The organism is Nucisporomicrobium flavum (assembly GCF_016464385.1).
In the GTDB taxonomy this organism is placed as follows: domain Bacteria; phylum Actinomycetota; class Actinomycetes; order Mycobacteriales; family Micromonosporaceae; genus Actinoplanes; species Actinoplanes flavus_A.
In genome coordinates this window covers 7593-64118 of sequence record NZ_JADMLH010000010.1, presented here as the reverse complement: position 1 = coordinate 64118, position 56526 = coordinate 7593, and the positions used below count along the sequence as shown (strand labels likewise).

General features: G+C 73.5%; 54 protein-coding genes (1 of these 54 cut by a window edge). 20 read left to right on the top strand and 34 right to left on the bottom strand.

Annotated features, from left to right (window positions below; all coding sequences use genetic code 11):
• Window positions 1-1657, top strand: partial view of an ATP-binding protein gene (locus IT780_RS23600; RefSeq protein ID WP_199513827.1) — the 3' portion only. Its footprint begins 926 nt before the window's first position; 1657 of the gene's 2583 nt are visible here — the last part of the coding sequence; the start codon falls outside the window, past its left edge; the stop codon is at window positions 1655-1657.
• Window positions 1658-1686: 29 nt separating this feature from the next.
• A complete protein-coding gene (locus IT780_RS23595) occupies window positions 1687-2499 on the top strand; it encodes a class I SAM-dependent methyltransferase (protein ID WP_199513826.1) in 813 nt (270 codons plus the stop codon).
• Between the two features lies 1 nt (window position 2500).
• Here IT780_RS23595 and IT780_RS23590 read toward each other — a convergent pair whose 3' ends face one another.
• Window positions 2501-2944 carry an SRPBCC family protein gene (locus IT780_RS23590; protein ID WP_199513825.1) on the bottom strand — a complete coding sequence of 148 codons (444 nt, stop codon included), beginning with the start codon at window positions 2942-2944 and terminating at the stop codon, window positions 2501-2503.
• Between the two features lie 153 nt (window positions 2945-3097).
• Here IT780_RS23590 and IT780_RS23585 point away from each other — a divergent pair, with 153 nt between their 5' ends.
• On the top strand, window positions 3098-5155 hold the full coding sequence (locus tag IT780_RS23585; RefSeq protein WP_199513824.1) for a methyl-accepting chemotaxis protein: 2058 nt from the start codon (window positions 3098-3100) through the stop codon (window positions 5153-5155).
• Here the strand turns inward: IT780_RS23585 and IT780_RS23580 are convergent.
• The gene (locus IT780_RS23580) at window positions 5124-5570 is read right to left on the bottom strand and encodes a protein-tyrosine phosphatase family protein (protein ID WP_372443780.1); all 447 of its coding nucleotides are present in this window, start codon (window positions 5568-5570) and stop codon (window positions 5124-5126) included. The two genes, IT780_RS23585 and IT780_RS23580, sit on opposite strands and share 32 nt — an antisense overlap.
• A gap of 197 nt (window positions 5571-5767) precedes the next feature.
• Here IT780_RS23580 and argS point away from each other — a divergent pair, with 197 nt between their 5' ends.
• Window positions 5768-7435, top strand: a complete 1668-nt coding sequence (gene argS, locus IT780_RS23575) for an arginine--tRNA ligase (RefSeq protein WP_199513822.1) — start codon at window positions 5768-5770, stop codon at window positions 7433-7435.
• A 3-nt stretch (window positions 7436-7438) separates the two neighbouring features.
• Here argS and IT780_RS42795 read toward each other — a convergent pair whose 3' ends face one another.
• Window positions 7439-8383 carry an RDD family protein gene (locus IT780_RS42795; RefSeq protein ID WP_199513821.1) on the bottom strand — a complete coding sequence of 315 codons (945 nt, stop codon included), beginning with the start codon at window positions 8381-8383 and terminating at the stop codon, window positions 7439-7441.
• 40 nt (window positions 8384-8423) lie between these two features.
• Here IT780_RS42795 and IT780_RS23565 point away from each other — a divergent pair, with 40 nt between their 5' ends.
• Window positions 8424-9419 carry a stage II sporulation protein M gene (locus IT780_RS23565; RefSeq protein ID WP_199513820.1) on the top strand — a complete coding sequence of 332 codons (996 nt, stop codon included), beginning with the start codon at window positions 8424-8426 and terminating at the stop codon, window positions 9417-9419.
• A gap of 11 nt (window positions 9420-9430) precedes the next feature.
• Here IT780_RS23565 and IT780_RS23560 read toward each other — a convergent pair whose 3' ends face one another.
• The 9 genes from IT780_RS23560 to IT780_RS23520 all read right to left on the bottom strand — a co-directional run bounded on the left by IT780_RS23560 (window position 9431) and on the right by IT780_RS23520 (window position 17986).
• Window positions 9431-10339, bottom strand: coding sequence for a DUF1648 domain-containing protein (locus IT780_RS23560; RefSeq protein ID WP_199513819.1), 909 nt, complete (start codon window positions 10337-10339; stop codon window positions 9431-9433).
• Window positions 10336-10689 carry a GntR family transcriptional regulator gene (locus tag IT780_RS23555; RefSeq protein ID WP_199513818.1) on the bottom strand — a complete coding sequence of 118 codons (354 nt, stop codon included), beginning with the start codon at window positions 10687-10689 and terminating at the stop codon, window positions 10336-10338. The genes IT780_RS23560 and IT780_RS23555 overlap by 4 nt, the downstream gene beginning before the upstream one ends.
• Before the next feature lie 214 nt (window positions 10690-10903).
• Complete coding sequence (locus IT780_RS23550) at window positions 10904-11197, bottom strand: hypothetical protein (RefSeq protein WP_199513817.1); 294 nt, start codon at window positions 11195-11197, stop codon at window positions 10904-10906.
• Entirely contained in the window at window positions 11194-12624 is a 1431-nt protein-coding gene (locus tag IT780_RS23545) for a hypothetical protein (RefSeq protein ID WP_199513816.1), read from the bottom strand. The genes IT780_RS23550 and IT780_RS23545 overlap by 4 nt, the downstream gene beginning before the upstream one ends.
• Before the next feature lie 333 nt (window positions 12625-12957).
• The gene (locus tag IT780_RS23540; RefSeq protein ID WP_199513815.1) at window positions 12958-14277 is read right to left on the bottom strand and encodes a DUF58 domain-containing protein; all 1320 of its coding nucleotides are present in this window, start codon (window positions 14275-14277) and stop codon (window positions 12958-12960) included.
• Between the two features lie 7 nt (window positions 14278-14284).
• Window positions 14285-15259: an AAA family ATPase gene (locus tag IT780_RS23535; protein WP_199513814.1), complete on the bottom strand. Its 975-nt coding sequence runs from the start codon at window positions 15257-15259 to the stop codon at window positions 14285-14287.
• Window positions 15256-16587, bottom strand: coding sequence for a DUF4350 domain-containing protein (locus IT780_RS23530; protein WP_199513813.1), 1332 nt, complete (start codon window positions 16585-16587; stop codon window positions 15256-15258). Before IT780_RS23530 ends, IT780_RS23535 begins: the two co-directional genes overlap by 4 nt.
• Entirely contained in the window at window positions 16584-17165 is a 582-nt protein-coding gene (locus tag IT780_RS23525) for a DUF4129 domain-containing protein (RefSeq protein WP_199513812.1), read from the bottom strand. The genes IT780_RS23530 and IT780_RS23525 overlap by 4 nt, the downstream gene beginning before the upstream one ends.
• Window positions 17162-17986 (bottom strand): hypothetical protein, encoded by an 825-nt coding sequence (locus IT780_RS23520; protein ID WP_199513811.1) that lies wholly within the window; start codon window positions 17984-17986, stop codon window positions 17162-17164. Before IT780_RS23520 ends, IT780_RS23525 begins: the two co-directional genes overlap by 4 nt.
• 118 nt (window positions 17987-18104) lie before the next feature.
• Between IT780_RS23520 and IT780_RS23515 the strand changes: the two genes are divergently transcribed.
• A complete protein-coding gene (locus IT780_RS23515; RefSeq protein ID WP_199513810.1) occupies window positions 18105-19886 on the top strand; it encodes a bifunctional metallophosphatase/5'-nucleotidase in 1782 nt (593 codons plus the stop codon).
• 49 nt (window positions 19887-19935) lie between these two features.
• Here the strand turns inward: IT780_RS23515 and IT780_RS23510 are convergent, their stop codons facing one another.
• From IT780_RS23510 to IT780_RS23490, 5 genes are all read right to left on the bottom strand, one after another.
• Window positions 19936-20859, bottom strand: a complete 924-nt coding sequence (locus tag IT780_RS23510; protein WP_199513809.1) for a hypothetical protein — start codon at window positions 20857-20859, stop codon at window positions 19936-19938.
• Window positions 20860-20970: 111 nt separating this feature from the next.
• Window positions 20971-21831, bottom strand: coding sequence for a MerR family transcriptional regulator (locus IT780_RS23505; protein WP_199513808.1), 861 nt, complete (start codon window positions 21829-21831; stop codon window positions 20971-20973).
• A gap of 86 nt (window positions 21832-21917) precedes the next feature.
• Entirely contained in the window at window positions 21918-23471 is a 1554-nt protein-coding gene (locus IT780_RS23500) for a serine/threonine-protein kinase (RefSeq protein ID WP_199513807.1), read from the bottom strand.
• Between the two features lie 250 nt (window positions 23472-23721).
• Entirely contained in the window at window positions 23722-24297 is a 576-nt protein-coding gene (locus IT780_RS23495; RefSeq protein WP_199513806.1) for a YdeI/OmpD-associated family protein, read from the bottom strand.
• Window positions 24298-24366: 69 nt separating this feature from the next.
• Window positions 24367-24831 carry a hypothetical protein gene (locus tag IT780_RS23490; protein WP_199513805.1) on the bottom strand — a complete coding sequence of 155 codons (465 nt, stop codon included), beginning with the start codon at window positions 24829-24831 and terminating at the stop codon, window positions 24367-24369.
• Between the two features lie 426 nt (window positions 24832-25257).
• On the opposite strand from IT780_RS23490, the gene IT780_RS23485 reads away from it, so the two are divergent.
• The 3 genes from IT780_RS23485 to IT780_RS23475 all read left to right on the top strand — a co-directional run bounded on the left by IT780_RS23485 (window position 25258) and on the right by IT780_RS23475 (window position 27996).
• A complete protein-coding gene (locus IT780_RS23485) occupies window positions 25258-25626 on the top strand; it encodes an STAS domain-containing protein (RefSeq protein ID WP_199513804.1) in 369 nt (122 codons plus the stop codon).
• Window positions 25627-25762: 136 nt separating this feature from the next.
• Entirely contained in the window at window positions 25763-26731 is a 969-nt protein-coding gene (locus IT780_RS23480) for a serine/threonine-protein kinase (RefSeq protein ID WP_199513803.1), read from the top strand.
• A gap of 194 nt (window positions 26732-26925) precedes the next feature.
• On the top strand, window positions 26926-27996 hold the full coding sequence (locus IT780_RS23475) for a fatty acid desaturase family protein (RefSeq protein ID WP_199513802.1): 1071 nt from the start codon (window positions 26926-26928) through the stop codon (window positions 27994-27996).
• Window positions 27997-28027: 31 nt separating this feature from the next.
• Here the strand turns inward: IT780_RS23475 and IT780_RS23470 are convergent, their stop codons facing one another.
• The gene (locus IT780_RS23470) at window positions 28028-28681 is read right to left on the bottom strand and encodes a lysophospholipid acyltransferase family protein (protein ID WP_199513801.1); all 654 of its coding nucleotides are present in this window, start codon (window positions 28679-28681) and stop codon (window positions 28028-28030) included.
• A gap of 180 nt (window positions 28682-28861) precedes the next feature.
• On the opposite strand from IT780_RS23470, the gene IT780_RS23465 reads away from it, so the two are divergent.
• The gene (locus tag IT780_RS23465; RefSeq protein WP_199513800.1) at window positions 28862-29437 is read left to right on the top strand and encodes a DUF5994 family protein; all 576 of its coding nucleotides are present in this window, start codon (window positions 28862-28864) and stop codon (window positions 29435-29437) included.
• Between the two features lie 100 nt (window positions 29438-29537).
• The gene (locus IT780_RS23460) at window positions 29538-29696 is read left to right on the top strand and encodes a hypothetical protein (protein WP_199513799.1); all 159 of its coding nucleotides are present in this window, start codon (window positions 29538-29540) and stop codon (window positions 29694-29696) included.
• A gap of 32 nt (window positions 29697-29728) precedes the next feature.
• On the opposite strand, the gene surE is transcribed toward IT780_RS23460, so the two are convergent.
• The 5 genes from surE to IT780_RS23435 form a co-directional block, all read right to left on the bottom strand.
• Window positions 29729-30574, bottom strand: coding sequence for a 5'/3'-nucleotidase SurE (surE, locus tag IT780_RS23455; RefSeq protein ID WP_199513798.1), 846 nt, complete (start codon window positions 30572-30574; stop codon window positions 29729-29731).
• A gap of 340 nt (window positions 30575-30914) precedes the next feature.
• Window positions 30915-31853, bottom strand: coding sequence for a 1-phosphofructokinase family hexose kinase (locus IT780_RS23450; protein ID WP_233413396.1), 939 nt, complete (start codon window positions 31851-31853; stop codon window positions 30915-30917).
• A gap of 49 nt (window positions 31854-31902) precedes the next feature.
• Window positions 31903-32919, bottom strand: coding sequence for a methyltransferase (locus IT780_RS23445; RefSeq protein WP_199513797.1), 1017 nt, complete (start codon window positions 32917-32919; stop codon window positions 31903-31905).
• Between the two features lie 47 nt (window positions 32920-32966).
• Window positions 32967-33278: a hypothetical protein gene (locus IT780_RS23440; protein ID WP_199513796.1), complete on the bottom strand. Its 312-nt coding sequence runs from the start codon at window positions 33276-33278 to the stop codon at window positions 32967-32969.
• 63 nt (window positions 33279-33341) lie between these two features.
• Window positions 33342-34259 carry a cation diffusion facilitator family transporter gene (locus IT780_RS23435; RefSeq protein ID WP_199513795.1) on the bottom strand — a complete coding sequence of 306 codons (918 nt, stop codon included), beginning with the start codon at window positions 34257-34259 and terminating at the stop codon, window positions 33342-33344.
• Window positions 34260-34393: 134 nt separating this feature from the next.
• Here IT780_RS23435 and IT780_RS23430 point away from each other — a divergent pair, with 134 nt between their 5' ends.
• Window positions 34394-35320, top strand: a complete 927-nt coding sequence (locus tag IT780_RS23430; RefSeq protein WP_199513794.1) for an SMP-30/gluconolactonase/LRE family protein — start codon at window positions 34394-34396, stop codon at window positions 35318-35320.
• 9 nt (window positions 35321-35329) lie between these two features.
• Here the strand turns inward: IT780_RS23430 and IT780_RS23425 are convergent, their stop codons facing one another.
• Both IT780_RS23425 and IT780_RS23420 read right to left on the bottom strand, forming a co-directional pair.
• Window positions 35330-37459, bottom strand: coding sequence for a HelD family protein (locus IT780_RS23425; protein ID WP_199513793.1), 2130 nt, complete (start codon window positions 37457-37459; stop codon window positions 35330-35332).
• A 144-nt stretch (window positions 37460-37603) separates the two neighbouring features.
• The gene (locus tag IT780_RS23420) at window positions 37604-38557 is read right to left on the bottom strand and encodes an alpha/beta fold hydrolase (protein ID WP_199513792.1); all 954 of its coding nucleotides are present in this window, start codon (window positions 38555-38557) and stop codon (window positions 37604-37606) included.
• A 335-nt stretch (window positions 38558-38892) separates the two neighbouring features.
• On the opposite strand from IT780_RS23420, the gene IT780_RS23415 reads away from it, so the two are divergent.
• On the top strand, window positions 38893-39444 hold the full coding sequence (locus tag IT780_RS23415) for a carbonic anhydrase (protein ID WP_199514044.1): 552 nt from the start codon (window positions 38893-38895) through the stop codon (window positions 39442-39444).
• Between the two features lie 398 nt (window positions 39445-39842).
• Here IT780_RS23415 and IT780_RS23410 read toward each other — a convergent pair whose 3' ends face one another.
• Window positions 39843-40172, bottom strand: coding sequence for a hypothetical protein (locus IT780_RS23410; RefSeq protein WP_199513791.1), 330 nt, complete (start codon window positions 40170-40172; stop codon window positions 39843-39845).
• Window positions 40173-40415: 243 nt separating this feature from the next.
• Between IT780_RS23410 and IT780_RS23405 the strand changes: the two genes are divergently transcribed.
• Window positions 40416-40907 carry a DUF3145 domain-containing protein gene (locus IT780_RS23405; protein ID WP_199513790.1) on the top strand — a complete coding sequence of 164 codons (492 nt, stop codon included), beginning with the start codon at window positions 40416-40418 and terminating at the stop codon, window positions 40905-40907.
• A 398-nt stretch (window positions 40908-41305) separates the two neighbouring features.
• On the top strand, window positions 41306-43045 hold the full coding sequence (locus IT780_RS23400) for a glycoside hydrolase family 3 protein (protein ID WP_199513789.1): 1740 nt from the start codon (window positions 41306-41308) through the stop codon (window positions 43043-43045).
• Window positions 43046-43371: 326 nt separating this feature from the next.
• On the opposite strand, the gene IT780_RS23395 is transcribed toward IT780_RS23400, so the two are convergent.
• The 6 genes from IT780_RS23395 to IT780_RS23370 form a co-directional block, all read right to left on the bottom strand.
• The gene (locus IT780_RS23395) at window positions 43372-44784 is read right to left on the bottom strand and encodes an acyl-CoA carboxylase subunit beta (protein WP_199513788.1); all 1413 of its coding nucleotides are present in this window, start codon (window positions 44782-44784) and stop codon (window positions 43372-43374) included.
• A 210-nt stretch (window positions 44785-44994) separates the two neighbouring features.
• Entirely contained in the window at window positions 44995-46221 is a 1227-nt protein-coding gene (fabF, locus tag IT780_RS23390; RefSeq protein ID WP_199513787.1) for a beta-ketoacyl-ACP synthase II, read from the bottom strand.
• A gap of 1 nt (window position 46222) precedes the next feature.
• Window positions 46223-46465: an acyl carrier protein gene (locus tag IT780_RS23385; protein WP_023359558.1), complete on the bottom strand. Its 243-nt coding sequence runs from the start codon at window positions 46463-46465 to the stop codon at window positions 46223-46225.
• Between the two features lie 53 nt (window positions 46466-46518).
• On the bottom strand, window positions 46519-47469 hold the full coding sequence (locus IT780_RS23380) for a beta-ketoacyl-ACP synthase III (RefSeq protein WP_199513786.1): 951 nt from the start codon (window positions 47467-47469) through the stop codon (window positions 46519-46521).
• 29 nt (window positions 47470-47498) lie between these two features.
• Window positions 47499-48671, bottom strand: coding sequence for an acyltransferase domain-containing protein (locus IT780_RS23375; RefSeq protein ID WP_199513785.1), 1173 nt, complete (start codon window positions 48669-48671; stop codon window positions 47499-47501).
• A 165-nt stretch (window positions 48672-48836) separates the two neighbouring features.
• Entirely contained in the window at window positions 48837-50030 is a 1194-nt protein-coding gene (locus IT780_RS23370; RefSeq protein WP_199513784.1) for a PucR family transcriptional regulator, read from the bottom strand.
• 221 nt (window positions 50031-50251) lie between these two features.
• Between IT780_RS23370 and IT780_RS23365 the strand changes: the two genes are divergently transcribed.
• From IT780_RS23365 to IT780_RS23350, 4 genes are all read left to right on the top strand, one after another.
• Entirely contained in the window at window positions 50252-50497 is a 246-nt protein-coding gene (locus IT780_RS23365) for a hypothetical protein (RefSeq protein WP_199514067.1), read from the top strand.
• A 79-nt stretch (window positions 50498-50576) separates the two neighbouring features.
• Window positions 50577-51194 carry a TetR/AcrR family transcriptional regulator gene (locus IT780_RS23360; RefSeq protein ID WP_199513783.1) on the top strand — a complete coding sequence of 206 codons (618 nt, stop codon included), beginning with the start codon at window positions 50577-50579 and terminating at the stop codon, window positions 51192-51194.
• 48 nt (window positions 51195-51242) lie between these two features.
• Window positions 51243-51722 (top strand): sigma factor-like helix-turn-helix DNA-binding protein, encoded by a 480-nt coding sequence (locus IT780_RS23355; RefSeq protein WP_199513782.1) that lies wholly within the window; start codon window positions 51243-51245, stop codon window positions 51720-51722.
• Entirely contained in the window at window positions 51719-52483 is a 765-nt protein-coding gene (locus tag IT780_RS23350; RefSeq protein ID WP_199513781.1) for a hypothetical protein, read from the top strand. The genes IT780_RS23355 and IT780_RS23350 overlap by 4 nt, the downstream gene beginning before the upstream one ends.
• 7 nt (window positions 52484-52490) lie before the next feature.
• Here IT780_RS23350 and IT780_RS23345 read toward each other — a convergent pair whose 3' ends face one another.
• Both IT780_RS23345 and gltX read right to left on the bottom strand, forming a co-directional pair.
• Window positions 52491-53204 carry a hypothetical protein gene (locus IT780_RS23345; RefSeq protein ID WP_307831333.1) on the bottom strand — a complete coding sequence of 238 codons (714 nt, stop codon included), beginning with the start codon at window positions 53202-53204 and terminating at the stop codon, window positions 52491-52493.
• A 313-nt stretch (window positions 53205-53517) separates the two neighbouring features.
• Entirely contained in the window at window positions 53518-54927 is a 1410-nt protein-coding gene (gltX, locus tag IT780_RS23340) for a glutamate--tRNA ligase (RefSeq protein WP_199513780.1), read from the bottom strand.
• Between the two features lie 148 nt (window positions 54928-55075).
• Here gltX and IT780_RS23335 point away from each other — a divergent pair, with 148 nt between their 5' ends.
• On the top strand, window positions 55076-56455 hold the full coding sequence (locus IT780_RS23335; RefSeq protein WP_199513779.1) for a glycosyl hydrolase family 18 protein: 1380 nt from the start codon (window positions 55076-55078) through the stop codon (window positions 56453-56455).
• The last annotated feature ends 71 nt before the right edge of the window (window positions 56456-56526 follow it).

Sequence of the window (56526 nt, the reverse complement as noted above, 5' to 3'; positions counted from 1 at the left end):
CCGGCTCGACGGCGACCCCGGCGTCGACCCGGCCCGGCTCGTGCACCACGCCCACCACGCCGGCCTCGCCGCCGCGGTGCTGCGGTGGGCCCCCGTCGCCGCCCGCCGCGCCGCCGCGCTGGGCGCCAACCGGCAGGCCGTCGCGCACTACGAGACCGCGCTGCGGCATGCGGCGGGCGTGCCGGACGAGCAGCGGGCCGGGCTGCTGGAGGCGTACGCGACGGTGGCGTACCTGGCCGGGCTGAACGAGGAGGCGCTGCGGGCCCGGCAGGAGGCGCTGACGGTCCGGGAGGCGGCCGGCGACACGGCACTGACCGGCGAGAACCTGCGCTGGGTGTCGCGGCTGTCGTGGTGGACGGGGCGTACGGAGCAGGCGCGGGCGGCCGGCGCACGGGCGGTCGACGTGCTCGAGCCGCTCGGCCCGGGACCCCAGCTGGCGATGGCGTACAGCAACCTGTCCCAGCTGCGGATGCTCGCCAACGACGACACCGCGGTCGCCTGGGGCGAACGGGCGATCGAGCTGGCCCGCCGCTCCGGTGACCTGGACACCGAGGTGCACGCCCTGGTCAACGTGGGCTCCGCCCGGCTCCAGCGTGGCGACCCGGCCGGCGGCGACGAGCTGGAACGCGCGCACCGGGTGGCGGCCGCCGCCGGGCTGGACGACCACGCCGTCCGGGCCCTGGTGAACCGGGCCGGCATCGCCGTCGAGTGGTACGAGCTCGACGTGGCGCAGGAGGTGCTGGACCGGGTGCTGGCCTACGCCGAGGCCCGCGAGCTCGGCGGGTACGCCCGGCACCTGCTCGGCTACCGCGCGACCGTCCGGCTGGCCCGCGGCGACTGGCCGGGCGCCGAGAACGACGCGTCCCAGGGGCTCGCGGGGCCACCGCAGCGCGGGCCGTTCCGCTGCCCGGCCCAGGTGACGCTCGGTCTGCTGTGGTCGCGTCGCGGCGCGCCGGACTCGACGGGCCTGCTGGAGGCGGCGGCGGGGTCCGCGTACGAGGCCGGCGAGCTGCAGTTCGTGGGCCCGGTGGCGGCCGCGCTCGCCGAGCACCACTGGATCGCCGGTGATCCGCGGCGGGCGCTGGACGAGGTGCGCCGGGGGCTGCCGCTGGCCGTACGGGTCGGGCACCCGTGGCTGGCCGGGCGGCTCGCGTACTGGCAGTGGCGGTGCGGTGGGCCGGCCGTCGTCGACGGGATCGCGGAGCCGTACCGGCTGCTGATCGAGGGGGACGTGGCCGGCGCCGCCGCGGAGTGGGAGCGCCGCGGGTGCGAGTACGCGGCGGCGGAGGCCCTGGCGTGCGGCGATGACGACGAAGCCGGCCGGGCGCTGCGGGTGTTCGACCGGCTCGGGGCGGCGGCCACTGCCCGGCGGGTGCGCGCGGAGCTGCGGCGGCGCGGCGCCCCGGTGCCCCGCGGACCTCGCCCGGCGACCGTCGCCGACCCGGCCGGGCTCACCGCCCGGCAGCGGGAGGTGCTGGGGCTGCTCGCCGACGGCCTCAGCGACGCCGAGATCGCGGTCCGGCTGTCGCTGTCGGCCAAGACCGTCGGGCATCACGTGTCGGCGGTGCTGGCGAAGCTGGGCGTACCGTCGCGGGGTCAGGCCGCCGCGATCGCCCGGCGCCGATCCCCGAAGATGGGGAATCCTCCCCACGCGTGAGCCCACCGGCGGTTCCTAGCGTCGTTCCCATGACGACTTCTCCCACGCTGGACGGCATCAAGGCACGCCAGCAGAAGACCTGGGCCAGCGGCGACTACGGCGCGGTGGCGGCCCTCATCCAGCCCATCTCCGAGCTGCTCGTGCAGTCCGCCGACCTCTCCGCCGGCTCGCGGGTCCTCGACGTCGCCACGGGTACGGGCAACGCCGCGATCGCCGCCGCCCGCTGCCTGTGCGAGGTGGTCGGCGTCGACTACGTACCCGGCCTGCTGGAGCGGGCCCGCGCCCGGGCCGCCGCCGAGCACCTGCCGGTCCGCTTCACCGAGGCCGACGCCGAGAACCTGCCCTGCGACGACGGCGAGTGGGACGCGGTGTTCTCGGTCGTCGGCGTGATGTTCGCGCCGGACCAGGAGCGGGCGGCCGCCGAGCTGACCCGGGTGTGCCGGCCCGGCGGGACGATCGCGCTGGCCAACTGGACGCCGGACGGGTTCATCGGCGACCTGTTCCGCACGGTGGGCCGGCGGGTGCCGCCACCGCCGGGCGTCCGCGCCCCCGTGGAGTGGGGCACCGAGCCGCGGCTGCGGGAGCTGCTCGGCGACCGGGTGAGCGAGCTGCGGCTGAACCGGCGCGACTTCGTGTTCCGGTTCGCCTCCGCGGAGGCCTTCACCGACTACTTCCGGTCCTGGTACGGGCCCACGCTCAAGGCCTTCGAGGCGCTCGGCGAGGACGACGGCAAGCTGCTGTACGCGGACCTCGTCGACCTCGTGCGGCGCTACGACGTCGCCGGGGACGGCACGGTGAAGATCCCGTCGGCGTACGTGGAGGTGCTGGCCACCCGGGCGTGACTCAGGCGGCCTGGGCCAGCCCGTTGAGGATCGCGGTCAGCCGGCCGGCGCTGCCGGTGCCCAGTTTCTCGAGCTCCAGGCGCAACACCGGCGCCGCGAGCTTCGCGAGCCCGTGCACCTCCAGGTCCACGCGGTACGTGACCTCGGCGCCGGCCGGGGCGGGCCGGACGGTGATCGTCTCGGTGGAGCCGGCGCCCTCGCTGTGCCCGGCGAAGACGAGGCGGTCACCGGCGGCCTCGACGAGCGTGTACGTCAGCTCGGCGCGGATGCCCAGGATCCGCGACTCGCCGTGCCAGCTGGCGCCGACGGCGACCGGTCCCGCGCCGACCCGGGTGGTGCGCCGGCCCGCCGGGTCCCACTCGGCGCTGTTGCCGAGGTCGCGCAGGTACGCCAGCACGGCCGGGACCGGCGCCGCGACGGTGAAGGTGCGCGAGATCGTGATCATCGTCATCCCTTCGGCGGCGGACCGCCTCCACGATAAGGCCCGGCCGGTCCACGGGATGTCGCCTTCCCGGCGAAAACGGCCGGAACCGGCGCGTTCGCGTGGTGCAATCGGGGGCATGCGGATGACCTCGGCCGACGAGCTGTAGCGGCCGCGATGGCCACGCCCGCCGCCCTGCGCCCGGTCCTGGCGGCCGCGGACCGGATGAAGACCAGCGTGCGGCTCGGGACGCTCGTGCTGGTCCTGATGGTCCCGGGCGTCGCCGCCACGTACGGCTATGTCCAGGAGGTCCGTACCAAAATCGCGTTCAGCGCCGCCGAGCACGACGGCGTGGACGTGGTGCGCCCGGCCCTGCTGGCGCTCGCCGACACGGTGGCCGGCGGGCTGCCCGATCTCGGCGCCGTCCGGGCCGCGGTGGGCCGGCACCCCGGGCTGGGCCTGAGCGCGGCGCTCGAGGCGGTTCCCGCCCAGCCGCCCGCCACGGCACCGCAACGGCTGGCGCTCGCCTCGGCGCTGGCCGCGCTCGTCACCGAGGCCGGGAACAGGTCCAACCTGATCCTCGACCCCGACCTCGACTCCTTCTACGTCATGGACGCCCAGATCGTGCAGCTGCCGAGGGCGCTCGTCGCGGCGGCGAAGGCGGCCGCCGCGGACACCGTGGACGGCAACGCGGCCGTGGCGAACCAGGCCGTCCGGGCCGGTGAGCTCTCCGCGGCGGCCGACAGCCTGGCGTACGACGTCGCCACGGCCGACGCGAGCACCCGCGCGGACGGGCTCGGCGGCCGGTTGAGCGCTGTCACGCAGGCGTCCACCGTGGTGAGCGCGCTCGCCACCACGCTCACCGGCTCGCTCGCCGACCCGGGGCCCGCCGATGTCCGCGCGGCGGCCACCGCCCTGCGCGGCGCCGTCGCGCCCCTCGCCGACGCGCTGGACGACCTGCTCGACACGCGGATCGACGGCTTCGGGCGGCAGCGGCTCGTCGTGCTCAGCATCACCGCCGCCGGTTTCGTGCTCGCGGCCTGGTTCGCCGCCGGCGTGCTGTGGCGTACGCGGCACGACGTCGCCCTCACCGTCCGGGGCGTCGGTGCGATCGCCGACGGTGATCTCGGCGACCGGGCGCTGCCGGCGGGCCGCGACGAGCTCGGCGACATCGGCCGGGCGGTCGCGGCGGCCCGGGGCCGCATGCTCGCCCAGGAGGAGGAGCTGCGGACGGCGCAGACGATCCGGGAGGAGCAGGTACGGGTCAGCTTCCAGCACCAGCGCCAGGCGGAGCTGCGGCTGCGCGACCGCGCTCAGGCCATCATCGACGAGTCCACGTCGGTGATCGCCGAGGAGCTGCGGCTGGTCACCGAGCAGGTCGGCGACGTCCGCGCGGCCTCGGCGACGATCGACCAGGGAATCTCCGCGACCGACGCGGCCACCACGGCGGCCGTGGCCCACGCCCGGCGCGCCGAGGACGTGATCACCTCCCTCGAGGAGAGCCTGCGCCGGGTGGCCGCCACCGCCTCGCTCGTGCAGGGCATCGCGGGGCAGACCCGCCTGCTGGCGCTCAACGCGACCATCGAGGCGGCCCGCGCCGGCGAGCTGGGGCAGGGGTTCACGGTCGTCGCGGACGAGGTCAAGGAGCTGGCCACGAGCACCTCCGACTCCACCGAGCAGATCACCCGCACGATCGGCGACCTCGAGCGGGACACCGCGGAGATGGCCGAGGCGATCGCCGCGATGGTCGCCGGCATCGCGAGCGTGGGCGGCGCCGCCACCTCGCTGCGGGAGGTCGCCGCGGACCAGGGCGCGGTCGTGGGGCGGCTGACCGACCGGATGGGCCGGACCATCGAGCGGGTCGAGGAGATGTCCGGGCTCGCCGCCCAGCTGGAGCGCCGGCGTACCGAGCGGGTCGTCGCGGCCGGCACCGTCCGGCTGCGCCGCCGCGGTCAGGACCCGGTCGAGGCCGAGCTGCGCAACATCAGCACGGGCGGCATCCGGGTGCGCCTCCCGGCCGGCGCGGGCCTGCGTACCGGGGAGCTGGTGGACGTCGACGGGCTGGGCGGCGCCGACGGTCCCGGCCCGATCCCCGGGCGGGTGGAGAACGTCGGCGAGGGGGACGAACCCCGCGAGGCGGGCCTGCAGCTCGTCCCCGGTGACCCCGCCACCGCCGAACGGCTGGACCGCTGGGTGGACGGGCTCACCCGGGGCGCGGGGCTCCCGGTGCCGTGAACGACCGTACGTAGCGACGCTGCCAGGGCGTCTCCACCGCGCGCCGGTCGTACCCCGCGCGGACGAAGTCGACCGCCTCGGCGGGCGGCACGCCGTCGAGCACGGCCAGGCAGGCCAGCGCCGTGCCCGTACGCCCCCGGCCGCCGTGGCACGCGATCTCGACGCGCTGCGTCGCGGCCCGCTCCCAGACCTCGCGCAGCAGCCTCGCAGCGAGTTCCCGGTCGGCCGGCAGTCGGAAGTCGGGCCAGCGCAGCCAGCGGTTCTCCCAGGCGGCCGGGGGCGGTGGCGAGCCCAGCAGGTACACGCCGAACTCGGGCACCGGGCCCTCGGGCACCGGTCTGCGCAGGCCCCGGCCGCGTATCAGGCGGCCGGACGGCAGCGCCAGAACGCCGGCCTCCCCGTGGTCCCATCCCATGCCGGCCATTGTGGCTCGCGCGTGCGCCGGGCCGTCCGCTAGGCTCGCGCCGTGTTCAGCATCAACCGCGAGCGACGCCGGATCACCACCCTCCGGTTGAGCTGACACGCGTCCTCCACCGGCGGGCCTCCGCCGGTGTCGCAGGAAGCTCGTGGCCCCGGACAGGCCCGCCCTGTCTCGTCGATGGGGTCCCGACCATGAATCTCGAAGCTCTGCTCTCCGCGCGGCTCGGCGCCGCGCTGGCCGAGGTCGCGCAGGCGACCGTCGATCCCGCCGTACGGCGCTCGCAGTTCGCCGACTTCCAGTCCGGGGCCGCGCTCCCGCTGGCCCGGAGCCTGGGCCGCCCGCCGCGGGACATCGCCGCGGACGTCGCCGGCCGCGCCGACCTGGCGGGCGTGGCCACGGCCGAGGTGTCCGGGCCCGGCTTCCTCAACCTGACCGTCGCCGACGAGGTGCTCGCCGAAGCCGCGGACCGGTTGGTGTCCGACGCGCGGCTCGGCGTGGCATCGGCCAGGGAGCCGCAGACCGTCGTCGTCGACTACTCCGGGCCCAACGTCGCCAAGGAACTCACGGTCGGGCACCTGCGCTCCACGGTGATCGGCGACGCGCTGGCCCGGACGCTCGAATGGCTCGGGCACCGGGTCGTCCGGGTCAACCACCTCGGCGACTGGGGCACGTCGTTCGGCATGCTCATCGAGCACCTGCGGGACGAGGGCGTCACCGAGGCGGGACAGGCCGGCGACCTCACGGCGTTCTACCAGGCGGCCCGGGTCAAGTTCGACACCGACGAGGACTTCCGGACCCGGTCGCGGCTGCGGGTCGTGACGTTGCAGGCCGGCGACGAGGAGACGCTGCGGCTGTGGCGCCGGCTCGTCGCCACCTCGCAGCGGTACCTGCTGGACACGTACGAGCGGCTCGGGGTGAGCCTCACCGAGGGCGACTTCTGCGGCGAGAGCTCCTATCAGGACCAGCTGTCGTCGGTCGTCGACGAGCTGCAGGCCAAGGGCCTGCTGGTGGAGAGCGACGGCGCGCTGTGCGCGTTCCCGGCGGGCTTCACCGGCCGCGACGGCGGCCCGCTCCCGCTGATCGTCCGCAAGAGCGACGGCGGTTTCGGGTACGCGGCCACCGACCTGGCCGCCCTGCGCCACCGGGTACGCGACCTCGGCGCGACCCGGCTGCTCTACGTCGTCGGCGCACCCCAGCGCACCCACTTCCGGATGGTGTACGCGGTCGCCGCGGCGGCCGGCTGGCTGGGCGACGGGGTGAGCGCGGAACACGTCGGCTTCGGCTCGGTGCTGGGCGCCGACGGCAAGATGTTCCGCAGCCGGGCGGGCGACTCGGTGAAGCTCACCGGCCTGCTGGACGAGGCGGTCGCGAGGGCCTCCGCGCTGGCCCCCACCCCCGAGGTCGCCGCCGCGGTGGGCATCGGCGCGATCAAGTACGCCGACCTGGCCAACGACCGCATGTCCGACTACGTCTTCGACTGGGACCGGATGCTCGCCCTCACCGGCAACACCGGCCCCTACCTGCAGTACGCGTACGCCCGGATCAGCTCGATCCTGGACCGGGCCGGTGACTTCGCGCCGGCCGTGACGATCGGGCACCGGCTGGAACGGGCGCTGGCCCTGGAGCTGCTCGCCTTCGAACCGGCCGTGCTGGCGGTGGGGGAGTCGCTCGAGCCGCACCGGCTGACCACGTACCTGTCCGGGCTGGCGGGTGTGTTCAGCGCGTTCTACGAGCAGTGCCCGGTGCTGACGGCTCCGGCCGGCGTACGCGAGAGCAGGTTGACGCTCTGTCTGCTGACCGGGCGGACCCTGCGGCGCGGGCTGGACCTGCTCGGGATCGCGACGCCCGCGCAGATGTAGCGGTCAGGAGGGGCGGCCCTCCTCCTTGACCACGCCGAGCAGCGGCGGGTTCGTGCCGGCCGGGTCCCACGTGGGCCCGGCCGCGCGGGTCCACTCCAGCCGGCCGAAGCCGGGCCAGATCCGCTGGGTGAGCGCCCGGCCGGCGTGCACCCGGTCGGCGGCGCGGCGGCGGCGCTCGGCCAGCACCGCGCTGAGGAACATCCACGGCGGCACGCCCGGCGGGACCGGCTGGGCGATCCGCTCACTCACCTCGCCGGCCAGGCTCTGCGCGAACCTCGCGTTCATCGGCTGCCGGATCTCCGCGGCCCGGGCCAGGTAGTGCCGCACCGCCAGGGCCAGGTCGTCGTCGAGGTTCGTCAGGTCCAGCGTCTGCGCCCAGCCGGCCAGCTGCGGCGGCATCGCGGGCACCCAGCCCCACGGTGCCGGGGACCGCTCGTGGATCACGAACGTGCCGGCCGCGAGGTCGCCGAGGCGCCGGCCCTGCGGCGAGAACAGCATCGTGGTCAGCGCGACCGCCCAGGTGAACGGCGGGAACAGCAGCCCGGGCCACTCCACGGCGAGCCCGATGAGGCTGCGCACCAGCGCGTGGCGTACCCGGATCGGGCCGCCGTCCTCGCGGACCACCCGCAGGCCCATCGCGCGCTTGCCGAGGCTGCGGCCGTTCGTGACGGTCTCCACGATCGTGGGGTAGCCGACGAAGACCAGCAGCACCGAGACCGTGCCGAGCGCGTCGATCAGCGCGTCGTCGGCGGCGGCACCGAGCAGCGCCGCGGACACCGCGCCGGTCAGCAGGAACAGGGCGATGCCCAGCAGCACCTGGACGACCATGTCGAGCAGCAACGCCAGCCCGCGCGAGCCCACCCGCGCATGCCGGACGTCGACCTCCACGGCCTCGCCGTTGACGAGCTGCTCGCCCCGCCCGCCGACGACCGGCGCCACCACAGTCATCGGGTTAGTTAACCCGATCGGCGCCCGCTACGCTGCGCCGGTGGACCTGGACGCGTACGTCAGCGAGCGCCGCGGGGAGTGGAACCGCCTCGACGCGCTGACCCGCCGCCGCAAGCTGACCGCGGCCGAGGCCGACGAGCTGGTCCTGCTCTACCAGCGGGCGGCCACCCACCTGTCGGTCGTCCGCAGCCACTCCCCGGACCCGATCCTGCTGGCGTCGCTGTCCCAGCTGGTGCTCGCGGGCCGCTCGGCGGTCACCGGCGGCCGCCGCTACTCGTGGCGCCCGGTCGTGCGGTTCTTCACCACGAGCCTGCCGGTGGAGCTGTACCGGGCCCGCCGCTGGTGGCTCACGGTGATGGTCGTCAACGTCGTGCTGGCCGGGGTGCTCATGGCGTACTTCGCGGCGAACCCGGACATCATCGAGATGTTCGCCCCGTCGTCGACCATCGAGCGGTACGCGAACGAGGACTTCGTCGACTACTACAGCGAGTTCCAGGCGCAGAACTTCGCCGCGAGCGTGTGGACGCACAACGCGATGCTGGCGGGCCAGTGCCTCGCCTCCGGCGTGCTCATCGTGCCCGCTCTCTACATCCTCGGCCAGAACACGTTCCAGCTCGGCCTCACCGGCGCCCTCATGACGTACGCCGGCCACGGCGACACGTTCTTCCGCTACATCCTGCCGCACGGCTTCCTGGAGCTGACCTCGATCTTCGTGGCGGCCGGCGTGGGGCTGCGGATCGGCTGGGCCTGGATCGCACCGGGCCCGCACCGCACCCGCGGCCGCGCCCTCGCCGAACGCGCCCGCGCCGGCATGCTGGTGGCGCTCGGCCTCGTCGCGATGCTGCTGGTGTCGGGCATCCTGGAGGCGTACGTGACGCCCTCGGGCTGGCCGGACCCGGTCCGCATCGGCATCGGCTTCGCGGTCTGGCTCGCCTTCATGGCGTACGCCCTGGGCGTCGGTGCGGCGGCCCACCACCGCGGCGAGACGGCCGACCTGGACCCCGACCACACCGACGCCGACGTCCCGATGGCCTGACCTGCGGCGGATCAGCCGGAGGCGCGGTGCCGCAGGGCGGTGAGCAGCGCCGCGGGCACCTCCGGCTCGTCGAGAGTCACCGCGAAACGGCGGCCGTCGCGCAGGCGGAGCACGAGGCCCGGACCGCTGCGCAGAACCAGCGCGCTGCGCCCCGGCGCGACCCGGTATCCCCACCCGCCCCACTCCATCGGCGCGATCCGGGCCGGCTCGGCGGAGTCGATGTCGGCCAGCGCGATCCGCTTCACCGGCACCCCGACCAGGCCCGCCACCAGGCGCAGGCCGCGCCGGTCCGCGGTGACCCGGACCCGGGCGAACAGCAGGGCGGCGGCCAGCGGCAGCGCCAGGACGGGCCACACGGCGGGTGCGGTGGTCGCCGCCGCCACGGCGACCACCGCCGCGGCGACGAGGGTGACGCCGAGCAGCAGCGGTGAGCGCAGGGTGCTGCTGTACGCGACGCGCTCGGTGGGCTTCAGCTCGAGCGGGTCGACGGCCGGCGCCCCGACAGGCGCCGTCACGGGGCGCGGGCCGGCCGCCGCCGCGACCACGACTCCCCAGACGAGCCCGGCGAACACCAGCAGGAACCGCCATCCCAGCCGCGCGTCGGCCGGATTCGCCAGCGTGGCGCCGGCGGTGGCCAGCCAGATGGCAGCGGCCGCGCCGGACACCGAGCCCGCGGTCGTCAGCAGGAAGCGGGCGCCGGGGGTGCGGGCCGCCACGACTCCCGCCACCCCGGCGGCCACCCCGATTGCCAGGAGCGTCCCCCAGAACCAGGATGCCGGGCCGAACCCGTCCGCCGCGCCCGTACCGTTCCAATGCGTGGCGATCCGGTCCGGAAGCCGCCCGTGCCACGCCGCCCACGTCAGCCCGAGGACGCCCACGGGCAGCCAGACCAGGGCCGCCGACACCAGAAGTCTTCTCACGGCTGGGCCTCCTTCACGATTGCAACCATCTCGGCCTCCCGCAGTCCCTGCCGGCGTGCCTCGTCAACGAACCGGCGGGCCAGCTCCACCAGCCGCAGCCGGGTGGCGTCCGCGTCGTCGCGCACCACCGCACCCCGGCCGCGACGCAACTCGATCAGGTTCTCGTCGCGCAGCTTCGCGTACGCCCGCAGAACGGTGTGCAGGTTGATGTCGAGCACGTCGGCGAGCTCCCGGGCGGGCGGCAGCCGCTCACCGGGAACGAGCTCGCCGCGCACGATTCCGCCACGCACCTGAGCGGCGATCTGATCCGCCAGGGGCTCGGCCGCCGCCACATCCACCCGGAACAACATGTTTGCATACTACTAGAACAAGTCAAGAATTAGAAAGCGGCGAGCGCGCTCATGGTCGCGGCGCAGCAGCTCGCCCGCGCCCAGGCCGAAGTCGGTCTCCAGGAGGACCGGCTCCAGCGAGGCCAGGGTGCCGATCGGATCGCACGCGCTCGGACTGCCGCGGCGAGACGGCCGACCTCGACCCCCGTCAGACCGACCCGGACGTCCTCACGGTCTAGCGGAACCAGCGGCGTTCGCGCTTGTCGATGGTGAAGTGGACCGGGCCCGTGGGGTCGGTGATGACGACGTCGTTGTCGTGGATGTGGTTCCTCGGCGTCGCGGGGTCAGGTTTCTCCGCCCCGTCCCGGGTCCGGAGGTGCAGGACGACGCTGACGCCGGCGACGGCGAGCGCCAGGAGGAAACCGCCGATGCTGGCGAACTTGTCCGAGCGGTCGAGGCCCTGCAGGGCGAAGAAGACGCCCGAGCCGGCCAGCAGGGCCACGGCCACCCCGGCCGCGATCCACTTCACAGGCCCATTCCTCTCCCGAAGAAGTCCCGCGTCGGGTCGTCGAGTTCAGCGTGCTCGTCCCGGACCGCCTCCTGCGCCTGGCGAGCCAGCTCGGCCGCGCGTTCCAGCTCGGCCAGGCGTTCCCGCTCGGCCAGGCGTTCCCGCTCGGCCAGGCGGCCCTGTTCGGCCAGGCGGGCCTGCTTGGCCGCCCGTTCCTGCTCGGCCAGGCGGTGCTGTTCCGCCGCCCGGGCCTGCCGCGTCCGGGCCAGCTCGGCCACGCGAGCCGCTGACGCGAGCCGGGCCTGCTCGGCCGCGCGCGCATGCTGGACCTGCTCGGCCCGCTCGGCGGCTCGGGCCGCGCGCGTGTCCTGCAGGCACCGGTGGAAACGGGCCAGGTCGCCGTCCCGGGTGTGGCCGCGGTCGACCTCGCTGACCCGGGTCAGGTGGTTCCCCGCACCGATCATCACCGCGGCGGCGAGATCGACCTCAGTGCCGCGGAAAACCTGTCGTACCGTTGTCGCCCCGTCGGTGCGGCCGGTGTGCCGGAGGAGGGTGTCGTCCCCGATCTCGCGCAGGGCCGCCAGAATCGGCCGCTGCACGGCCTCTCGGTCCTGCCGGTCGCTGTTCGCGGGATCCCGTCCGGCCAGCGCCCAGATGAGGTCCTCGCGCTCCAGCAGCAGCTCGGCCAGCGGCACGGTCACCTCCCGTACGTGATATCGGGTGGTGCCGTGCAGGTCCGCGCCGTCCCCGGCGATCACCACGTCCGACTCGGACACCTCGGTGCGGGTCCGCTCCGAGAGCTTCTGCCGATATCGCTGGTCGCCCGCTTCGGGCACGCTCGCCGTGATCCGCTCCAGGTGGTTCCGCAGGGCCCGGACGGTTTCCCTGGACGGGTTGTCCAGCACATCCGCCAGCGCCTCGAGGGCACCGCGGTCGTCGTAGATGCTCGACGCGTCCACCGACAGCCGGTCGACGCCATACCGGTCCGTCGCCTCGAACTCGCAGTGGTCGGCGATGACGACGGTCCCGGCCCGGCGGGCGTCGACGTACTCGGCGTTGAAGCGGCCCCACCGGCGCTCCGCGTCGACCGAGCCGTGCGCCGGGGACGCCACCTCCAGCCAGCGCGGGCCGCGGGCCCGCTCGGTCAGGTCCTCGACGTCGGTTCCCAGCAGCCCGGCGACGCCGTCGAGCTCGGCGAGCATCCGCTCGTCCTGCCCGTCGGGCAGCACCCCCAGAGATTCGAGAATGTCCAGCTCCCGGGCGAGGGCGCGGCCGGCGGTGAGCAGCCGGACCGCGTGCACCGGCCCGGGCGCACCACCACGGGCCGCCGTGCGGGACTCGCTCAGCTGATCTCTCAAGCGGGTCGCCGCTCCGTGCACCCGGTCGAGCCGGTCCTTCTCGGCAACCGCACAGATGCTGTCGGCCGAGCTGATCGCCTTTGTCCACATCGGTGCGTATCGTGCGCGGGTCTCCAGAGCTCTCCGCTCCGGCTCGGACACCCGCTCGCGAACCGGCGGCGGCGTGACATCCGCGGGCCTTACGAACTCCGCGGTCCTCGTCGCCTCCGGCGGCCTCGTGAACTCCGCGGGCCTCGTGAACTCCGCGGGGCGATCGACGGCCCGAGGGGCGCGGGGGTGTATCCGCTCGGGCGGTCGCGGGCGCTGCTCGTGAAAACCTGGCTTGAACACGGTCGACACCTCCGCCGGATCCCAGCTCTGCCCGAAGCATGACACGCTCGGGGGCTGACCGGGTACCACGACGGGCCGTTCACCCGGCTTTCGTCAGAGCCGGCCGGCGGCCTTCAGTACGAGGTAGACGTCGGAGACCTTGGAGGCGAACGTCTCCCGTGGCTCGTCGACCACGATCACGTTCTGCTGCTCCAGCAGCGCCTTCACCCGCTCCCGTTCCGCCAGCGCGAGCTGCGCGGCCGCCGCCAGGTGGACGTCCTCGGCGGTCGCGCCGGACTCCGGCAGGTGGGCGAGGCGGGCCGTCTCCGGGTCGCGGACGCTGGCCAGCACGACCCGGTGGCGGGTGGTCAGGCGGCGCAGGATCGGCAGGAGGCCCTCGATGATGGGGGCCGCGTCCAGGGCCGAGAAGATCACCACGAGCGCGCGTTTGTGGTCGCGGCGCAGCAGCTCGCCCGCGGCCAGGCCGAAGTCGGTCTCCACGAGGGCCGGCTCGAGGGAGGCCAGAGAGCTGATCAGCCGGGGGAGCTTCGTGCGGTGGCCGCCGCCCTCCACCTTGGCTCGGACGACCCGGTCCAGGGCGACCAGGTCGACGCGGTCGTCGGCCTTGGCGGCCAGCACGGCGAGCAGCAGCGCGGCGTCGATCGCGGCGTCCAGGCGGGGCTCGTCGCCGATGCGGGCGGCGGACGTACGGCCGGTGTCCAGGACGCACACCACGCGGCGGTCGCGTTCCGGGCGCCACGTGCGGACCATGACGTCGTGTGTCCGCGCCGAGGCCCGCCAGTCGATCGAGCGGACGTCGTCGCCGATCACGTACTCGCGCAGCACGTCGAACTCGGTGCCCTGGCCGCGCCCGCGGGTCACCACCGCCCCGTCGAAGACGCGCAGCTTCGCCAGCTTCTCCGGCAGCAGCCGCCGCGACGGGAAGCGCGGCAGCACGCGCAGCGTCCACGCCGGGGTCACCGCCTCGTTCCACTTCTGCGGCCGCTGCCGGTACGCGAGCCCGAGCGGCCCGTACGAGCGCAGCGTCACCCGGACCGCGGGCCGGTCGCCGTGCCGGGTGGGCGTGAGCGTGGTGGTGATCCGCTGCTCCTGCCCGGCGAGCAGGTTGATCCGGTGCTCGGTGCCGTCCGCGCCCGCCGACGGCACCCAGCGGTCCCGCAGGCGCAGCCACAGCGGCCGTCGCGAGGTGTTGGCGACGGTCAGTGCCGTGGTCGCCGTACCGCCGAGCCAGACCGTCTCGTCGCCCTCCCGGCGCAGCGTCACCGCCGTCAGCGGGGCCGCGACCAGGGCGTCGAGCAGCGCGGCGCCGCTGGCGATCGCCAGCACGATCGCCGTCAGCAGCCAGGGCGAGGGCAGCAGCGCCGGCAGCGGCACGCCCAGCGCCAGCAGCAGCGCGAAGCGCCTGGTGACCACGGCCGGCTCAGCGGGGCGCGGGTACGGCGCCGAGCACGGTCCGCAGCACCGAGTCCGTGGAGACGCCGTCCAGTTCCGCCTCGGCGCGCAGCCGTACCCGGTGGCGCAGCACGGGGATCGCGAAGGCCTTCACGTCGTCGGGCAGCACGTACTCCCGGCCGCTGAGCCACGCGCGGGCCTTCGCGACCGCCAGCAGCGCCGTCGAGCCGCGCGGCGAGGCGCCCAGCTCGAGCGCCGGGGACATCCGGGTGGCCCGGCACAGGTCCACGATGTACTCGAGCACCGGCTCGGCGACGGCCACGCCGCGCACCGCCGCGCGCCCGGCGGCGAGGTCGGCGGCGGAGGCCACCGGGCCCACCCCCGCGGCCTTGAGGTCGCGCGGGTCGAAGCCCTGGTGGTGGGCCCGGAGCACGCCCAGCTCCTCCTCGCGCTCCGGCAACGGCACGGCCAGCTTCAGCAGGAACCGGTCGAGCTGCGCCTCCGGCAGCGGGTACGTGCCCTCGTACTCGATCGGGTTCTGCGTGGCGACCACGATGAACGGCTCGGGCAGCCGGCGCGACTCGCCGTCCGTGCTGACCGTGCGCTCCTCCATCGCCTCCAGCAGCGCCGCCTGGGTCTTCGGCGGGGTGCGGTTGATCTCGTCGGCGAGCAGCAGGTTGGTGAAGATCGGCCCGGGCCGGAAGTTGAACGCGGCCGAGCGGGCGTCGTAGATCAGCGAACCGGTCACGTCGCCGGGCATCAGGTCCGGGGTGAACTGCACCCGCTTGGTGTCGACGTCCAGGGCGGTCGCCATGGCCCGGACCAGCAGCGTCTTGGCGACGCCGGGCACACCCTCCAGCAGCACGTGGCCACCGCACAGCAGCGCGATCACCACGCCGCCGACCACCGCGTCCTGGCCGATGACCGCCTTGGCGACCTCGGTCCGCAGCCGCTGCAGGGCGTCGCGGGCCGCGATGGCCTCCACGGATACCGAAGACGTCACGTCAGATTCCCCTCGTCCGGTGCCTGTCGCCAGTTCTGCTGCCCGGTCACGTACCGGACCAGGGTCTGCACGGCCGTCGCCGCGCGGACCAGTTCGCCGTCGCTGTCCTCGACGCTGCCGGCGAGGACGTGCCGCACATCGTCCACGGGCCGGCCGGTGTCCGCCGCGACCCGCTCGGCGAGGTCGTCCGCCGGCGTGTCCGCGGGCAGGTCGTAATGCTCGGCCAGGCGGGCCAGCGCCGCCGACCGTACGGTGGCCAGCGACGTGCTGCGCGCGCCGGCCCGCCGATAGAGGCCGCCCAGCCCGCGTACGGTCTCCGCGGCCCGGACCCGCACCGGAAGCGGCTCGGCGACCGGTGCGCCCAGGCGCCGGGCGGACGCCAGCGCCAGCGCGATCGCCGCCGCGACGAGCAGAGCCAGCGTGGCCCACACCGCGGGCGGGAACGCGCGGGCCAGGGGGCTGTCGCTGAGCGCGGTGCCGCCTCCGCTGGGCCGCCCCTCGCCGTCCCGCGGTTGCCCGGTCGACGGGTCCCGCGGCTCGCCGTCCTGGTCGCTGCCCGTGCCGTCACCGTCGGCGCCGCCGTCGGACCACTCCGGGTCGTCCCGCTCGTACGGGTCCTGCGTGGGTTGCGTGCGCGGCGGCCGCTCCCGCGCGTGCAGGTCCAGCCAGAGCACCCGGTCGTTGCGGCTCAGCAGGGCCGTCGCGAACGCGTGGTTGGCGTGCTCGTCGGCGCGGTCGTTGCGGAACGGGTCCACCGCCCCGACCAGCGTCACGTCGGCGAGGCCGCTCACCTGGAACTCGGCGACGCCGTCCTCGAAGCACTGCACCGCGTCGTACGCGCCCCCGTCGTAGCGCCACCGCAGCGCGGCCGCGGCGCCGGCCGAGGAGAACGAGGCCGAACAGCCCGGCTGCGGCGCGGCGGCGGTCCACCGCGGACCGGCGACCGGCACGTCGAGCCCGGCGGAGTCGAGCTGCCCCTTTCGCGGTGCGACCAGCACGACCCGCACCCCGGCCGGCAGCCGGACCAGCCGATCCAGGTACGCCGGGTGGACCAGCTCGGGGGCGGCCACGAAGACGGTCGCCGCGCCGTTCGCGGCCACCGCGGCCAGCACGTCCTCGGTGCTGGTCCGCACGTCGACGCGGATCCCGTTGCGGGTGAGCTCGTCGGCGAGCAGGCGGGCGCCCTCGCCGTCGTCGCTGGTGGGGGAGAGGAACGCGGCGTCGGTGGGATCGGGCTGCTGCACGGCGTGCGCGATCCCGGTCGTGGTGGCCAGCCCGGCCACCACCGCGAACGGCAGGGCGAAACGCAGCCAGCGGCGGTTCCTCACGGCGTACCGCTCCTCATCCGGGCGCGGACCTCACCGGTCAGGGCGCGCATGTGGTCGTCGAGGGCTCGGTGCGCGGGGCGGTCGCCGTACCAGATGTCGGAGAACAGTTCGGTCGCGCCGCCCAGCGGTGCCGCCACCGACGGGCGTTGCACGGCCGCCGTCGCCGCGACCTCCGCGGCGGTCGTGCCGGGCAGCGGCGAGACCACGCCGGCGGCGGTGAGGTCGCCGACGACGTCGCGCAGCCGCTGCCGGATCGCCTCGGCGTAGCGTCCCTCCGCGGCCAGCCGGTCGGCGAGCAGCGTGCCGTCGGCCAGCACGACGCTGGGCCGGAACTCCGGGTCGGCCGCCACCTTGGCCGGTCGCGCGGGCTTCGGCGCCTTCTTGCGCCGGCGCCACCGCGGCAGCCGCCAATTCGGCCGGCGCAGCCGCCAGCGCGGCATCCGCCGCGGCACCCAGGCCGGGTACCAGTACCACAGCGCGCCGGTGATCCCCGCGGCCACGAGCAGCAGGAACAGCAGCAGAGACGGCGAGATCACGTCGAAGACGGACGCGGCGAACTCGTCCCAGACCCGGGTCACGGCGCGTACACCAGGGGCGCGGCGTCGTCCTCGCCCCGGCTGCGGGCCCGGCTGATCGCGATGTCCAGGCCCTCGGTCCGGATCCGCGTCTCCAGCAGCAGCACGGCGTCGACGCAGCCCAGCGCGGCGTACGCGATCGTGTTGGCGAACGCCCACGCCAGCGGGGTCAGCCAGGTCAGCCAGCCGGGCCGGTCCCCGGAGACGATCGCGAACACGGCCACCCACCCGGCGCCCAGCACGATCCGCACGGCGAACCACGTCAGGTACGCCGCCAGCCGCGTCCACGCGCCCCGCATCCCGTTGCGCACCGCGAGCCGCGCCGCCCGCCCGAAACTGCCCGTCCGGTCGATCACCAGCACGGCCCCGACCAGGCCGAACATCCCGTACGCGAGCAGCCACCCGACGAACCCGGCGAACGCGGCCACCCCGCACAGCCCGGCGAACACGATGGCCGCGGGCAGGACCAGCACCGGCCGCGCCCGACCCCACAGGGCCCGGTTCGGCAGCGGCCGCCCCAGCAGCGCCGGCCCGGCGGCCGCGGCGGCCAGCGCCCCGAGCACACAGATGATGAACGCCTCGGCGGCGAACCCGGTGGCCACGACCAGCCACCACAGGCCGAAGCTGCCCTTCGCCGGCCCGTACACCGGCGGGCTGGCCGAGGCCAGCTCCCGCAGCGGCATCAGCGCGGCCTGCTCCAGCACGGCCAGGACGCCGGCGGTGACCAGCAGCGGCAGCGCCCGCGCGCGCAACAGCGTCATGGCGGCGTCCAGCAGCTCACCGAGCGTCATGGGACGCAGCGGCAGGTCCGGCTGCGCAGGCATGGCGGCGATCCTAGGCGATCCGGGCATCTTCAGGGGTCACGGCCTGCCCGGACGCATCGGCGGTTATCGTGCCCCGATGGGCCCCCACGAGGTGCCCTCCTTTTTGAAAGGTTCTCCCATGGCGAATCCTTCGGTCTCGCGGCGCAGCATCCTGGCAGCTGCCGCCGCCGGCGCCGCCGCTCCGGCCGTCCTCTCCGGGTCGGCCGAGGCGCACGGCGGGCACGGCGCCACGACCTACGACCTCACCGTGCTCGGTACCTCCGACACGCACGGCAACGTCTACAACTGGGACTACTACAAAGACCTCGAGTACGACGACAGCGCGCACAACGACGTCGGCGTGGCGAAGCTGGCCGCGCTGGTCAACCAGATCCGCGCCGAGCGCCGGGGCCGGGCCACGCTGGTGCTGGACGCCGGCGACACGATCCAGGGCACGCCGCTGGCCACGTACTACGCCAAGCAGGAGCCGATCACCGAGACCGGCGAGCGGCACCCGATGGCCCGGGCCATGAACGTGCTGCACTACGACGCGGTGACGCTGGGCAACCACGAGTTCAACTACGGGCTGCCGCTGCTCCACCTGTGGATCCGCCAGCTGGGCTTCCCGGCGCTGGCCGCCAACGCCGTGGACGCGAAGACCTTGCGGCCCGCCTTCACGCCGTACGTGATCAAGAAGGTCTCGCTGGGTCGCGGCGCGCCGACGCTGCGCGTCGGGATCCTGGGCCTCACCAACCCGGGCGTGGCGATCTGGGACCGGGCCAACGTCGAGGGCAAGCTGGCCTTCACCGACATGGTCGAGACCGCCGCGAAGTGGGTGCCGATCATGCGCGCCCGCGGCGCCGACCTCGTGCTGATCTCCGCGCACGGCGGCGACAGCGGTACGAGCAGCTACGGCCCCGAACTGCCCAACGAGAACCCGAGCGCGCTCATCGCCGAGAAGGTCCCCGGCATCGACGCGATCCTGTTCGGCCACGCGCACCGGGAGGTGCCGCAGCGCTTCGTCACCAACGCGCAGACGGGCGCCCAGGTGCTGCTCTCCGAGCCGTCGAAGTGGGGCCAGCGCCTCACCCGGATGGACTTCACCCTGGTCCGCGACCGGGGCCGGTGGACCATCACCGAGAAGAAGTCCGCGTTGCTGAACACCAACACGGTCACCGAGGACCCGAAGGTGCTCGCCGTGGTGCGCTCCCAGCACAACAAGACGGTGGCGTACGTCAACCAGGTCGTCGCCACGTCCACGGAGGAGCTGTCCGCGGCCGAGTCCCGGTACAAGGACACCGCGATCCTGGACTACATCAACAAGGTGCAGACCGACACGGTCACCGCGGCGCTGGCCGGTTCCGCGTACGCGTCCCTGCCCGTGCTGTCGATCGCCGCGCCGTTCAGCCGTACCGCGGTGTTCCCGCAGGGCGACGTGAAGATCAAGGACGTCGCGGGGCTCTACATCTACGACAACACGCTGGAGGCCGTGGTCCTCACGGGCGCGGAGGTCAGGGCCTACCTCGAGTACTCGGCGAAGTACTTCGTGACGCTGCCGGTGGGCGCCCAGCCCGACCCGGCGACGATCAGCGACCCGGCCGTGCCGGACTACAACTACGACGTGCTCTCCGGCGTCGACTACGACATCGACATCAGCAGGCCGGTCGGCTCCCGCATCACCCGCCTCGAGATCGCCGGCGCGCCGGTGGCCGCGGACGCCCAGTTCGTGGTCGCGGTGAACAACTACCGGCGCAGCGGCGGCGGCAACTTCCCCGGCATCGTCAAGCCGCAGGTGTACAACGCGCAGCAGGAGATCCGGCAGCTGCTGATCGACTGGGCGCAGGCCAAGGGCGAGATCAACCCGGCCGACTTCTTCGTGCCGAACTGGCGGCTCGTGCGCGAGGGCGTACCCGTCTTCTAGCAACGTGCTCGGGAGGGGCGCATCCCCCGATGCGTCCCTCCCGGGTCTTCTACCGGCCGGTCAGCGGCTTCCAGGCGCCGTGCTCGTCGGCCGTCACCATCACCTGACCGGTACGCCCGTCGCTGAGCGTCAACTGGCACAGGTAGTCCCGCGTACCGTCGGTCCGCCGGTCACCCGCGGCCCGGCAGTCGGCGTCCGTCGCGCTGACGTTCGCCTTAGCCAGCTGCCCGTCGCTGACGACGTTCTCCTCGAGCACCTTGACGACGGCTCCCTCCCGCACCTCCAGGTAGGCCGGCACGCCCACCGCGAAGACGGTCACGATCCAGAAGAACGAGCTGACCGCGAGCATCACGGCGAACGTCACCCAGTAGGGCGCCGCGCCGTTGCGTCCCCGCCGGGCCTGATCGGCCCGCCGCGCCGCGGAGATCGCCCCGAGAACCCCGAACAGGAACGTGAAGACGGCCACCGGCCAGAGCGCCGGCGCCTGCGCGCGGGGCGCATTCCGCATTTCCTCCGGGTACGGCACCAGCAGCCCACCGACCTGCGGCACGACCACGGGTACGACCGCCTCGGGCATCTCGGGCGCGGGGCTCTGCGGCGCCCACGGGGGCGCGGTCGGGTACGCGGCCGGCGGGGGATAGGTGGGCGCCTGAGTGCCGTACCCGGCCGGTGCCGCGTAGCCCGTCGGCGCTGGGTAACTCGGAGCCGGATAGCCGACCGGTTCCGCCGCGTGCCCCGTGGTCCCAGGGTAGCCCGCCACCTCCGTCGAGTAGGCGGACAGCGCGTCGTAGCCCGCCTGCTCCGGGTAGCCGGACGGTGCCTGGTCGACCGGCCCGCCCTGCGCCACGACCCCGTGCTGCGTGACCGCCGGGCGGTACGGTTCGAGGTGCTCGGCCGGCGGGTACTGCGCATGTCCCGCGGCGAACTGCGGGTACTCCGCGCCCACGGGGCCGTACGGGATCTGCGTGGTCATTCGGGGGGCCTTTCCGGTAGCGGCTCGGGTGCAGCGCCGTGCCAGGCCCCCTCCATCGGCCGCGGCCCCGCGGACCTGAGAAGAGTTCTACGCCCAGGTCCGCGGCCCCCGTCAGCCGTCGTTTCGTGCCGGGTCGTCCCCGGGGGTCACCTCGACCTGCATCTCGGTGATCCACAGCCGCTGGTCGTCCGGGCAGTCGAGGTAGACCTCCCGGGCGTACCCCTTCCCGACCGTGCGGTAGCCGCCCGCGTCGATCCAGTTCGCCAGCAGCTGGCCGGTCCGGAACGCCTCCGACATCGGCCCGTGGTGCACCAGCGTCGCGGCGTGCTCGACGGCCGGCAGCTCGACCACGTCGAAGCCCGGATCGGCCGGCACGTCCCCGCGGATCGGGAACGCCGCGTGCACGGTGATCGCCTCGTCCGTCGCCCCGTGCGGGTCGGGCAGGTAGTACGCGATCGGCGACCCGTCCATCGCGATGCCCTGGGATTCCAGGCGTTCCATCAGCTGCGGATACAGCGGGCTGAGCGCGACGGTGATGTCGGGCCCGTCATAGCTCGGGGCGGGCGCCGACAGCTCCGCCACGCGCAGCGGCGGGATGCTCTTGAGGATGACGTCTCCGGTGTCCATGTGTCCCTCGGTCTCGATCATGCGGAGACGAGCGTCGACCAGGGCGAGGCGCGCGCTGTTGGCGGCCATCTCCTCGGCCAGCTGGGCCCGCCGCAGCCGCAGCATCCCCCGGAGCTCGCCCACGTCGACCTTCTCGTCGAGCATGGTCTGCACCTGCTGCAACGAGAAGCCGAGATCCTTGAGGGCGAGCACCCGGTTGAGCACGGGCAACTGGTCCACGGCATAGAACCGGTACCCACTGGCCGCGTCGACCCGGGCAGGCCGAAGCAGGCCGATGGCGTCGTAGTGCCGCAACATGCGCACCGACACCCGGCCCAGGGCGGCGAAGTCTCCGATACTGAACATGGTCACCCCACGATCCGGCCTGACACGGTGTGAGGGTCAAGCCGCTGAAGACAAGCTAGCCGCGTCGCATTCGGGCCGCGTCGGTGTCAGGTGGTGCCGGTGCCGCCGCTGTCGCCGCCCCCGCTGTCGCCGCCGCCGTCCCCGCCCTCGGTCGGCTGCGTGGTCGGCGGCGTCTCCGGCGTCGTCGTCGGCACGGTGGTCGGCGTGGCCGGCCGCGTGGTCGTCGGTTTCGTCGTCGGGGTGGCCGGGGTCGATGTCGGCGCCGAGGGTGTCGGGGTGCGGGTCGGCTTCGTCGTCAGGGTCTGCTGCGGCGTGGCCCCGTTGGGTCGCTGCGGCACCCGGTCCGGGGTGGTCTCCGTGGGGACGACCGGTTGGTCGGGCTGGTCGGTGTCCTGCGAGTCGGTCGGCACGACGCCCGTCGTCGAACCGGGGTTGTCGTCGCTGCCGTTCCCGCTGGACAGCCAGATCGCCACGCCGAGGCCGCCGGCGAGCAGGAACAGCGCGATCACCGTGAACAGCACGGCGAGCTGGCCCCTGGACTGCTTGGGCCGGGCCGGGGCGAGCGGCGGGGCCGCCTCGAGCAGGTTGCGCTGCACCGGCATCGTGCGGCCGGGCGCGCCCGGGCTCATCGGCCGGGTGAGGGCGGTGCCGGTGAGCGACTGCGCGCGCATCCGGGCCCCGGTCGCGCCGGCCGCGCCGAGAGCCGCCGCGCCGCCGAGGGCCGCGCCGCCCAGCGTCGTGCCGGTCGTCGAGGGGCGTACCAGGCCGGTGCGGGTCATGGACGTGCCGGTCTGCGCACGCCAGTCCAGCGAGCCGGCCGCAGCGAGCGCGGCCTCGGCGAACTCGGCGGCGCTGGCGAACCGGTCCGCCGGGTTCTTCGCCATGGCCTGGCTGATCAGCTCGCGGACCTCCGGCGGCGCCAGGCTGTCGGGCAGCGGCTCGGGATCGTCCTCGAGGTGGCGCAGCGCCACCTGCAGGGCGTTGTCCCCGTCGAAGGGCGGAACCCCGGCGATGCAGTGGTACGCCACGGCGCCCAGCGCATAGATGTCCGTGGCGGGGGAGACGTTGCCCTTCGCCACCTGCTCGGGTGCCATGTACAGCGCGGTGCCGACGATGGCGTTCAGCCCCGTGACGCTGGTGACCTGGGCGGACCGCGCCACGCCGAAGTCGACGAGGATCACCGCGCCGTTCGGCTTGACGATGAGGTTGCCGGGCTTGACGTCGCGGTGGACGGTGCCGTTCTCGTGCGCGGCGTGCAGCGCGTCCGCGGCCTGCGCGACGATCGACATGGTCTCGCCGACGCTGAGGCGCCCCTGCTCCTTCAGACGGGCGGACAGCGGCTCGCCGTCGACGAAGGCCATGACCAGGTACGCGCACTGGTCCTCGTCCTCGGCGTTCCCGGCGCTGTAGTCGTACACCTCGACGACGCCGGGGTGCCGGAACGCGGCCATCATCCGCGCCTCGCCGTAGAACCTGGCCGCGAACTCCGGGTCGGCGAGCATGGCCGTCCGCAGCACCTTGACGGCGATCGTCCGGCCGAGCACCACATCGGTGCCCCGCCACACGTCACCCATGCCACCGGTGGCGATGCGCTCGTCCAACCGGTAGCGGTTGTCCAGGAGACTTCCCGAACTGAGCACCAGCGGACCTATCTACTCGGGTGTCGCCACGACCGGATCATGGGGGGCCCGGCCATGGGGCGAGCCGCGCACAACGATACAGATTCCCCGCGGCCCTGGGCGAGGTCGGTGGGTTGCGGATCGAGCACGCCGGAGGGCCCCCGGCAACCAGGCGAAACCCCTCGGAATCGTACGCCGGACACGGTCTCGGGCGCCCTGAGTCTCCGGGGCGATCCGGTGGGTGACCGCTCCGCCGCGCCGGCCGGGACGATCACCGGCGGGTGAGCGGCGGGACCGTCCGGCCCTCCGCGGAGTCCGCGATCAGTTGGGTGAACCGGCGCTCCCGCGTGTCGGCCCGCTTCGCGCTCACCACCCAGTGCGCCGCGGCGCGCCGGTAGGAGGCCGGCTGCTCGCTGAACCACTGCCATGCCTTCTCCTCCTTCCGGAACCGGGTGAGCTGCCCCTCGTCGAGGACGGCGTCCGCCGGCTGCTCGTACGAGTAGGTGGCGACCTTGTCGGTTTTCCGCTTCTCGAAGACGTCCAGCCCGGCCGGATGCATCAGTCCCGCCGCGGTCAGCTCGGCGATCTTGGCGACGTTGGTGGCACTCCAGACGCTGCCCGGGCGGCGTGGCGTGAAGCGGACCTGGTAGCGGTCCTCATCGATGCGCCGGGCGATGCTGTCGATCCACCCGAAGCAGAGCGCCTGGGTGATGGCCTCGGTGTGCTTCACGCCGGGCCGGCCCGTGTGCTTCTTGTAGTAGCCGACGAACAGCTCGGGCGCGTCGGCGTGGTGCTTCTCGAACCAGGTCCGCAGGTCAGCCTCGGATGCGAAGAACACGGCTTCCATACCGAGGACCCTAGGGCCAGGGTGCGACAGAATCGCCCGGGCGGCAAAGGGCTCCGCCCGGGCGAGATCTCAGCTGTCGTACGTCGGCGTGCTGACGATCGCCGTCTCCGCCAGCTGCAGTTCCTCGTTCTCGGCCCGGCGCTCGGCAGCGGCCCGGGCGGTGGAGGCCGCGGCCCAGCCCAGCGCGACACCGATGAGGCTCGCGCCGACGATGACCCCCCACGGCAGGCCCGGCTTGCGGCCGGCGAGGGCGTTGGCCGCCAGGTTGGCGCGGGCCCAGGCCTCGTCGGTCACGGCGTTGACCCGGGTGCCCGCCTTGCCGGCCAGCTTGTTGCCGCGGCGGGACGCCTTGCCCGCGAGCTTCTGGCTCTGCTGGGTCGCCTTGCCGGCCAGCTCGGCCACCTTGGCACCGGCGACGCCCGCGGTCGCCTTGCCGGCGTCCTTCGCGCTCTCGCCGGCCGATGCCATGGCCGACGACAGGTAGTCCCAGGCCTCTGCGGCGGTGCGCTCGGCCCTGTTCCTGCGAGAGAACATCGTCTCCTACCTCCTGCGATCGCCGGGTACGGCGCTCGGTCACTGATCCGCCAGGTGCCCAAGGGGCCGGAATCGCAAACGTGACCCGAACAGCTCCGGCCGGTGCGGTGAACCCGGGGCAACCTGCGCGCGAGGCCGCGTCGCAGGACCGTACAAAACTCGCTATTCGGACTCGATTCCCGGCCGAGTGTCGGATGTGGACAGCATCACGTCAGGTTAAACGGTGGACATCCCTAGGTAGGCTTGCTCCGGTTCTTACGTGGCACACAGCCACCTGCCAGGTTCGAGCACTACTGTCCGGTGCAGTTTCACCGGACCCGACGGGGGTAGTCACCGCCGCCCCCGGCGAGGGCCCGCACGGCAGTTCAGCGGCCCCTCGTTCCGAGGAGAGACGCCCGGGCGCACCCGGGCGGGTGGAGGTTAGGCGTGACGCTGTCGATAACGACGTCGACGAGGTCCACCGGTGTGGTGGAGGTCGCCCCGATGGGCGAGATCGACGTCGAGAACGCGTACGAGATCAAGGACGCCGTCGCGGAGCAACTCTCCGCCGCCGCGCCGCAGCGCATCGAGCTCGACATGCACGGCGTCACCTTCATCGACTCCGTGGGGATCTCCGCCCTGGTGGCCGCCTTCCAGCTCGCCAGCGTCAGCGGCGTCAAGCTCGTGGTCACCCGTCCGAGCCGGTTCGCGCACCGTCAGCTGTGGGTGACCGGCCTGCTCGGCCTCTTCGGCGCGCCGGAGCCGTGCACGGACTGCGGTGACCCGGCTCACCGCACGCTCGTCCCGGGAGCCTGAGGGCACCGCAAAACCGACATTCGACGGGTACGCGGTCCCGCGCCCGTATCCGCCGCCTGACCGCGAGTGATCGTCGGGTTAAGCCCGTCTGAGGCGACTTGTCCCCGGGCTGGCCGTTACGGAATAGTGCCTGACCGTGGCGCGACTTCCGATGGGTACGGCCATCCTGCGGCGCTACGTCCTGATCGGCGCGATCGGTCAGGGCGGGGTCTCCACCGTCTACCGGGCTGTCGACTCGGTTCGCGGCCGCCAGCTCGCCGTCAAGATCCTTGCTCCCACGCTCGCCGGCGACCCCGGCGCGCGGGACGACGTACGCCGCGAGGCCCTCATCACGGACCGGCTGCGGCACCCCAGCGTCCCCCGCGTCTTCGAGTACGGCGACGCGCCCCTCCCGGACGGCACGGTCGTCCCGTACGTGGCGCTGGAGCTGCTCGACGGCGTACCGCTGACCGAGCGCCTGGCCGATGGCCGCCTGGACTGGCCGGAGGCGGTCCGCATCGCCGCGACCGCCGCCGACGTCCTCGCCGTCGCCCACCGCCGGGGCGTCGTGCACCGGGACCTGTCCGCCCGCAACGTCATGATCGCGACGGACGGCGTGAAGATCATCGACTTCGGCCTGGCCACGGCCACCCGCCCCGGTGATGGGGCCACCGAGCCGGCATCGAGGGCCGCCGACCTACCATATTTCCGCACGGTCGCGCCGGGCCGAGACCGCACGGTCGCGCCGGAACGGGACAGCGCAGGGCCGGGCCGGGACCGCGGTGTGTCGGGCCGGGACCGCGGCGCTCCGCCCTCGCACCCGAAGACGGCCTTCGCCCGGCCCGCCGACGACGTCTACACCCTCGGCGTGCTGCTGTACGAGATGCTGACGGGCCGGTCGCCGTACCCGCCGGCGGTGGCCGCCACGATCGTCGCCGCGGGGCGCGCCGCGCACCTCGCGCCGACCCCCGTCCTGGCCATCCCGGGACTGCCGCCGCCGCTGCGGGACCTCGTCCGGGCCTGCATGGCCAAGCGGCCCGAGGACCGCCCGGCCAGCGTCGACGTCGCGCTGAACCTGTGGCGTCTGCTGGACGGGGCCCGGCCGCTCGAACCGTCCGTGAACTGAGCCCCGGAGACATTGCCGGCCCCCGGCAGTACGGCGGGAAGTCAGGTCTCCCGACCCTGCCGGACCCCTGGCGACGGCGAGCATCGTCAGGGTGTCGGCACCAGTGAATCCGACAGGATCTCTGCAGCCGATGTGTTGTCGCCCCAGACCCCGGCGACCGGATCGCCTGTCGACGTGACCGTCGAGGAGGGGTCATGGCTCTGTCCGAACACTCGATCTCCACCACGCGGCTCCTGGCTGATCGCCAAGCGTCCGGGCCGGGCGGCAGCCTCTACGGCCATCTGCTGAGGGAGGTCCGGCAGGCCGGCCTGCTCGAGCGCCGCGCCGGCCACTACGTCGGGCGCATCGTCGCCACGGCGGTGCTGCTGGCCGCCGGATGGATGGTCTTCGTGCTGCTCGGGGACTCCTGGTGGCAGATGGCGGTCGCCGTGTTCCTGGCGTTCGTCTTCACTCAGCTGGGCTTCATCGGCCATGAAGCCGGACATCAGCAGATCACCGCCGGGCGTCGCGCCAACGACGTCCTCGGCCTGCTGCACGCCGATCTGGCGATCGGGCTCAGCTACGGCTGGTGGGTCGACAAACACAACCGCCACCACGCCCACCCCAACCAGGAAGGCAAGGACCCCGACATCGAAAGCGGTGCACTGGCCTTCACCGCCACCGACGCGGACAGCTGGGGACCCGTGGCGCGGGCGCTGTACCGCTACCAGGCGTACTTCTTCTTCCCGCTGCTGTTGCTCGAGGCCCTGAACCTGCATCTCGCCAGCGTCCGCGCGGTGTTCACCGGCCGGATCGCCCGCTGCCGGCGCTGGGAGACGGCCCTGCTCGCCGCCCACTTCGCCGGCTACCTCGCGGTGGTCTTCCTCGTGCTGCCGCCGGTCAAGGCCGTCGCTTTCATCCTGGTGCAGCAGGGGCTGTTCGGGCTGTACCTGGGCTGCTCCTTCGCGCCCAACCACAAAGGCATGGCGATCCTGTCCGCCGACGACCACAGCGACTTCCTGCGCCGGCAGGTGCTGACCTCCCGCAACGTACGGGGCGGATGGCTGGTCGACTACCTGCTCGGCGGGCTGAACTACCAGATCGAGCACCACCTGTTCCCGAGCATGCCCCGGCCGAATCTCCGCCGCGCCCAGCCGATCGTCCGCGAGTTCTGCGCGGAGCACGGCCTGCCGTACTGCGAGACGGGACTGTTCGCGTCCTACGCCCAAGCGTTGCGTCACCTCGACGCGGTTGGGCGCGCGGGCCGGAGCACCCCGCCGACCTGAGGCCGAGCCGCGGCGGGCCGGACCTGCCCGGTCAGCGCCGCGGCGACCCGGCCACCGGCGCCAGCCGGCGAATCTCGGTGGTGAGCCGGGAGGACAACTCCCGCGCGGATTCGGCCGCTGCCGGCGGCGTGGGCTCGAAGAACGTCACCCGCAACCGCGGGCGCCGCGGGAACTGGGCGATGTCAGCAGTACCGGTGACCGCGGCGCAGACAATGCGTGCCTGCGGCGCGGACCGGGCCAACCGGCCGGCACCGCTGCGGGCACGCAGCTGCCGGCCCTGCGAGACGGCGCCTTCGGGGAAGATGCCGACACAGCCGCCGGCGGCCAGATACCGCGCTGCGGCCTTGATCGCGGCCGAGTCCGCACGGCCGCGCTCCACCGGTATCTGTCCCATTGCGTCCAGCACCCAGGCGATCAGCGGGTTCTTCCACAACGACGCCTTGGCCAGCGCATGGATCTGCCGGCGCCGGCGGACGGCGGCAGCGATCACCATGGGGTCCCAGCGGCTGTCGTGGTTGGCCAGCACGAGCGTCGCGCCGTACGCCGGCACGTGCTCCGCTCCGACCACCTCCAGGCGCCCCCACCACCGCACGACGGGCCATACCGCGGCGATGACCACCCGGTAGACCGGCGGGATCCGCGGACCGGCCCTTGGCGAGGCGTCGGCTGCCCGGCACTCCTGCATGACCCCACCGTCGCCGCCCACACCCGCGACGACCAGAGGCTTCCGGCCCGCGGGCGTACGCCGGGGCCCCCGAGCCGCACCGGCCGGCCCGGCAACTCGGGTGGAAAGACTCTGCCGAGGGCCACCGGCACCGGCGCACGCTGCAGGGACAGGGGCACGCTCACGTTTGGCAGGTCGGCCATGACCACTCCTCGACGTACGACGACTGTTCCCACCTCGCCACCCTCGACGCCCCGGCTGGCCCTTCCTCCGGTCCGGGCCGGGCAGGCGGTTCTGGACGGGGCGTGGTGGCCGCGTTCCTGGGATCCGGTCGCCGAACTGCCCGGCCTTCTCCTCGCCCTGTCCGACCGCTACGGGCCGGTCCGGCAGGTCATGCTGCACAGGGGCACCTGGATCGGCGACGTCCGCCGGCTGGCGGTGGGTACGCGGAGAGTCCAGATCGGCTGGTTCGGCTCGCTCGACCCTGCCCTGGCGATCGCCACCACCGACCGGGGCGACCAGATCGACCTGCTCGTCGTGCCGCCCCGGACGCCGGAGGCGCTGGCCCGCAGCGCGATGGCAATGGCGGCCGACCCGGCCAACACGATGCGGGCAGCCGCCCTGCTCGCCGCCGCGGCGGCTGCTCCGGCCCGCACGCCGCCCGGTGCCGCCGAGCCGACCTCGGCCTGGGACAACGAGGGCGGTCACCTCGCCGAGGTAGCCACATCCCGGCCCGCCACGCCTTCCCCGACATCACGCGCGATGGCGCGGCGGTGAAGGGCCGGGTCTTTCGCCTCTGTCCGCCGGCCGCCGGCCCGGCGCATGCTGACGGAGATCAGACCCTCGACGAGGGCCTCGCGTCAGGAGGGGGACGATCATGCTCGTCCTGGTCATCGTTCTACTCGTGGTCTGGCTCATCCTCGCCGTGGTCGGCTTCGCGATCAAAGGCCTGCTGTGGCTGGCCATCATCGGAATCATCCTGTTCCTGGGCACCGCAGCGGTCGGCGTGGTCCGGCGCAGGGCTCTGCGTCGTTAGGCCTCGCGACGATCGTGTGACGGCGGCACGCCTCAGATGGCCGGCGTCTGCACGACGATGTTCTCCAGGTTGATCTTCACGTCGGTGGCCTCGCCCGGCGCCCGGATCGGCGTGACCGACGCGTAGCCCTCCGCCAGGGCCGCCAGGTCCGTACCCGGCTCCAGCGGCTCGTCGGCCGCCTGCACCGCCGTACGGACGAAACCCTCGCCCGCCTCCGCGATGCTCATCTGCACCTGGCCGAACCGGGCGAGCCGGGCCCGCCGCAGCCCTCGGATCCCGTCGACGTGCATGTCGGGCACGTTGAGGTTGAGGACCGTGCCGGGCGGTGTGTGGGTCAGCGTGGGCAGAAGCTTCACCGCCAGGTCCGCCGCGCTGGTCCAGTGGCGCTGCTCGTCGTCCGTCTTGTCCAGGTCGGCGATCGCCTGGCCGCCGCTGCCGGCCGTGCCGTTCGCGGGGGACAGGACGTCCAGCGACACCGCCAAGCCGTGCAGGCCGGCGTGGGAGGCGGTCAGCGTGGCGCCGACCGTACCCGAGTGGATCACCGCGGCCCCGGCGTTGGCGCCGCGGTTGATCCCGGAGAGCACGAGCGTCGGCGTACGCCCGAAAGCCTCCCGCAGGGCGAGGATCACGATGAACGCGGGGGAGGCGGCGACGGCGTACGCGGGGATGGTCCTGGCCCCCGGCAGCTCGCGCGGCTGCACGTGGATCCGGCCGTTCTTCTCCACCGCGGTCATGGCCGCGCTGGTGCCGCTGGCCTCGGTCAGCGGCGCGGCCACGACGACGTCGAAGCCCTGCCGCGCGGTCGCCCGCGCCAGCCATCTGATCCCCGGCGCGTCGATCCCGTCGTCATTGGTGATCAGAATCCTGGGCCGATTCATGCTGTGCCTTCCTGGCATGCCCTCGTGGCCCTCACGGTCACGGCCGCGCGCCGCTTGCGCGGGTGCGGTTCGGTGCAGTCGGTCATGCTGTGCCTTCCTGGCATGCCCTCGTGGCCCTCACGGTCACGGCCGCGCGCCGCTTGCGCGGGTGCGGTTCGGTGCAGTCGGTCATGCTGTGCCTTCCTGGCATGCCCTCGTGGCCCTCACGGTCACGGCCGCGCGCCGCTTGCGCGGGTGCGGTTCGGTGCAGTCGGTCATGCTGTGCCTTCCTGGCATGCCCTCGTGGCCCTCACGGTCACGGCCGCGCGCCGCTCAAGCGGGCGCGGTTCGGTGCACTTGTTCACGCTGGGACCTTCGCGTTGGCGGGGGTCAGACGGACCCGCTCGGTCAGGACCTGGACCGCGTCGATGCGGCCCGTGCCGAGGCCGTGGCGGGTGACGTTGAGGGCGCCGGCGGCGGCCCCGGTACGCACAGCGTCACACAGGGTTCCGCCCTGGGCCAGCACCGCCGCGACCCCCGCGGTCATCGAGTCGCCGGCGCCGCGCGACTCGGCGGCGACCATGCGGGGCATGTCGACCTCGTACACCTTGTTGTCGATGAGGGCGAGCGCCCCGTCGCCGGCGCGGGAGACCAGCGCCGTCTCCGCGCCGTCGTCGTGCAGCTTGTAGAGGGCCTTGGTGAGCGACTTCGTGGAGCCGTCACGCACCATGCCGTCGCGGAGGAGTTCCTCGTGGCTCACCTTGACCACGTGCGGGCGGGCCTCGAGCGCGGCGGCCAGGTGGGCGGCTGAAAGGTCGACGATGACCTTGCAGCCGTTCGCCCCGAGGTCGGTGGCGAGGCGCCGGTAGACCGAGGGCGGCACCACGGACGGGTGGGCCGGGCCGCTGAGCACGGCGATGCCGGCGCGCAGCCCCTCGGCGAGGGCCAGGCTGTACAGCTCGTCCATCTCGTGGCGGGACAGCGGCTGGCCCGGGTCCTCGGCGAGCTCCTCGCGCTTGCCGCTGCGCCGGTCGTGCACGTACCAGCCCGTGCCCGTGTCGCGCTTTATGGTCTTGAGCGTGACGCCGTGGAACTTGAGCAGCGGCTCCAGCACGCGTCCGACCTCACCGCCGGCCGCCGCGCAGAGCGTCACCTGCGCGCCCAGCAGGGTGATCATCCGGGCCTGCCAGACGCCCTGGCCGCCCGGGTGCACGTGCAGCTCGGCCTTGTCGTGCTGCTGCTCGATGGTCACGGTGAGCTGGGGCGCAGGCACGAAGACCATGACCCCTTTGTTACCCATGGGGACAGTTTTACGCCTTTGGCCTGAGGTGCGGGACTGATCGGGAGATTTACGGCTTGCGGCCGAGGACGACGCCGTTGGCGCCGGGAGCGTCGAAGCGGACCGTACGGATGTCCGCGAAGCCCGCGCCGGCCAGCCACTCCGCGTACTCGGCGTCCGAATAGTTCCGCCCGCCCTCGGTCTCGACGAGCATGTTCATCCCCATCAGCGCGGCCGGCGCGGGTCCCGTGCGGTCGGCGTCGAGCAGCAACTCGGAGATGATCACGAGGCCGCCGGCGGGCAGAGCCGCGTACGCCTTGACCAGCAGCTTCCGGTTCGTCGCCGCGTCCCAGTCGTGCAGGATCATGCTCAGCAGCAGCACGTCGTGCCCGCCCGGCAGGGCGGTGTCGCGCAGGAAGTCGCCGGGCGCCGTGGTGATCCGGTCGGTCAGCCCGGCCGCGGCGATCTTTCCCGCGGCCAGCTCGCAGACGTGGGGCAGGTCCAGCACGGTCGCGGTCAGCGCGGGGAAACGGCCGCAGAGCTCGATCGGGTACGCCCCCGAGCCGCCGCCCACGTCCAGGAGCCGCCGGCACGCGCCCAGGTCCACGGCCTCGCCCAGCGCCCGGGCGGTGAAGATCGACGTGGAGTGCATCGCCTCCCAGAACGTCCCGAGCAGCTCCGGGTCCGCCGTGGTGAACATGGACTCCTGGCTCGCCGGATCCCAGGTCAGCGGCTTGTCCGCGCGCAGCGCCTCGCCGACGCGGTGCCACGGCAGGTAGGTGCGCTGGTCGCAGTAGCTCACCTGGCCGCCGAAGTAGTACGGCCGTCCGCGGACGAGGAACTCCTCGGCGAGCGGTGAGTTGCGGTAGCCCTCGCCGGCCCGTTCGAGCAGGCCCAGCGAGGCGCACGCGGTGAACAGCAGGTCGGCGGGCCGTTCGGGGAGGCCGAGTTCGCGTTCGGCGTCGGCCACGGTCAGCGTGCGCCCGCCGGCGAGCTTGCTGAACAGGTCGAGCTCCACCGCGGCGGCGAACGTCTTGAAGCTCCAGAAACCGGTCACCAGGTCCATGAGGGGCGTGGGGGTCACCATGGTGCAGATGATCCCAAATGGCACCCCGTCCTGGCGAGGGTCCGGCGCTACCGGGGCGCCGCCTCGGTGAGCTGCTGGACCACGGGAATGAGGTCCGGGCGGTTGCGCAGCAGGTCCTCGAGGCGTACGCGCCACCGGCTGGCCTCGATGTCCACGGCGAAGCGGTCGTTGTCGCTGCTCTCCACCGACGCCGCGAGCAGGCGCTGGCGGGTGTTGGACAGTTCGCCGTAGAGCTCGGTGCCGAGCCGGCTGAGGATGCGTCCGGCGAAGGCGTCGTAGCCCGGCCCGCCGGCGGCCCGGACGAACGCGCGGGCGCCGTCCCAGGCCACTCGGGGTTGATGGATGACCGACTGAGTCATGATGTCCCTCCGCTCTTGGTCAGTGACCAAGTGTAGGGATGTGAGGAGGTTTCGGGACCCGGTTCACCAGCCCGCGGGCGTACAGGATCGGTGGCCCGCGCTGACCGGCTCCGCCTGCAGCGTCGCGTGGTCGATGTGGAAGTCATCGTGCAGCGCCTCGCGGGCGGACGCAAGGACCGCTCCGAGGTCGGCGTCCGGGACGAGGCTCAGGTGCGCCGACGCCACGTCCATGCCGGAGGTGAGCGTCCAGACGTGCAGGTCGTGCACGTCGCAGACGCCCGGCACGGCGGCGAGCCGGTCGCGCACCCGGGTCATGTCGAGGTGCGCCGGGGCGGCCTGGACCAGGATGCGCACGGCGGAGCGGGCGAGCGCGAACGTCCGGGGCAGGATCATCAGCGCGACGACCACGGCCACGATCGGGTCCGCGTACGCCCAGCCGGTGGTCGCGATGACGATCGCCGCGAGAATGACGCCCGCCGAGCCCAGCAGGTCGCCGACGACCTCGAGGTACGCCCCGCGCACGTTGAGGCTCTCCTTGGCGCCGGAGCGCAGCAGCGCGAACGCGATCAGGTTGACCACCAGGCCGCCGACGGCCACGACGAGCATCGACCCGGCCGGCACCTCCGGCGGGTCGGAGAACCGCCGGACGGCCTCGACCAGCACGTAGACGGCGACGCCGGTGAGCAGCAGCGCGTTGCCCAGCGCGGCCAGCACCTCGAGCCGGTAGAGGCCGAAGGTGCGCTGGGAGTCGGTTCCGGCACGGCCGGCGGCGTGGATGGCCGCGAGGGCCATGGCGATGCCGAGGACGTCGGTGAACATGTGCCCGGCGTCGGAGAGTAGCGCGAGCGATCCGCTCAGCAGCGCGGCGGCCGCCTCGACCAGCATGAACGCGGCCAGCAGCCCGGCCGCCCACCACAGCCGCGAGCGGTGGCGCTCGCCCGCGCGCAGCGCCTGCCCGCCGTGGTCGTGCCCGGCTCCCATGCCCCCACCTTCCGTCCTCGCCCCGTGCCTCGGCAAACGTATGTTCGTATCGCTATGTATGCAAGTTGAACTCGATTGTCGATCCCGGGGTATCCACTCCACGACAAACCGCCTCGCCTGGAGGGAACCACCCCATGTCCAGACGCACCATCGCGATTGTTGCCCTGACCGCGCTCGCGGTCACCGGCGCCGCGCCGTCCGCCGCCGCCACTCCCACCCCCAGCGGCTCATGGCCGACGGTGATCCAGCTCCCGGACGGTTTCCAGCCGGAGGGCATCGCCGTCGGCGGGCTGCCGTACGCCTACTTCGGCTCCCGCGCCGACGGCGACATCTACCGCGTGAGCCTGCGCACCGGCCACGGTCAGGTGATCAGCCAGGGTCCCGGCACGCCGTCGCTCGGCATGAAGCTCGACCACCGCGGCCGGTTGTTCGTCGCCGGTGGCAGCGGGGGCGACGCCCGCGTGCTCGACGCCGCGTCCGGCAGGGTGCTGCGGTCGTACCGGCTGCAGACCGTGCCGTCGTTCATCAACGACGTCACGCTCACCGCCGGGGCGGCCTGGTTCACCGACTCGACCAACCCGGTGCTGTTCAGGCTGCCACTCGGCCGCCACGGCAGCTTGCCCGCCGAGGCGGTGCCGGTGTCGCTGACCGGCGACATCGTCTACGCCGACGGCATCAACGCCAACGGCATCACGGGCACCCCGGACGGGCGCGGCCTGATCGTCGTGCAGTCCGGCACGGGCAAGCTTTTCCGTACGTCGTACAGCGGCGTGACCAGGGAGATCGACCTCGGCGGCGAGTCGGTGCCCAACGGCGACGGCCTGTGGCTGCGGGGCACCACCCTGTACGTCGTGCAGAACCGGCTCAACGTCATCGCGAAGATCCAGCTGAACCGGCACGCCACGAAGGGCACCGTGGTCAGCCGCACCACCAGCCCCGGTTTCGACGTCCCCACCACGATCGCCGAGTACGGCAAGCGCCTCTACCTGCCGAACGCGCGCTTCACCACCACGCCCACGCCGACGACCCCGTACACCGCCGTCGGCGTGCCGCGACCCTGACGAACGCCCTCAAACGGCCTGAAGGCTCTGCCAGGGCCGGGTGCCGGCGGTGGTGAGCCGCTGCGTCGCGCGGGACAGCGCGACGTACAGCGTCCGCACGCCGCTGGCATCCGTGGCGATCTCCGCCGGCTCGACCAGCACCACCGCGTCGTACTCCATGCCCTTGGCCTCCAGCGCGGTCACGACCTGGACCCGCTCCGGCAGCCCGGCCACCCACGCGGCCATCTCGTCGCGCCGCGGCACCGGCGTGATCACACCGATCGTGCCGTCCACGTCGGCGAGGTGCTTCTCCGCCGCCTGCCGCGCCGCCTCGGGCAGCTCCCCGGCCGGCACGACCAGGTCGACCGGCTCCACGCCCGTGCTGCGCACCGCCCGGGGCAGCGGCAGGTCCGGCATGATCGTGCGGATCACCCGGGCCGCCACCGCGAAGATCTCCGAGGAGTTCCGGTAGTTGGTGGTCAGCGCGTACGTGTTGCGCTTACGCGAGCCCAGCGCCTTCTCGCGCGCCCGGTCCAGCTCGCCGACATCGCCCGACCAGGCCGTCTGCGCCGGGTCACCGACGATCGTCCACGACGCGTACGCGCCCCGCCGGCCGATCATGCGCCACTGCATGGGTGACACGTCCTGCGCCTCGTCCACCACCACGTGGGCGTAGTCGCGGTAGTCCTCCTCGCGCTGCACAGCCTGCGCGCGGGCGGCGGCCTGGCGGTCCGCGTACGTGCTGACCTCCTGCACGCCGTCGCGGACGTGGAACGGGTTCTTCGTCTTCTGCTGCGCCCTGCGCGGCCGGCCCATCAGCTCGTCGAGCTCGTCGAGCAGCGCCACGTCCGCGATCGTCGGGCCGTGCTCCGCCAGGCCGTCGAACGAGCCCTGCAGCAGCGCGATCTCGTCCTTCGACAACAGCCCGTTCGCGTACGCCCGCAGCCGGGCCGGCTCCGCCAGCCACCGCAGCACCCGCATCGGCGTGAACCGCGGCCACCAGGCGCGCAGGAAGTCCCGGAAGTCGGCGCGGTCGGCCAGCTCCGACTCGAACTCCGGCTTCTCCGGCAGGTTGCGGACCGCACCGCGCGCCTGCGCCCACAGCGCGTCGAAGATCCGGTCGAAACCGGTGCCCCGGACCTCGTTGCGGCGCGCGCCGCGCGGCAGCGCCTTCCGCCGTACGCGATCCAGCTCGGCGGCGTCCAGGCGCAGCAGCGTGCCCCGGTACAGCAGGCGCAGCTCGGTCGGCCCGCCCGGCACCGCGTCGTGCGAGGCGCGCTCGAGCACCCGGCGCATCCGCAGCGAGCCCTTGATGGCCGCCACCTCGGTGGGGTCGACCCGGGTGGCGTCGTACCCGGGGACCAGCGAGCCCAGCGACCGCAGCGTCGCGGTGTCCTCGCCCAGCGACGGCAGCACGGTCGCGATGTAGTCCACGAACACCCCGGACGGCCCGACCACCAGGATGCCGCCGCCGGCGAAGCGGCCCCGGTCCGAATACAGCAGGTACGCGGCCCGGTGCAGCGCGACGGCGGTCTTGCCCGTACCCGGCCCGCCGGTCACGATCGTCACGCCGGACGCGGGGGAGCGGATCGCCTCGTCCTGCTCGCGCTGGATCGTGGCGACGATGTCGCGCATGCCGCGCCCGGTCGCCTTGGAGAGGCTGGCCAGCAGGGCGCCGTCACCGACCACGCGCATGTCCGGCGGCGCCGCCTCCGGGTCCAGCAGGTCGTCCTCGATGTTCGTGACGTGCTCACGCGCCGACTGGATCATCCGGCGCCGGACCACCCCGAGCGGCTCGGCGGGCGTCGCCCGGTAGAACGCGGCAGCGGCCGGGGCCCGCCAGTCCACCACCAGCGACTGCGAGTCCTCGTCGCGGATGCCCATGCGGCCCACGTAGTGCACCGCGCCGGTCTTCAGGTCGAGGCGGCCGAAGACCAGCCCCTCGTACTCGGTGTCGAGCGCGTGCCGCCGCCGCGCCGCGTGGAACACCATCGCGTCGCGCTCCACGAGGGCGCCGAACGTGCCCACGCCGGCGAGCTTGTAGCCCTCCTTCTCGGCGCGGGACGCCTCCCGGCGAAGCTCGGCCAGGCGGGCGTACACCCGGTCGACGTGCTTCTGCTCGGCAGCGATCTCCTGCTGCAGGACATGGGCGTCGCTCAAGTCGGTCAGTGCTCCCCGCTTGTGGATCAGCTGGCTGCCGCCGCCGCGTACCGTGCGAAGGGGGCAATCGAACTTACTCCTATCGGGGTGGTCGAGTCGACGGCGGCACGCCTGACGACTGATTTGCGACCCTTTGCCTCCCGGTCAGGCCGCCTGGTCGTAGCCGTCGCGGCGGGCGCGGCTCAGCCGGCGGCGGCGCTGCGCGGCGGTGCTGTCCGCCGCCTTCGCGACGACCTCGCTCAGCGCCGTGGTGACCAGCTCCGGGCGCTCCATCATCAGCATGTGCCCGGCGCCCGCGCACACCGTCAGCTCCGTGCCGGGCAGGGCCTCCGCGATGGACTCCGCGCACGGCGGCGGGGTCAGCCGGTCCCGGTCGCCGACCAGCACCGCGGCGGGTACGTCACCCAGGGTCGCGAGCGTGTCGAGGCGGTGCTGGCTGCCCACCGAGTTCCGGAAGCCGCCGATCGAGCGCAGCGAGGCCCGGCCCACCCCGGACATGACCACCTGCAGGTCGTGATCGTCGTACTCGTCGCCGAAGAGCAGCCACCGCACCCCCGGCCGCAGCGCCGGCAGGACCGTGCGGTGCGGCCGCCGCGCGCCCAGCCGGGCCAGGACGCCGGCGCCGGTCTGCTCCGCGAGCCGCAGGATCGGCGTCAACGTGGTGGGCAGGCCGTAATGGGTGTGGGTCGCGCCCTCCGCCGTCGTGGAGACGAACACCAGGCCGGCGACCCGCTGCGCGAAGTGCTCCCGGTGCAAGTCGGCGTACTCCATGATCGTCATACCGCCCAGCGAATGCCCCGCCAGAACGACGGGGCCCGAAGGGGCGTACGCGTCCAGCACCTCCGCCAGATCGGCCCCGAGCTGTCCCACCGTCGCCGAGCGCAGCCGGGTGGCACCGGAAAGCCCGTGCCCCCGCGCGTCGTACGCGACCACCCGTACGTCCTCGCCCGCGAAAGCGCTCATCTGGTGGTGCCACGTACGGCGGTCCAGGCACCATCCGTGCAGCAGCACGACCGTGACCGGCGCGTCCACCGGACCGGACGTCTCGACCTGCAGTCGTACGCCGTCGGCGAGAGTGAGCTCCGAGCGTTCCGACATGGGCACCTCCGTGTATCGCACGGCCCCGTTGTACCCACGGGTAATCAGCATCACTCTCGATCGCCGGAAAAGCCACCGTCCGGTCGGATCTTCCACCGCGCCTTGAGGCTGCTCCGAGCACGCGTACGGCCTTCGGGACGTGATGTCGCTCGCACCGCCTGTGCTGCGGCCCCGGTTCGTAGAGAATCGGAGCCATGACGGGTCCGACACCTGCCTCGCTGCCCACGGCCTCCGCGCCTTCCGTACCCGACGCCGTACCGGTCTCCCCGGCACCGGCCGGGACCGCCGTCGTCCAGGAGCGGATCACGCGGCCCGCCGACGCCCTCGCCGAGCTGATGGCGGGCAACCGCCGCTTCGTCACCGGCGAGCCGATCCACGGCCACGACGTCTCCGCTGCGGCCGCCGCCTCCGGCGGTCAGCTGCCCCACGCGGTCGTCGTGGGCTGCATCGACTCCCGGGTGCCGCTCGAGGCGATCTTCGACCAGACCTTCGGCTCCATCTGCGTGGTCCGCTCCGGCGCCCACGTCGTGGATCGCGCGGTGCTGGGCTCGGTCGGCTTCGCGGTCTCCGCCCTCAACGTTCCCCTGATCATGATCCTGGGCCACGCACGCTGCGGCGCGGTCGACGCGACCGTGCAGGCGCTGCGCGCGGGCGACAACCCGGGCGGCGACCTGGGCTACCTGGTCGACGAGATCGCCCCGGCGGTCCACAGCGTGGGCCTCGACGACCCGGAGGTGGCGGCCAAGGCGATGCGCGCCCACGTCACCCGGACCGTACGCCGCATGCGCGACATCGCCGGCGTGCCGGAGGCGGTGGCAGCGGGGAAGGTGAGCATCGCGGGTGCGGTGTACGACCTCGACACCGGTGCGGTCGAGCTCCTGACCTGAGCCGCCGGCCCCGGTTCGCTCCTGGCTGTCGGCCGGCTTCGGTGTGGCTTTCGGCGCTCGTGTGGCCGGGCTTTCAACCCCGGGCCGCCCAGCCGTCAGCGAGCCCAGCCCAGCCCGGCTTTAGCCCGGCCCAATTTGCAGCGTGCCCGGCCCTGCCTTCAGCGCTTGCCTGCCCTGCCCGGCCCAGCCTTCGGCTGTGGCCGGGCTCTGGGGTCCGTGCCTGGCCTTGCGGTCGGTCCCCGGCCTGCCTGTCGACCTTGGCCTGGCTTTCCGTCCGCCTCGGCCCGGCTTTTCGCTCGGCCCGGCCCTGGCTGATCAACTTGTCGTGATCTTCGGTGGATGCGAAAAGGCGCTCCCGGGTACGAAACCCTGGGAGCGCCCTGGTGCGCTGCGGAGGCTCAGCCTTCGAAGACGCCCGCGTCGACGAGACGCTTCTCGGTGGTGCCCCAGCCGTGCTGCGGGAACGTCTGGTCGAGGCCCTGGATCTCGGCGCGGATCTTGGCGCCGTGACCCGCGGCGGCGAGGCTGCGGATCTCCTCGACGAAAGCGTCCGAGTCGGTCTTCAGGTGGTTGGTCTTGCCGTTGGTCAGGTTGCGCACGTACGCGAAACGGCCGTTCGCGAGCGGGATGAGGTACTTGAACTCACCGAGCACGCTGAGGGCGCCACCCTGGCCTGCCTGGCCGGCGCGGACGGATGCGCGGGCGGTCTTCGAGGTGTTGCTCGCCACGGCGGTACTCCTTGGAAAAGAACGGGTGTCGGCATAAAACGCCGGAGCAATCCTACACGAGGCCAGCAGGGCCGCACCGCGGGAGTGGGCTGGTCCGTTAGGTCAGGTGTGCCACTACGGCCATTCACATGTCGATATTGCGGTTTCTCTGGCGCACCATCCGTACCACCCGGCATCATGGAGCACGATCAACCGCGGTCGAGGTCGTAGGGGAAGACGCACCTCGGTCTCCGGGAGGTCACCGTGCCAACGTGTGGCGTCGTATACGTCCACTCGACCCCACTCGCCGTGTGCCAGCACGTCGAGTGGGCGATCGCGCGCGTCCTGACCGCGCCGGTCACCCTGCATTGGACTGCGCAGCCGGTCGATCCCGGCATGCGGCGGTCGGAGTGCAGCTGGACCGGAAGGCCGGGCACCGGCGCCGAGCTGGCTGCTGCCCTCAGGCAGTGGCCCATGATCCGTTTCGAGGTCACGGAGGAGCCGAGCCCCGGCGTGGACGGGGAACGCTTCATGCACGTCCCCGGCCGCGGCCTGTTCCGAGGAACGATGGGCGCCTCCGGCGACATCCAGCTCGGCGAGGACCGCCTCCGCTCGATCATGGCGGCCGCCCGCGCCCCGGAGGCGCTCTCGCACGCCCTGGAGAAGGCACTGGGCACGGCCTGGGACGCGGAACTGGAGCCGTACCGCTACGCCGGCGACGGCGCCCCGGTCACCCTCCTCACCCGCGTCGGCTGACCCGCCACCGATGCACCCGGTCCGGCCGGCCTCTCGCGCCGGCCGGCCTGTCGGCAGCGTGGCCCGCAACGCCCGGCGTGCCTGCTACGCCCGGCGTGGGCCGCCCCGCCCGGCATGGCCGGCGCGGCTGCCCCGGCGTGGCTGGCCTGGTGCGGCCCGAGTCACCCGGCCCACCCGGGCTGGCTCACCCCGCGGGGCTCACCCCCGCGCGGCTCACCCGGGCTGGCTCACCCCGTCCGGCCCACCCGGGCCAGCCCACCCGGGCCGGCTCACCCCCGCGCGGCTCACCCCGGCCGGCTCACTCCGCGCCGCCCACTCTGGCGCGTTCACCCCCGCCTCGCGTATGGCAGAAGTTATCCACAGGGCCGGTTTGTCGATGTTCGGGCGAAGCTGATCCAATGGCCCCCGTGAATAGGGCGCTCTCCGTTGCTGTGGCCGTACCCCTGGCTCTGATCCTGGCCGGGTGCGGCAGTGACGCGCCCACGCCACCGCCCGCCTCCGCTGTCGCCGCGCCGTCGCCGAGCCTGCCGGCGCCCAGCGCGGCCGGCGTCGCCCCGATACCCACCGGCGACCCCGCCACCCGGGCGCGCGAGACCGTGCGGACGTTGAGCGACGCCGGCCTCGCGGGGCAGGTGCTCATGCCTTATGCGTACGGTGACAACGCCGACCGGGTCGACGGCGCCGCCGCGGCCGGCAATCAGAAGCTGGCCGGGGTGAACACGCCCGCCGAGATGGTGGCGAAGTTCGGGCTCGGCGGGGTGATCCTCGTCGGGTTCACGGCCGGCGACCCGACCGGTGCGACGAATCCCGCCACGAACGTGGACAACCCGCAGCAGGTCCGCGCGCTGACCGACGGGCTGCAGGCGGCGGCGCGGCGGCTGCCCGGGGGTGCGCCGCTGCTGATCGGTACGGACCAGGAGTTCGGCGTGGTCACCCGGGTGCGGACCGGTGCGACGCAACTCCCGTCCGCGATGGCTTTCGGCGCCGCGGGCCGGCCCCCGCTCACCCAGGCCGCGTGGCACGCCGCCGGGCAGGAGCTGGCGGCGATGGGCATCAACCTGGACTTCGCGCCCGTCGCCGACACGCTCGGGGCGCAGGGCAGTTCTGTCATCGGCTCGCGTTCTTACGGCGCCGATCCGGCCGCGAACGCCGCTCAGGTGCGCGCCGCCGTACGCGGAATTCAGGGCGGCGGGGTTTCCGCGGCGCTGAAGCATTTTCCGGGGCACGGGCACACGACCGGTGACAGCCATGACGACCTGCCGATCGTGCGGCAGAGTCCGGCGCAGTGGGAGCGCGAGGACCGGCCGCCGTTCGCCGCGGGCATCGACGCGGGCGTGGCCGTGGTGATGTCCGGCCACCTCGACGTGGAGGCGCTGGACAAGGGCGTCGCCGCGACCTTCTCTCACAAGATCATGACTGATGTGCTGCGCGGGCGACTCAAGTTCACCGGCGTCGCCGTCACGGACGCCATGAACATGGCTCCGGCGATGAAGTGGCCGGCCGGGGAAGCGGCCGTGCGCGCCCTCAACGCGGGCAACGACATGCTCCTCATGCCGCCGGACATCACCGCGGCGCGCGACGGCATCCTCGCCGGGCTGCAGAACGGGAGCCTCAAGCGGGAGCGGCTGGTCGAGGCGGTCACCCGGATCCTGACCCTGAAGTTCCGCTCCGAGCGCCCCCAGCCGGACCTGTCCGTGCTGGAGTCGCCCGAGCACCGCAAGGCGGTCCTCGCCGCCGACGCCGCCGCGGTGACGGTCCTCAAGGGCCGCTGCTCCGGCCCGCTGGTCACCGGCCCGGTCACGGTCACCGCCTCGGGCGGCCGGGAGACCGCGCGCACCGGGCTGGTCGAGGCGTTGCAGCAGGCCGGCGTCCCGGTCCAGGCCGCGGGCGGCACGGTCGTGCACCTCATCGGGTACGGGGACCACACCACCGACCTGAGCCCCGACGCGGCGGTGACGGTGAGCATGGACACGCCGGCCCTGCTGGCGGCGGCGAAATCACCCACGCTCGTGGCCACGTACTCGTCAAGCCGGCTGTCGCTGGACGCGCTGGCGGCGGTCCTCGCCGGCAAAGCGAAGGCGCCGGGTCGTTCACCGGTGCAGGCAGGCAAGCTGCCCCGCAGCGCCTGCAGGAAATAGCACCCGCGGCGTCCCGGGCAAGGCGCTGCGCGTGCCGGGCAGCGCCTCGCCCGAACCGCGCTGCGCGTGCCGGGCAGCGCCTCGCCCGAACCGCGCTGCGCGTGCCGGGCAGCCGGAGCCGCACGGCCGCCGGTCCGGCGTCGTGCACAGGCAGATGGGCGGGCGTGCACAGGCAGATGGGCGGGCGTGCACACGCAGATGGGCAGGTGAGGGCGGCCCGGAGCGGCTGGGACGTGCCCGCGGGCCTGGGCGAAGAGCAGCCCGGCGCCTGGGCAAGAGCAGCCCGGCGTCCGGGCGATGCGCGACCGGCGACCCGTGGGCCGGGGTCAGAGCGGGATGTTGCCGTGGGTGCCGCGCGCGGCCGGGGCCGCTGCCAGGGCTTCCGCGATCCGGTGGCGGGTCTGCTCCGGCGTGATGACGTCGTCCACGACGCCGATCTCCAGCGCCCGGTGTACGCCGCCCGCCGTCCTCGTCTGCTCCTCCACCAGGGCCTCGCGCAACGCCTCCCGCTCGTCATGCGGGGCGGCCGCCAGCTTTCTGCGGTGCAGGATTGTCACGGCGGCGCTCGCGCCCATGACCGCGATCTCGGCTGTGGGCCAGGCGAAGACCGCCGTCGCGCCCAGGGCGCGGGAGTTCATGGCCACGTACGCGCCGCCGTACGCCTTGCGGGTCACGAGCGTCACCCGCGGCACCACCGACTCGGCGAAGGCGTGCAGGAGTTTGGCGCCTCGCCTGACCACGCCGTCCCACTCCTGGCCGAGGCCGGGCAGGTAGCCGGGCACGTCGACCAGCACGATCAGCGGTACGCCCAGCGAGTCGCACATCCGCACGAAGCGGGCCGCCTTCTCGGCGCTGGCCGCGTCCAGGCAGCCGCCGAGGCGCAGCGGGTTGTTCGCGACGACGCCGACCGTACGGCCCGCGAACCGGCCCAGGGTGGTGACGACGTTCGGGGCCCAGCGGCCGTGCAGTTCCACACCCGGCTCGTCGAGCAGCGCTGCGACCACGGGCTTCACGTCGTACGCGCGGGTGGGCCGGTCCGGCATCGTGGCGGCCAGGTCCCGGTCGTGGGTGACGTCGGCGGGGCTGAGGCGCCCCTGGTGGCCGAGCAGCACGGTCAGCTTCCGGGCCTGGCCGTACGCGTCGTCGTCGTCCTTGGTCGTGATGTGCACGACGCCGGACCGGCGGCCGTGCGGCTCCGGGCCGCCCAGCCGTTCCATGTCGACCTGTTCGCCGGTGACGCTGCGGACGACCTCGGGGCCGGTCACGAAGATGCGGCCGCCCTTGCTCATGATGACGATGTCGGTGAGCGCCGGACCGTACGCCGCACCGCCCGCGGCCGGGCCGAGCACCACGGAGATCTGCGGTACGCGCCCGGAGGCCCGGACCATCGCGGCGAAGACCTGGCCGACGCCGTCCAGCGCGACCACGCCCTCGGCGAGGCGGGCGCCGCCGGAGTGCCACAGGCCGAGAACGGGTACGCGTTCCCGGACGGCGGTGTCGATGGCGTCGACGATGTGCCGGCAGCCCTCGACGCCCATCGCGCCGCCCATGCGGGTGCCGTCGGAGGCGTACGCGATCGCGGGCGTGCCGTCGACGTCGCCCCGCGCGTACAGCACGCCGGAGTCGTCCTTCGGCGCGAGCAGGCGCAGCGTGCCACGGTCGAAGAGCGCCCGCAGGCGCGTCTCCGGGTCGCGGTGGTCGGCGACCTCGGGGCCGGCCGACGGGGAAGTCGTGGTCACGGCGCACTCCAAGCGGGGCGAAAGGTCACGCCCGAGAAGAACCGGCCGAGGCGTCGCGCCGGAGAGGAACCGGCCGAGGCGTCGCGCCGGAGAAGAACTGAGCGAGCGATCGCGCCGGAGAGAACCCGGGCGAGGTGTCGCGCCCGACAAGGACTGAGCCGCGCCGGCCGCGGACCCACCGCAGGGGTGGGGCCGCAGCCGGACCGGGCGTCAGACGCGGGTGAAGACCAGCGCCACGTTGTGGCCGCCGAAGCCGAACGAGTTGTTCATCGCCGCGGCGATCTCGAGCGGGCGGGCCTTGTGGGCGGCCACCTCGAGGTCGAGGCGGTCGTCCGGGTCGTCCAGGTTGATCGTCGGCGGCACCACGGAGTCGCGGATGGCCAGGATCGTGGCGATGGACTCGAGGGCGCCGGCCGCGCCCAGGAGGTGGCCCGACATCGACTTGGTCGAGGTGAGCAGCGGGTGGTCGCCGATGGCGGCCCGGATGCCCTTGATCTCGCCCATGTCACCGACCGGGGTCGACGTGGCGTGCGCGTTGACGTGGACGATGTCCGCGCCGGTCAGGCCGGCGTCGCGGATGGCCCGGCTCATCGCGCGGATGCCGCCACGGCACTCCGGGTCCGGCTGGACGATGTCGTAGCCGTCCGAGGTGATGCCGGCGCCGGCGAGGCGGGCGTACACGGTGGCGCCACGCGCGGCCGCGTGGTCGGCGCGCTCGAGCACCAGCGCGCCCGCGCCCTCGCCGAGGACGAAGCCGTCGCGGCCCTTGTCCCACGGGCGGGACGCCCTCTCCGGGTCGTCGTTGCGGGTCGACATGGCCCGCATCGAGGCGAAACCGGCGATCGGGAGCGGGTGCACGACCGCCTCCGTGCCGCCCGCGACGACCACGTCGGCGCGGCCGGAGCGGATGATGTCGAGGCCCAGGGAGAGCGCCTCCGCGCCGGTGGCGCAGGCGCTGGCCATGGAGTGCACGCCGGCCTGCGCGCCGAGGTCGATGCCGACCCAGGCGGCGGGGCCGTTGGGCATGAGCATCGGCACGGTGTGCGGGCTGACCCGGCGCGGCCCGGAGGCCTCCAGGATGTCGTCCTGGTTGAGCAGGGTCTGCGCACCCCCTATTCCGCTGCCGAAGCTGACGGCGAGCCGCTCGGGGTCGAGGCCCGAGTCGGCCAGGCCGGAGTCGGCCCACGCCTGCTTCGCGGCGATCAGCGCGATCGCCTCGGAGCGGTCGAGCTTGCGCAGGCGTACCCGCTCGAGGACCTCCGACGGGTCCACGGCGAGCTCCGCGGCGATGCGTACGGGCAGCTGCGCGGCCCACTCCTGGGTGAGGGGACCCACCCCGGAGCGGCCGGCGAGCATGGCGTCCCAGGTGGACGCGACGTCCCCGCCCAGCGGGGTCGTCGCGCCGAGCCCGGTGACGACGACGTCTGTGCTGCTCATGTCAGTGATTCGCCTCGATGAAGGACACGGCGTCGCCGACGGTCTTGAGGTTCTGGACCTCGTTGTCGGGGATCTTGACGCCGAACTTCTCCTCGGCGGCCACCACGACCTCGACCATCGACAGCGAGTCGACGTCCAGGTCGTCGGTGAAGGACTTCTCCTCGGCGACGTCGTCGGGGTTCACCCCGGCGACCTCCTCCAGGATCTCGGCGAGGCCGGAGGTGATCTCTGCGCGGGTAGCCATAGTTCGATGGTTCCTCTCGGTGGTGGGGACTGCTCGACGGGCGGACGGCTGCCTCAGGGGCAGCGGACGACCTGCCCGGCGTACGTGAGGCCGCCGCCGAAGCCGAAGAGCAGCACCGGGGCGCCCGAGGGCACCTCCCGCCGCTCGACCAGCTTGGACAGGGCCAGGGGGATGCTCGCCGCGGACGTGTTGCCGGATTCGACGAGGTCCTTGGCGATGACGACGTCCGGGCCGAGGCCGAGGCGCTTCACGATGCCGTCGATGATGCGGGTGTTGGCCTGGTGCGGGACGAAGGCGGCCAGCTCCTCGGGGCGTACCCCGGCGCGCTCGCACGCCTGCAGGGCCAGCGGGGCGAGCGCGGTGGTCGCCCAGCGGAAGACGATCTGGCCCTCCTGCTTGATGTACGGCTGCCACCCCTCGATGCGCAGCACGTCGCCCTTGTCCGGCACGGAGCCCCAGAGCACCGGGCCGACGCCGGGCTCCTGGCCCTCGGGCACGGCCGAGACGACCGCGGCACCGGCGCCGTCGCCGAAGAGCACGGCGGTGCTGCGGTCGGTCCAGTCGGTCAGGTCGGAGAGCTTCTCGACGCCGATCACGATCGCGTTCCGGGTCGCACCGGCGCGGATGGCGTGGTCGGCGGTGCCCAGCGCGTACGAGAAACCGGAGCAGGCCGTGTTGAGGTCGAAGGCGGCGGGCGCGGCCACGCCCAGCTTGGCGGCGACCCGGGTGGCCACGTTGGGGCACCGGTCCTCGGACGAGCAGGTGGCGACGACGACCATGTCGATGTCGGCGGCGGTCAGCCCGGAGCCGGCCAGGGCCTTCTCCGCGGCGAAGGTGGCCATGTCGGCGACCGTCTCGGCGTCGGCGATGCGGCGCTCGGCGATGCCGACCCGGTCGCGGATCCACGCGTCGTTGGTGTCGATGATCCGGGCGAGGTCGTCGTTGGTGACGACGCGCGAGGGCTGGTAGTGGCCCATCGCGACGATGCGGGAACCCGCGGTCATGGTTGCTCCTTCGGTCGCGAGCGGGGGTGTCACTCCTGGTGCCCGCCGATGCGAGCGACGGGCCGGCCCGGCGCCACCGGGTCGTCGTCGTGGGCGAGCCATTCGACGAGCACGCCGGCCGCGTGCGCGGCGATCTCGACGGGACCCTGCCGGGTCGCCACGTGCCCGATGACCTGGCCGGCGCGGACGTCGTCGCCCTCGGCCAGGCCCTCGGCGGGCCGGAACACGCCGGCGCCGGTGGCCACCGCGACCCGGAACAGCGGGGCCGGCTCGAGGCTGGGCGTCACGCCGTGCCGGGCGATCAGGTCGCGGGCCGCGGGCAGGTCGTCCGGGGTGTTGAGGGTGACGATCTCGGGGGCGTTGTCGCCCTTGAGCTCGCGCTTGACCAGCCCGGCGAGGGTGCCGGCGGGCGGGAGCTCGACGATGCCTGTGACGCCCAGGTCGCGCAGGGTGCGCATCACCAGGTCCCAGCGCACCGGGGCGGTGACCTGGCGGACGAGGCGCTGCAGCATCTCCCGGCCGTGCGCGACGGCGGCGCCGTCGCGGTTGGACAGCAGGATGCGGGCCGGGTCGGCGACGGTGACGCCGCCGGCGACCGCGCCCAGCGCCTGCTCGGCCGGTGCCATGTACGGCGTGTGGAAGGCGCCCGCGACGGCCAGCGGCCGCACCCGGGAACCGGCGGGCGGCTCCTCGCCGAACTTGGCGAGCGCGTCCACGGCGCCCGCGGCGACGATCTGCCCGGCGCCGTTGCGGTTGGCGGGGTAGAGCCCGTGCTGCTCGATGGCGGCCACCACCGTGTCGGCGTCGCCGCCGAGGACGGCGCTCATGCCGGTCGGCTCGAGGGCGCAGGCGGCGGCCATCTCGCGGCCGCGCACCCCGGCGAGGGTGATCGCGGCCTCGGCGGGCAGCACCCCGGCGAGCGCGGACGCGGCCAGCTCGCCGACGCTGTGCCCCGCGACCAGGCCGACGTCGTGCAGGGGCAGATGCTCACCGGCGAGGAGCGCGGCGGCGACCAGCAGTGGCTGGGTGCGCGCGGTGTCCTTGATCTCGTCGGCGTCGGCCTCGGTGCCCAGGTGGAGCAGGTCGACGCCGGCGAGGGCGGACCACCAGCGCAGGCGCGCCGCGGTGCCGGGCAGGGTCAGCCACGGTGAGAGGAAGCCGGGCTTCTGGGAACCCTGGCCGGGTGAGAGTACGGCGAGCACGTCCTCGACTCTTCCGGATGAGGCAGGGTTCCGCGGGTGCGGCGGGAGACCAAACCCTACGACCCGCGTTGTGGGGTTCCTACAAAGCACCCCAGGCTTTGTGGCTGTTCGTGGGTATTTGCGGGGGCTGCCGCCACGTATTCGCGGGCCGCTCGTTGGCGTGACTTAGCTCGCAGGGTCCAGCCGGCCGAGGATGAGGGCCATCCGCAGCGCGAACGCGTCCCGCCCGTCCAGAGGGGACATCCCGGTCACTTCGGCTACGCGCTTGAGACGGTACCGCACTGTGTTGGGGTGCACGAAGAGCTCACGGGCGGCGCTCTCCAACACCCCGTTCGCGGCGAAGAAGGCGTCCAGCGTCTCCAGCAGTCCGCCGCCGGCGCGTACCAGGGCGCCGTACGCATCGTGTTTGAGCGTGCGCCGCGCCTCGGCGTCGCCGGCCAGCGCTCGCTCGGGCAGCAGGGCGTCGGCCGCGACGGGGTTGGGCGCGCCGGGCCAGGCCTGGGCGGCGCGGAAGCCGGCGAGCGCCGCGCGGGCCGACTCGGTGGCGTTGTCGAGCGACGGTACGGCGGGCCCGACCACGACCGGTCCCTCGCCGAAGGCGGCGGCGAGCTGCCCGGCGATCGCGAGCGGGTCAGCGGCGCCACCCATCACCACCACCAGCCGGTCGCCGTGCACCCCGCCGACCACCTCGACCCGAGCCCGCCGGGCCGCCCGGTAGACGCTGTGCAGCACGGCGGTGTGGTCCCCGCCGGGGGAGCGGCCCACCACGACGGCCACCGGCGGGGCGTCCGCCCAGCCCAGCGCGGCGGCCCGGCTGGCCAGCACGTCGGAGGAGTCGCCGCGCAGCAGCGCGTCCACGAGCAGGGCCTGCAGGCGGGCGTCCCACGCGCCGCGGGACTCGGCGGCGCGGGCGTACACCCGGGCGGCGGAGAACGCGATCTCCCGGGAGAACTTGAGGATGGCCTCGGTGAGCGCACCCTCCTCGCCGGCCGCGGCCAGGTTGGCCACCTCGGACTCGGCGACGTCGATGGTGACCTTGATCAGCTGGACGGTCTGGGTCAGCGTGATCGACCGGGCCAGGGCGCGCGGCGCGGCGGCGAAGACCTCGTCGGAGATCTCCTGGGTGCCGGCCGCGGTGCCGCCCGAGCGCAGCCACTCGACCAGCGACCGGACGCCGGCCTGGGCCACGAGCATGATCGACGAACGCTGGTCGGCGGGCAGCGCCCGGAACCACGGCAGCGTCTCGTCCATCCGGGCCACGCTCGCCGAGGCCAGGGCGCCGGCGTTGCGTTCGACCCGGCGCAGGGTGGCGGCCAGGGGGCGTTTCGCCGTACCCGTGGAGTTGCCGTCCGCTGCCATCCGACCAGCATGTCAGGGACCGCCCGGGCCGGCGCCGCGGACCGCCGCCCTGAGTTGTTTGCGGAAATTTGTCCGTTATCGCGGTGTGCCCTCCCCGCGATTTCGGTCGGTGACCTGGCAGGGTGTCGTCCTAGCGCCGCGAGGACCGGCACCCGCGAGGGTCAAGCCGGGCGCCGCGGTGCCGATCAGGTGACCGGCAACGTCAGGAGGGGAGGCACGACATGAAGGACCACGAGGGGGTACGCCCCGACGCGGAGCACGACGCCGCGGAGGACGGCTCGGCGCCCACGTCCGACGCCGCCGTCCTCGCCGTGGCGTCCACCGGCGACGAGCCCGCCGACGAGGTCCCGCACCGGGTGGGCTGCCGCTCCGAGCTGCGCGGCTGGGCCGGCGCCCACCTGCACGGCGCGGTACGCCCCCGCCGTCGCGCCGCCGGCCGCGGACGTCCCCCCGGCCGCTGGTGCTGATGCCGACTTCTCACCCCAGGGGGTGACTGCCGGGCGCGTCCGCCACCACAGGCGCCCGGCGCCCGGACACCGTGGGGCCGTGGACGACAAGAGACGGCTCATCCTCGACCAGGCCCTCGCCCTCGTCGACGAGCAGGGCCTCGGTGCGATGTCCATGCGGGCGGTGGCGGAACGGGTCGGGCTCACCTCGATGGCGCTCTACCCGTACGTCGGCGGCAAGGACGCCCTGCTCGACGGCCTGGTCGACCTGCTGCACCTGGAGCTCGGCAGCGCGTACGGCGACGACCCGTCGGGCATCGACTGGCGGCAGCGGCTGCGCGCCCTGGGCCGGGCGGTACGCGGCCTGTCCCGGCGGCACCCGCGGGCGTACCCGCTGATCCTGAACCGTCCCTCACCCGGCGGCTCGTGGCTGACCGCGGCCCTGCACGCGACGCTGCACGACGCGGGCGTGCCCGCGGACAAGGTGCCCCGGCTGACCCGGATGATCTGCGCCTTCCTGCTCGGCTACACGACCGGCGAGGTCACCGGCGGGCTCCCGGCGGCCGCCGGCACGCAACCCGCGGACGACGCGGCCGGCGACGCGCAACCCGCGGACGACGCGGCCGGCGACGCGCAGCCGGCGGACGACGCGGCCGAGTTCGACGCGGACCTCGAGGACCTCATCCGGCTCGTGGAGGTCACCGTCCGGGTCGCGTGACCCCCGTTCCGCCGCGCGGTCCCGCCGTTGTGCCCTATAAAGGTGCAAATGACCGAGGAGTACGTGGCCCAGCGCTACGCCCACCTGCGCCGGGCGGCCTTCCTGATGTGCGGGGACTGGGCGCAGGCCGGTGAGCTGGCGCGCGCCACGCTCGCCCGGGCGCTGACCGCCCCCGACGTGGGGGATCCGGACCTGTGGGCGTACGGCGACCTGATGGCCGCGTTCAAGCCGTCGCACGGGCGCCGCGAGCACGTCTTCGTCGCGCCGAGCGAGGCGGGCGAGCGCGGTGCGGCCGACGCCGACGCCGGGATGGGTGACGTCTTCACGGTGCTGGTGCTCGACGCTCTGCGCCGGCTGTCGCCCAAGTGCCGCGCGGTCCTGGTGCTGCACCACTTCTGCCATCTCGCGGTGGTCGACACCGCGGAGGTGCTCGGCCTCGACGCCACGAAGGTGACCGAGTACGAGGCCGAGGGCCTGGCCGCGTTCGCCGACCTGCTGCGGATCACCCGGCCGGCGGTGACGGCGTGAGCGCGGCCATGACCAGCGTCCTCGAGCGCGCCTGCGCGGCCGAGCCGCCGATCGGCGATGCCGTCGACGACATCGTCCGCCGCGCCGACCGGCTGCGCCGCCGCCGCGTCCGGGTGGTGATCCTGGCCGGCCTGGCCGTCGTGCTGATCGTCGTGCTCCTCGGGTACGCCCTCACGACGGTCCTGCTGCCCGGGCCGAAGCCGCGTACGGCCGCCGCCGTGCCGGTCGCCCAGCCGCGCCCGTCGGCGGTGCTGGACCCGGTCCTGCGGGTGCTCAGCGGCCCGGTGGACGCCCGGGACCTGCGGATCGTGCCGCGGCAGCCGGCGTCCGGGCCGGGCTGGCGGCAGTACGCCGTCCTGACCGCGAACGGCGGGCCGCACGGCATGATCGAGGTGGCCGTCTACGACGCGCCCGCCGGGCTGTGCCTGCCGGTGCTGGCCGACCCGGACGCCTGCGCCCAGCCGGACCGGACCCGCGCCGGCGTCGAGTACGCCCGCTACTCCGCGCGCGAGGACAGGGACTGGCAGGTCAACGAGGTGATCGCCCGCCGGGTCGTGGACGGGCGCACGGTGGTGGTGCAGGCGACGGGCGAGCGCGGCACCGGCGACGCCGAACGTGGCAAGCCGCCGCTGACGGCGCGGGAGGTGGCGCAGGCCGCGACCGATCCGCGGCTGCCGGACGCCTTCGGCCTGGGGGAGCGGTGCAACGCCCCGGCGCTCGCCTGCCCGGTGCTGCGGGTGCCGGTGCGCCCGGCCGGCTGAGCCGGGGTCAGACCCGGCGGCGGATCAGGTATGCCACGCCACCCAGCCCGATCAGCACGACCAGCAGCACCGCGCCGTTGAGCAGGAACAGCTGGCGCATCTGGCTGAGCACGTCGCTGCCGACCGCGAGCGGGTCGAGCTCCTCGGAGTCGACCTCCTCGCCGACCCCGCCGCCGATGCCGCCGCTGACCACGTCCGGCTTCTCCTTGAGCGGGACGCCGGCGATGCGCAGCGACTCCGACATGGTGAGCCGGCCGTAGAACCAGCCCGCCGCCTTCTTGCCGGTCGGCTGCTTGGCCGGCCGGTACGCGCGCGGGCCGCCGGCGGCCATCGGGTAGAGGTCGTACTGCTGGGCGGCCTTGTCCTTGACCAGCACGACGATCGTGTACTTCGGCCCGAGCTTGTCGGCCTTGGGCTTGGTCGTGGTCGGCGTGGCCGAGGCCAGCCAGTTGACCTCGCTGAGCAGGCGCTGGAACAGGTCGCGCCGGTCGGCCTGCTGAACGACGATCTTGCCGCCGGGCACCTTGCCGGCGATCTGCACGGCCGTCGGCTTCGCACCCGCCTTGGGCGCCGCCGAGCTGGAGTCCTCCTGCAGGACCGAGGCGGTCACCGGCGCCGGTGCGGCGTGGGCGACACCTGGCGCGAGCCCGGCTCCGAACGCGAGCGCCGCGGCGAGCACGCCGGTCGCGGTCCAGCGCCGCGTGATCAAACCTCGAGCCACGTCCGGCCTCCCCCGCCTGCGTGATGGACATTGCCGCGCCGTGCGTGCGTTCTCACAGCTTCCTCGCAGATCCAGTCGCCCGCATCCCGGCGGGCGGCCTTTTCGAGCTATCGGAAATCGGCGGCGAGAGTGAACAGCGACTGCTGATCGGCGCGCGAATAGTACCCAGCGCCTGCAAGCGCCGCTGGCCAAGGTCACCCGTGCTGCTGACGGTCATACCGTCAAGACGCACGCCCGGGGCGAAAGAGTTGCCTGGTGAGGGACGCGCGCACCGGTTTCCCGGTGCGCGCATACCGAAATGGTCACGAAGGAATCAGCCGAGCTTCGCCCGGGCCGCGGCCAGCCGGGCGAGGGTGCGCTCGCGCCCGAGCATCTCGAGCGACTCGAACAGCGGCAGGCCGACCGTACGCCCGGTCGCGGCGACCCGGACCGGCGCCTGGGTCTTGCCCAGCTTGAGCCCGCGCTCCTCGCCGACACGCTCCAGGGCGGCCTTGAGCGGGTCGGCCGTCCACTCCTCGAGGGCGCCGAAGGCGGCGGCCGCGGCGTCGAGGATCTCGGCCGCGCCCTCCTTCATCGCCTTGTTCCAGGACTGCTCGTCGGAGACGGGCTCGTCGAGGAAGAGGAAGTCGACGTAGTCGACGATCTCGCTGAGCACGGCGATGCGGGTCTGCGCGAGCGGCGCGACGGCGGCGAACACCGTGGCGTCGAACTTCGCCGGGTCCCACGGCGGGGCGGCGATCGTGTCGGTGCCGCCCAGCCACGGCGCGCACACCGCCGCGAACTCCTCGGCGGACAGCGCGCGGATGTACTCGCCGTTGAACGCCCGCAGCTTCTTGACGTCGAAGAAGGCGGGGGAGTGGTTGACGTCCTCGAGCCGGTACTCGTCGAGGACGACCTGCCACGGCACGATCTCCCGGTCACCGCTGGGCGCCCAGCCGAGCAGCATCAGGTAGTTGCGCATGGCGGCGGCCAGGTAGCCCTCGTCGCGGTACGACTCCAGCGCCACCTTGTCGCGGCGCTTGGACAGCTTCTGGCGCTTCTCGTTGACGATGACGGGCACGTGTCCCCACACCGGCGGCTTGACGCCCAGCGCCTCCCAGAGCAGCTGCTGCTTGGGGGTGTTGGGCAGGTGCTCCTCGGCGCGGATGACGTGGGTGATGCCCATCGTCATGTCGTCGACCACGTTGGCGAGCAGGAAGACCGCCGAGCCGTCGCTGCGGGCGATGACGAAGTCCTCGATGAGCTTGTTGTCGAACGTGGGCTCGCCGCGGACCAGGTCGACCACCACGGTCTCGCCCTCGTCCGGCGTACGGAACCGCAGCGCGCGACCCTCGCCGGGCCCGAGCGCGCGCTCCCGGCAGAAGCCGTCGTAGCCGGTGTGGGTGTTGCCCGTACGCGCCACGACGTCGTCGCGGGTGCAGTCGCAGTAGTACGCGCGGCCCTCGCCGTACAGCCGGGTGGCCGCGGCGGTGTGGTCGCTCGCGTACGCCGACTGGAAGTAGGGACCCTCGTAGGCACCGCGTTCGATGCCGATCCAGTCGAGTGCGGAGATGATGCCCTCGGTCCACTCCGGCCGGTTGCGGGCCGCGTCGGTGTCCTCGATCCGCAGGACGAACGTGCCGCCCGTCTGCTGTGCGTAGATCCAGTTCTGCAGCGCCGAGCGGGCGCCGCCGACGTGAAACATTCCGGTCGGAGAAGGGGCGAAGCGTACTCGTACAGTCACGGCCCAAGCCTACGGCCCCCCGCGACGAGGTTTCCGGCGGCCTTTCTTCACGACTTATATTGACGACTGTTAGTAAGGCTTCTTAAGATTTCCCGGCCCGATGTCGTGCCCACGGCGCCCCCACGCCGGACAGGAAGGTCCCCACCCCATGGCAAAGAGAAGAAGAATCGCCTCGGCCGCGGCCGCCCTCGTGGTCGCCGCCGGCGGTCTCGTCACCGCGCTGGCCGTCCAGGGCACCTCCGAGGCGGCGGTGCTGCCGAACAACTTCCGGAGCGTCGGCTACATGCCGTCCTGGGCCGGCAGCGTCACGAGCATCCAGTACAGCAAGCTCACCCACATCAACTACGCCTTCGCGCTCCCCAACGCGAACGGCACCCTGCAGCCGATCGAGAACACGTCGAAGCTGTCGCAGCTCGTGTCGCTCGGCCACCAGAACAACGTCAAGGTCTCGCTGGCCATCGGCGGCTGGAACGACGGCAACGACTCCGGCTTCGAGGCGATGGCGGGCAGCGCGAGCACCCGCACGACCTTCGTCAACACCGTGATGGGCGTCGTCGGCCAGTACAACCTGGACGGCATCGACATCGACTGGGAATACCCCGACCCCGGCACCTCCGGGAACAACTACACCGCGCTCATGCAGCAGCTCGGCAACGCCCTGCACGCCCAAGGCAAGCTGCTCACCGCCGCGGTGGTCTCCGAGGGCGGCACGGCGAACGGGGTGCAGCCGGCCGTCTTCAACGCCGTCGACTGGCTGAACATTATGGCGTACGACGGCGGCAGCCCGCACGCCAACTACGACTGGTCGATCGCCAGCGTCAACTTCTGGAAGGGCCGCGGCCTGCCGGCCTCCAAGGCGGTGCTGGGCGTGCCGTTCTACAGCCGGCCCGGCTACAAGACGTACGCGGAGATCGTCGCGGTCAACCCGGCCTTCGCCAACCAGGACTGCGCGACCATCAACGGCGTCAACGAGTGCTACAACGGCCTGCCGACGATCCGGCGCAAGACCCAGTGGGCCATGGCGAACGCCGGCGGCATCATGAACTGGGAGCTGTCACAGGACGCCACCGGCGCGAACTCCCTGGTCAGCGCCATCTACGCGACCGCGACCGGCGGCACCAACCCGCCGACCAACCCGCCGTCGGGGCGCACCGGGCGGATCACCGGGATCGCCGGCAAGTGCGTCGACATCGCCGCGGCCTCGTCGGCCAACGGCACGGCGGTGCAGCTCTACGACTGCAACGGCACGGCCGCGCAGACCTGGACGGTCGGTGCCGACGGCACGCTGCGCGCGCTCGGCAAGTGCATGGACGTGGCCGCGGCCGGCACGGCCAACGGCTCGCTGGTGCAGATCTACGACTGCAACGGTACGGGCGCACAGACGTGGCAGGCGCAGGGCGACGGGACGCTGCGCAACCCGTCGAGCGGCCGGTGCCTCGACGCGTCGAACAACAGCTCGGCCAACGGCACCCGGCTGCAGATCTGGGACTGCTTCGCCGGCGCGAACCAGCGCTGGACGCTGCCGTAACGGGGGGGGGGGGCGCCGGGGCGCGAGCCGCCCCCCCCGGGGCACGCCCCCCCAAACCCCCCCCCCCCCCG

Bases quoted from the DNA above. Each gene is read 5' to 3' on its own strand.
- IT780_RS23545 (WP_199513816.1), bottom strand. From the start codon at position 12,624: ATGTGGACAAAGGCGATCAGCTCGGCCGACAGCATCTGTGCGGTTGCC.
- IT780_RS23435 (WP_199513795.1), bottom strand. From the start codon at position 34,259: ATGGGAGCCGGGCACGACCACGGCGGGCAGGCGCTGCGCGCGGGCGAG.
- IT780_RS23385 (WP_023359558.1), bottom strand. From the start codon at position 46,465: ATGGCTACCCGCGCAGAGATCACCTCCGGCCTCGCCGAGATCCTGGAG.
- IT780_RS23450 (WP_233413396.1), bottom strand. From the start codon at position 31,853: ATGGGTAACAAAGGGGTCATGGTCTTCGTGCCTGCGCCCCAGCTCACC.
- IT780_RS23355 (WP_199513782.1), top strand. From the start codon at position 51,243: ATGACCGAGGAGTACGTGGCCCAGCGCTACGCCCACCTGCGCCGGGCG.
- IT780_RS23465 (WP_199513800.1), top strand. From the start codon at position 28,862: ATGACCACTCCTCGACGTACGACGACTGTTCCCACCTCGCCACCCTCG.
- IT780_RS23505 (WP_199513808.1), bottom strand. From the start codon at position 21,831: ATGTTCAGTATCGGAGACTTCGCCGCCCTGGGCCGGGTGTCGGTGCGC.
- IT780_RS23510 (WP_199513809.1), bottom strand. From the start codon at position 20,859: ATGACCACGCAGATCCCGTACGGCCCCGTGGGCGCGGAGTACCCGCAG.
- IT780_RS23490 (WP_199513805.1), bottom strand. From the start codon at position 24,831: ATGTTCTCTCGCAGGAACAGGGCCGAGCGCACCGCCGCAGAGGCCTGG.
- IT780_RS23445 (WP_199513797.1), bottom strand. From the start codon at position 32,919: ATGGTGACCCCCACGCCCCTCATGGACCTGGTGACCGGTTTCTGGAGC.
- IT780_RS23495 (WP_199513806.1), bottom strand. From the start codon at position 24,297: ATGGAAGCCGTGTTCTTCGCATCCGAGGCTGACCTGCGGACCTGGTTC.
- IT780_RS23440 (WP_199513796.1), bottom strand. From the start codon at position 33,278: ATGACTCAGTCGGTCATCCATCAACCCCGAGTGGCCTGGGACGGCGCC.
- IT780_RS23415 (WP_199514044.1), top strand. From the start codon at position 38,893: ATGGCGGGCAACCGCCGCTTCGTCACCGGCGAGCCGATCCACGGCCAC.
- IT780_RS23380 (WP_199513786.1), bottom strand. From the start codon at position 47,469: ATGACCGCGGGTTCCCGCATCGTCGCGATGGGCCACTACCAGCCCTCG.
- IT780_RS23420 (WP_199513792.1), bottom strand. From the start codon at position 38,557: ATGTCGGAACGCTCGGAGCTCACTCTCGCCGACGGCGTACGACTGCAG.
- IT780_RS23515 (WP_199513810.1), top strand. From the start codon at position 18,105: ATGGCGAATCCTTCGGTCTCGCGGCGCAGCATCCTGGCAGCTGCCGCC.
- IT780_RS23430 (WP_199513794.1), top strand. From the start codon at position 34,394: ATGTCCAGACGCACCATCGCGATTGTTGCCCTGACCGCGCTCGCGGTC.
- IT780_RS23400 (WP_199513789.1), top strand. From the start codon at position 41,306: ATGGCCCCCGTGAATAGGGCGCTCTCCGTTGCTGTGGCCGTACCCCTG.
- IT780_RS42795 (WP_199513821.1), bottom strand. From the start codon at position 8,383: ATGACTGTGGTGGCGCCGGTCGTCGGCGGGCGGGGCGAGCAGCTCGTC.
- IT780_RS23585 (WP_199513824.1), top strand. From the start codon at position 3,098: ATGGCCACGCCCGCCGCCCTGCGCCCGGTCCTGGCGGCCGCGGACCGG.
- IT780_RS23520 (WP_199513811.1), bottom strand. From the start codon at position 17,986: ATGCCTGCGCAGCCGGACCTGCCGCTGCGTCCCATGACGCTCGGTGAG.
- IT780_RS23555 (WP_199513818.1), bottom strand. From the start codon at position 10,689: ATGTTGTTCCGGGTGGATGTGGCGGCGGCCGAGCCCCTGGCGGATCAG.
- argS (WP_199513822.1), top strand. From the start codon at position 5,768: ATGAATCTCGAAGCTCTGCTCTCCGCGCGGCTCGGCGCCGCGCTGGCC.
- surE (WP_199513798.1), bottom strand. From the start codon at position 30,574: ATGAATCGGCCCAGGATTCTGATCACCAATGACGACGGGATCGACGCG.
- IT780_RS23595 (WP_199513826.1), top strand. From the start codon at position 1,687: ATGACGACTTCTCCCACGCTGGACGGCATCAAGGCACGCCAGCAGAAG.
- IT780_RS23335 (WP_199513779.1), top strand. From the start codon at position 55,076: ATGGCAAAGAGAAGAAGAATCGCCTCGGCCGCGGCCGCCCTCGTGGTC.
- IT780_RS23460 (WP_199513799.1), top strand. From the start codon at position 29,538: ATGCTCGTCCTGGTCATCGTTCTACTCGTGGTCTGGCTCATCCTCGCC.
- IT780_RS23365 (WP_199514067.1), top strand. From the start codon at position 50,252: ATGAAGGACCACGAGGGGGTACGCCCCGACGCGGAGCACGACGCCGCG.
- IT780_RS23590 (WP_199513825.1), bottom strand. From the start codon at position 2,944: ATGATCACGATCTCGCGCACCTTCACCGTCGCGGCGCCGGTCCCGGCC.
- IT780_RS23470 (WP_199513801.1), bottom strand. From the start codon at position 28,681: ATGCAGGAGTGCCGGGCAGCCGACGCCTCGCCAAGGGCCGGTCCGCGG.
- IT780_RS23475 (WP_199513802.1), top strand. From the start codon at position 26,926: ATGGCTCTGTCCGAACACTCGATCTCCACCACGCGGCTCCTGGCTGAT.
- fabF (WP_199513787.1), bottom strand. From the start codon at position 46,221: ATGAGCAGCACAGACGTCGTCGTCACCGGGCTCGGCGCGACGACCCCG.
- IT780_RS23580 (WP_372443780.1), bottom strand. From the start codon at position 5,570: ATGGGATGGGACCACGGGGAGGCCGGCGTTCTGGCGCTGCCGTCCGGC.
- IT780_RS23370 (WP_199513784.1), bottom strand. From the start codon at position 50,030: ATGGCAGCGGACGGCAACTCCACGGGTACGGCGAAACGCCCCCTGGCC.